General features: G+C 61.5%; 62 protein-coding genes and 1 pseudogene (2 of these 63 cut by a window edge). 35 read left to right on the forward strand and 28 right to left on the reverse strand.

Features of this window, described 5'->3' with window-relative positions; translation table 11 throughout:
- Both AAEZ08_RS09015 and AAEZ08_RS09020 read right to left on the reverse strand, forming a co-directional pair.
- On the reverse strand, positions 1-88 hold the 5' portion of the coding sequence (locus tag AAEZ08_RS09015) for a class I SAM-dependent DNA methyltransferase (protein ID WP_500124215.1). The gene continues 656 nt to the left of window position 1, outside the view; only the first 88 of its 744 coding nucleotides appear in the window; its start codon is at positions 86-88; the stop codon falls past the left edge of the window.
- A gap of 173 nt (positions 89-261) precedes the next feature.
- A complete protein-coding gene (locus AAEZ08_RS09020; protein ID WP_500124123.1) occupies positions 262-906 on the reverse strand; it encodes a TetR/AcrR family transcriptional regulator in 645 nt (214 codons plus the stop codon).
- Positions 907-980: 74 nt separating this feature from the next.
- On the opposite strand from AAEZ08_RS09020, the gene AAEZ08_RS09025 reads away from it, so the two are divergent.
- The 4 genes from AAEZ08_RS09025 to AAEZ08_RS09040 all read left to right on the forward strand — a co-directional run bounded on the left by AAEZ08_RS09025 (position 981) and on the right by AAEZ08_RS09040 (position 3,818).
- Positions 981-2,084, forward strand: a complete 1,104-nt coding sequence (locus AAEZ08_RS09025) for a DUF2855 family protein (protein WP_500124124.1) — start codon at positions 981-983, stop codon at positions 2,082-2,084.
- Between the two features lie 113 nt (positions 2,085-2,197).
- Positions 2,198-2,584, forward strand: coding sequence for an ester cyclase (locus AAEZ08_RS09030; protein ID WP_003281466.1), 387 nt, complete (start codon positions 2,198-2,200; stop codon positions 2,582-2,584).
- A 207-nt stretch (positions 2,585-2,791) separates the two neighbouring features.
- Positions 2,792-3,259 carry an RNA methyltransferase gene (locus AAEZ08_RS09035; protein ID WP_003281467.1) on the forward strand — a complete coding sequence of 156 codons (468 nt, stop codon included), beginning with the start codon at positions 2,792-2,794 and terminating at the stop codon, positions 3,257-3,259.
- Positions 3,260-3,395: 136 nt separating this feature from the next.
- Positions 3,396-3,818 (forward strand): DUF2141 domain-containing protein, encoded by a 423-nt coding sequence (locus tag AAEZ08_RS09040; RefSeq protein ID WP_312723590.1) that lies wholly within the window; start codon positions 3,396-3,398, stop codon positions 3,816-3,818.
- 81 nt (positions 3,819-3,899) lie between these two features.
- Here AAEZ08_RS09040 and AAEZ08_RS09045 read toward each other — a convergent pair whose 3' ends face one another.
- The 4 genes from AAEZ08_RS09045 to AAEZ08_RS09060 all read right to left on the reverse strand — a co-directional run bounded on the left by AAEZ08_RS09045 (position 3,900) and on the right by AAEZ08_RS09060 (position 5,230).
- Positions 3,900-4,148 carry an FmdB family zinc ribbon protein gene (locus AAEZ08_RS09045; protein ID WP_181066708.1) on the reverse strand — a complete coding sequence of 83 codons (249 nt, stop codon included), beginning with the start codon at positions 4,146-4,148 and terminating at the stop codon, positions 3,900-3,902.
- A gap of 140 nt (positions 4,149-4,288) precedes the next feature.
- Positions 4,289-4,417 carry a hypothetical protein gene (locus AAEZ08_RS09050; protein ID WP_023445530.1) on the reverse strand — a complete coding sequence of 43 codons (129 nt, stop codon included), beginning with the start codon at positions 4,415-4,417 and terminating at the stop codon, positions 4,289-4,291.
- A gap of 134 nt (positions 4,418-4,551) precedes the next feature.
- Positions 4,552-4,695: a hypothetical protein gene (locus AAEZ08_RS09055; RefSeq protein WP_014819973.1), complete on the reverse strand. Its 144-nt coding sequence runs from the start codon at positions 4,693-4,695 to the stop codon at positions 4,552-4,554.
- Positions 4,696-4,828: 133 nt separating this feature from the next.
- Positions 4,829-5,230 (reverse strand): MerR family transcriptional regulator, encoded by a 402-nt coding sequence (locus AAEZ08_RS09060; protein WP_003281478.1) that lies wholly within the window; start codon positions 5,228-5,230, stop codon positions 4,829-4,831.
- Positions 5,231-5,292: 62 nt separating this feature from the next.
- Here AAEZ08_RS09060 and AAEZ08_RS09065 point away from each other — a divergent pair, with 62 nt between their 5' ends.
- Positions 5,293-5,940 carry a cation efflux transmembrane domain-containing protein gene (locus AAEZ08_RS09065; RefSeq protein ID WP_003281480.1) on the forward strand — a complete coding sequence of 216 codons (648 nt, stop codon included), beginning with the start codon at positions 5,293-5,295 and terminating at the stop codon, positions 5,938-5,940.
- 8 nt (positions 5,941-5,948) lie between these two features.
- Here the strand turns inward: AAEZ08_RS09065 and AAEZ08_RS09070 are convergent, their stop codons facing one another.
- On the reverse strand, positions 5,949-7,871 hold the full coding sequence (locus AAEZ08_RS09070; protein WP_500124216.1) for a metallophosphoesterase family protein: 1,923 nt from the start codon (positions 7,869-7,871) through the stop codon (positions 5,949-5,951).
- A 119-nt stretch (positions 7,872-7,990) separates the two neighbouring features.
- The gene (locus AAEZ08_RS09075; RefSeq protein ID WP_058065671.1) at positions 7,991-8,827 is read right to left on the reverse strand and encodes a CAP domain-containing protein; all 837 of its coding nucleotides are present in this window, start codon (positions 8,825-8,827) and stop codon (positions 7,991-7,993) included.
- Positions 8,828-8,979: 152 nt separating this feature from the next.
- Here AAEZ08_RS09075 and AAEZ08_RS09080 point away from each other — a divergent pair, with 152 nt between their 5' ends.
- The 3 genes from AAEZ08_RS09080 (at position 8,980) to AAEZ08_RS09090 (ending at position 12,332) form a co-directional block, all read left to right on the forward strand.
- Positions 8,980-9,381, forward strand: a complete 402-nt coding sequence (locus AAEZ08_RS09080; protein WP_500124125.1) for a hypothetical protein — start codon at positions 8,980-8,982, stop codon at positions 9,379-9,381.
- A 200-nt stretch (positions 9,382-9,581) separates the two neighbouring features.
- On the forward strand, positions 9,582-11,582 hold the full coding sequence (locus AAEZ08_RS09085) for a peptidase U32 family protein (RefSeq protein WP_500124126.1): 2,001 nt from the start codon (positions 9,582-9,584) through the stop codon (positions 11,580-11,582).
- Between the two features lie 27 nt (positions 11,583-11,609).
- Entirely contained in the window at positions 11,610-12,332 is a 723-nt protein-coding gene (locus tag AAEZ08_RS09090) for a hypothetical protein (protein ID WP_003281490.1), read from the forward strand.
- A 93-nt stretch (positions 12,333-12,425) separates the two neighbouring features.
- Here the strand turns inward: AAEZ08_RS09090 and AAEZ08_RS09095 are convergent, their stop codons facing one another.
- Positions 12,426-13,616 carry a sugar transporter gene (locus AAEZ08_RS09095; protein WP_500124127.1) on the reverse strand — a complete coding sequence of 397 codons (1,191 nt, stop codon included), beginning with the start codon at positions 13,614-13,616 and terminating at the stop codon, positions 12,426-12,428.
- Between the two features lie 362 nt (positions 13,617-13,978).
- Here AAEZ08_RS09095 and AAEZ08_RS09100 point away from each other — a divergent pair, with 362 nt between their 5' ends.
- Together AAEZ08_RS09100 and AAEZ08_RS09105 are read left to right on the forward strand one after the other, a co-directional pair.
- Positions 13,979-14,842: an SDR family oxidoreductase gene (locus AAEZ08_RS09100; RefSeq protein ID WP_003281493.1), complete on the forward strand. Its 864-nt coding sequence runs from the start codon at positions 13,979-13,981 to the stop codon at positions 14,840-14,842.
- Positions 14,843-15,014: 172 nt separating this feature from the next.
- On the forward strand, positions 15,015-15,611 hold the full coding sequence (locus tag AAEZ08_RS09105) for a hypothetical protein (protein ID WP_500124128.1): 597 nt from the start codon (positions 15,015-15,017) through the stop codon (positions 15,609-15,611).
- On the opposite strand, the gene AAEZ08_RS09110 is transcribed toward AAEZ08_RS09105, so the two are convergent.
- On the reverse strand, positions 15,608-16,357 hold the full coding sequence (locus tag AAEZ08_RS09110; protein ID WP_500124129.1) for a DUF72 domain-containing protein: 750 nt from the start codon (positions 16,355-16,357) through the stop codon (positions 15,608-15,610). The two genes, AAEZ08_RS09105 and AAEZ08_RS09110, sit on opposite strands and share 4 nt — an antisense overlap.
- Before the next feature lie 91 nt (positions 16,358-16,448).
- Here AAEZ08_RS09110 and AAEZ08_RS09115 point away from each other — a divergent pair, with 91 nt between their 5' ends.
- From AAEZ08_RS09115 to AAEZ08_RS09165, 11 genes are all read left to right on the forward strand, one after another.
- On the forward strand, positions 16,449-17,237 hold the full coding sequence (locus AAEZ08_RS09115) for an ion transporter (RefSeq protein WP_500124130.1): 789 nt from the start codon (positions 16,449-16,451) through the stop codon (positions 17,235-17,237).
- A gap of 99 nt (positions 17,238-17,336) precedes the next feature.
- Complete coding sequence (locus AAEZ08_RS09120; protein ID WP_500124131.1) at positions 17,337-19,697, forward strand: helicase-related protein; 2,361 nt, start codon at positions 17,337-17,339, stop codon at positions 19,695-19,697.
- Between the two features lie 75 nt (positions 19,698-19,772).
- The gene (locus AAEZ08_RS09125; protein ID WP_500124132.1) at positions 19,773-20,537 is read left to right on the forward strand and encodes a YoaK family protein; all 765 of its coding nucleotides are present in this window, start codon (positions 19,773-19,775) and stop codon (positions 20,535-20,537) included.
- Positions 20,538-20,770: 233 nt separating this feature from the next.
- Positions 20,771-21,652 (forward strand): MIP/aquaporin family protein, encoded by an 882-nt coding sequence (locus tag AAEZ08_RS09130; RefSeq protein ID WP_003281502.1) that lies wholly within the window; start codon positions 20,771-20,773, stop codon positions 21,650-21,652.
- A gap of 12 nt (positions 21,653-21,664) precedes the next feature.
- The gene (gene glpK / locus AAEZ08_RS09135) at positions 21,665-23,173 is read left to right on the forward strand and encodes a glycerol kinase GlpK (RefSeq protein WP_181066719.1); all 1,509 of its coding nucleotides are present in this window, start codon (positions 21,665-21,667) and stop codon (positions 23,171-23,173) included.
- A 133-nt stretch (positions 23,174-23,306) separates the two neighbouring features.
- Positions 23,307-24,065, forward strand: coding sequence for a DeoR family transcriptional regulator (locus tag AAEZ08_RS09140; RefSeq protein ID WP_058065678.1), 759 nt, complete (start codon positions 23,307-23,309; stop codon positions 24,063-24,065).
- A 355-nt stretch (positions 24,066-24,420) separates the two neighbouring features.
- Complete coding sequence (gene glpD, locus AAEZ08_RS09145) at positions 24,421-25,956, forward strand: glycerol-3-phosphate dehydrogenase (RefSeq protein ID WP_500124133.1); 1,536 nt, start codon at positions 24,421-24,423, stop codon at positions 25,954-25,956.
- Between the two features lie 169 nt (positions 25,957-26,125).
- Positions 26,126-27,286 carry a Na/Pi symporter gene (locus AAEZ08_RS09150; RefSeq protein ID WP_482693503.1) on the forward strand — a complete coding sequence of 387 codons (1,161 nt, stop codon included), beginning with the start codon at positions 26,126-26,128 and terminating at the stop codon, positions 27,284-27,286.
- A gap of 21 nt (positions 27,287-27,307) precedes the next feature.
- Complete coding sequence (locus tag AAEZ08_RS09155; protein WP_102820491.1) at positions 27,308-27,535, forward strand: hypothetical protein; 228 nt, start codon at positions 27,308-27,310, stop codon at positions 27,533-27,535.
- 20 nt (positions 27,536-27,555) lie between these two features.
- Positions 27,556-28,518: a PstS family phosphate ABC transporter substrate-binding protein gene (locus AAEZ08_RS09160; RefSeq protein ID WP_427702337.1), complete on the forward strand. Its 963-nt coding sequence runs from the start codon at positions 27,556-27,558 to the stop codon at positions 28,516-28,518.
- A gap of 279 nt (positions 28,519-28,797) precedes the next feature.
- Positions 28,798-29,127: a peptidylprolyl isomerase gene (locus tag AAEZ08_RS09165; protein ID WP_256054743.1), complete on the forward strand. Its 330-nt coding sequence runs from the start codon at positions 28,798-28,800 to the stop codon at positions 29,125-29,127.
- 101 nt (positions 29,128-29,228) lie between these two features.
- On the opposite strand, the gene AAEZ08_RS09170 is transcribed toward AAEZ08_RS09165, so the two are convergent.
- A complete protein-coding gene (locus AAEZ08_RS09170) occupies positions 29,229-30,122 on the reverse strand; it encodes a methyl-accepting chemotaxis protein (protein WP_500124217.1) in 894 nt (297 codons plus the stop codon).
- Positions 30,099-30,824: pseudogene (locus AAEZ08_RS09175) on the reverse strand (type IV pili methyl-accepting chemotaxis transducer N-terminal domain-containing protein); the annotation flags it as partial. The gene AAEZ08_RS09170 and the pseudogene AAEZ08_RS09175, both read right to left, overlap by 24 nt.
- 294 nt (positions 30,825-31,118) lie before the next feature.
- On the opposite strand from AAEZ08_RS09175, the gene AAEZ08_RS09180 reads away from it, so the two are divergent.
- Both AAEZ08_RS09180 and AAEZ08_RS09185 read left to right on the forward strand, forming a co-directional pair.
- On the forward strand, positions 31,119-31,487 hold the full coding sequence (locus AAEZ08_RS09180; RefSeq protein ID WP_102820490.1) for a SpoIIAA family protein: 369 nt from the start codon (positions 31,119-31,121) through the stop codon (positions 31,485-31,487).
- Between the two features lie 84 nt (positions 31,488-31,571).
- A complete protein-coding gene (locus AAEZ08_RS09185) occupies positions 31,572-32,033 on the forward strand; it encodes a DUF3597 domain-containing protein (RefSeq protein WP_102820489.1) in 462 nt (153 codons plus the stop codon).
- A gap of 41 nt (positions 32,034-32,074) precedes the next feature.
- Here AAEZ08_RS09185 and AAEZ08_RS09190 read toward each other — a convergent pair whose 3' ends face one another.
- From AAEZ08_RS09190 to AAEZ08_RS09200, 3 genes are all read right to left on the reverse strand, one after another.
- Entirely contained in the window at positions 32,075-32,488 is a 414-nt protein-coding gene (locus AAEZ08_RS09190; RefSeq protein ID WP_003282303.1) for an HPF/RaiA family ribosome-associated protein, read from the reverse strand.
- 322 nt (positions 32,489-32,810) lie between these two features.
- Positions 32,811-33,071: a hypothetical protein gene (locus AAEZ08_RS09195; protein WP_003282301.1), complete on the reverse strand. Its 261-nt coding sequence runs from the start codon at positions 33,069-33,071 to the stop codon at positions 32,811-32,813.
- A gap of 183 nt (positions 33,072-33,254) precedes the next feature.
- Positions 33,255-34,073: an inositol monophosphatase family protein gene (locus AAEZ08_RS09200; protein ID WP_500124134.1), complete on the reverse strand. Its 819-nt coding sequence runs from the start codon at positions 34,071-34,073 to the stop codon at positions 33,255-33,257.
- A gap of 242 nt (positions 34,074-34,315) precedes the next feature.
- On the opposite strand from AAEZ08_RS09200, the gene AAEZ08_RS09205 reads away from it, so the two are divergent.
- On the forward strand, positions 34,316-34,711 hold the full coding sequence (locus AAEZ08_RS09205) for a DUF3597 domain-containing protein (RefSeq protein ID WP_058065683.1): 396 nt from the start codon (positions 34,316-34,318) through the stop codon (positions 34,709-34,711).
- A 79-nt stretch (positions 34,712-34,790) separates the two neighbouring features.
- On the opposite strand, the gene AAEZ08_RS09210 is transcribed toward AAEZ08_RS09205, so the two are convergent.
- Positions 34,791-35,030, reverse strand: a complete 240-nt coding sequence (locus AAEZ08_RS09210; RefSeq protein WP_058065684.1) for a DUF2789 domain-containing protein — start codon at positions 35,028-35,030, stop codon at positions 34,791-34,793.
- Between the two features lie 122 nt (positions 35,031-35,152).
- Here AAEZ08_RS09210 and AAEZ08_RS09215 point away from each other — a divergent pair, with 122 nt between their 5' ends.
- Complete coding sequence (locus tag AAEZ08_RS09215) at positions 35,153-36,085, forward strand: 2-hydroxyacid dehydrogenase (protein WP_003282295.1); 933 nt, start codon at positions 35,153-35,155, stop codon at positions 36,083-36,085.
- Between the two features lie 50 nt (positions 36,086-36,135).
- Here AAEZ08_RS09215 and dgt read toward each other — a convergent pair whose 3' ends face one another.
- Positions 36,136-37,632 (reverse strand): dGTPase, encoded by a 1,497-nt coding sequence (gene dgt / locus AAEZ08_RS09220; protein ID WP_482693510.1) that lies wholly within the window; start codon positions 37,630-37,632, stop codon positions 36,136-36,138.
- A gap of 107 nt (positions 37,633-37,739) precedes the next feature.
- On the opposite strand from dgt, the gene AAEZ08_RS09225 reads away from it, so the two are divergent.
- From AAEZ08_RS09225 to AAEZ08_RS09235, 3 genes are all read left to right on the forward strand, one after another.
- Complete coding sequence (locus tag AAEZ08_RS09225; RefSeq protein ID WP_102820486.1) at positions 37,740-37,937, forward strand: hypothetical protein; 198 nt, start codon at positions 37,740-37,742, stop codon at positions 37,935-37,937.
- A complete protein-coding gene (locus tag AAEZ08_RS09230) occupies positions 37,934-38,647 on the forward strand; it encodes an MOSC domain-containing protein (protein ID WP_500124136.1) in 714 nt (237 codons plus the stop codon). The genes AAEZ08_RS09225 and AAEZ08_RS09230 overlap by 4 nt, the downstream gene beginning before the upstream one ends.
- 167 nt (positions 38,648-38,814) lie before the next feature.
- A complete protein-coding gene (locus AAEZ08_RS09235) occupies positions 38,815-38,937 on the forward strand; it encodes a hypothetical protein (RefSeq protein ID WP_003282288.1) in 123 nt (40 codons plus the stop codon).
- A 37-nt stretch (positions 38,938-38,974) separates the two neighbouring features.
- Here AAEZ08_RS09235 and AAEZ08_RS09240 read toward each other — a convergent pair whose 3' ends face one another.
- Positions 38,975-39,859 carry an EamA family transporter gene (locus tag AAEZ08_RS09240; RefSeq protein ID WP_500124137.1) on the reverse strand — a complete coding sequence of 295 codons (885 nt, stop codon included), beginning with the start codon at positions 39,857-39,859 and terminating at the stop codon, positions 38,975-38,977.
- 212 nt (positions 39,860-40,071) lie between these two features.
- Here AAEZ08_RS09240 and AAEZ08_RS09245 point away from each other — a divergent pair, with 212 nt between their 5' ends.
- Positions 40,072-40,770, forward strand: coding sequence for a YebC/PmpR family DNA-binding transcriptional regulator (locus tag AAEZ08_RS09245; RefSeq protein WP_003282284.1), 699 nt, complete (start codon positions 40,072-40,074; stop codon positions 40,768-40,770).
- Between the two features lie 48 nt (positions 40,771-40,818).
- Positions 40,819-41,163: a YajD family HNH nuclease gene (locus tag AAEZ08_RS09250; protein ID WP_003282282.1), complete on the forward strand. Its 345-nt coding sequence runs from the start codon at positions 40,819-40,821 to the stop codon at positions 41,161-41,163.
- Between the two features lie 23 nt (positions 41,164-41,186).
- Here AAEZ08_RS09250 and AAEZ08_RS09255 read toward each other — a convergent pair whose 3' ends face one another.
- Positions 41,187-41,618, reverse strand: coding sequence for a universal stress protein (locus AAEZ08_RS09255; protein WP_003282280.1), 432 nt, complete (start codon positions 41,616-41,618; stop codon positions 41,187-41,189).
- Positions 41,619-41,750: 132 nt separating this feature from the next.
- Here AAEZ08_RS09255 and AAEZ08_RS09260 point away from each other — a divergent pair, with 132 nt between their 5' ends.
- The 3 genes from AAEZ08_RS09260 (at position 41,751) to AAEZ08_RS09270 (ending at position 43,725) form a co-directional block, all read left to right on the forward strand.
- Positions 41,751-42,194 (forward strand): group II truncated hemoglobin, encoded by a 444-nt coding sequence (locus tag AAEZ08_RS09260; protein WP_500124139.1) that lies wholly within the window; start codon positions 41,751-41,753, stop codon positions 42,192-42,194.
- A gap of 184 nt (positions 42,195-42,378) precedes the next feature.
- Positions 42,379-42,927 carry a non-canonical purine NTP pyrophosphatase gene (locus AAEZ08_RS09265; RefSeq protein WP_058065691.1) on the forward strand — a complete coding sequence of 183 codons (549 nt, stop codon included), beginning with the start codon at positions 42,379-42,381 and terminating at the stop codon, positions 42,925-42,927.
- 6 nt (positions 42,928-42,933) lie between these two features.
- Positions 42,934-43,725 (forward strand): SIR2 family protein, encoded by a 792-nt coding sequence (locus AAEZ08_RS09270; protein ID WP_003282276.1) that lies wholly within the window; start codon positions 42,934-42,936, stop codon positions 43,723-43,725.
- A 97-nt stretch (positions 43,726-43,822) separates the two neighbouring features.
- Here AAEZ08_RS09270 and AAEZ08_RS09275 read toward each other — a convergent pair whose 3' ends face one another.
- The gene (locus tag AAEZ08_RS09275; protein ID WP_102820480.1) at positions 43,823-45,748 is read right to left on the reverse strand and encodes a sodium:solute symporter family protein; all 1,926 of its coding nucleotides are present in this window, start codon (positions 45,746-45,748) and stop codon (positions 43,823-43,825) included.
- 154 nt (positions 45,749-45,902) lie between these two features.
- Here AAEZ08_RS09275 and AAEZ08_RS09280 point away from each other — a divergent pair, with 154 nt between their 5' ends.
- Positions 45,903-46,826 carry a GNAT family N-acetyltransferase gene (locus tag AAEZ08_RS09280; RefSeq protein ID WP_427702347.1) on the forward strand — a complete coding sequence of 308 codons (924 nt, stop codon included), beginning with the start codon at positions 45,903-45,905 and terminating at the stop codon, positions 46,824-46,826.
- Here AAEZ08_RS09280 and AAEZ08_RS09285 read toward each other — a convergent pair.
- The 8 genes from AAEZ08_RS09285 to ispF form a co-directional block, all read right to left on the reverse strand.
- Positions 46,769-46,906, reverse strand: a complete 138-nt coding sequence (locus AAEZ08_RS09285) for a hypothetical protein (protein ID WP_180983306.1) — start codon at positions 46,904-46,906, stop codon at positions 46,769-46,771. The genes AAEZ08_RS09280 and AAEZ08_RS09285 overlap by 58 nt on opposite strands.
- A gap of 558 nt (positions 46,907-47,464) precedes the next feature.
- The gene (rpoS, locus tag AAEZ08_RS09290; protein ID WP_058065694.1) at positions 47,465-48,460 is read right to left on the reverse strand and encodes an RNA polymerase sigma factor RpoS; all 996 of its coding nucleotides are present in this window, start codon (positions 48,458-48,460) and stop codon (positions 47,465-47,467) included.
- A gap of 99 nt (positions 48,461-48,559) precedes the next feature.
- Positions 48,560-49,411, reverse strand: coding sequence for a peptidoglycan DD-metalloendopeptidase family protein (locus AAEZ08_RS09295; RefSeq protein ID WP_193790964.1), 852 nt, complete (start codon positions 49,409-49,411; stop codon positions 48,560-48,562).
- Between the two features lie 28 nt (positions 49,412-49,439).
- Entirely contained in the window at positions 49,440-50,375 is a 936-nt protein-coding gene (locus tag AAEZ08_RS09300) for a polyprenyl-phosphate transporter (RefSeq protein WP_058065696.1), read from the reverse strand.
- 19 nt (positions 50,376-50,394) lie between these two features.
- Positions 50,395-51,030, reverse strand: coding sequence for a protein-L-isoaspartate(D-aspartate) O-methyltransferase (locus tag AAEZ08_RS09305; RefSeq protein WP_003285800.1), 636 nt, complete (start codon positions 51,028-51,030; stop codon positions 50,395-50,397).
- A 38-nt stretch (positions 51,031-51,068) separates the two neighbouring features.
- Entirely contained in the window at positions 51,069-51,818 is a 750-nt protein-coding gene (surE, locus tag AAEZ08_RS09310; protein ID WP_003285799.1) for a 5'/3'-nucleotidase SurE, read from the reverse strand.
- Positions 51,818-52,858 (reverse strand): tRNA pseudouridine(13) synthase TruD, encoded by a 1,041-nt coding sequence (truD, locus tag AAEZ08_RS09315; RefSeq protein ID WP_003285798.1) that lies wholly within the window; start codon positions 52,856-52,858, stop codon positions 51,818-51,820. The genes surE and truD overlap by 1 nt, the downstream gene beginning before the upstream one ends.
- Positions 52,855-53,328 carry a 2-C-methyl-D-erythritol 2,4-cyclodiphosphate synthase gene (gene ispF / locus AAEZ08_RS09320; protein ID WP_003285797.1) on the reverse strand — a complete coding sequence of 158 codons (474 nt, stop codon included), beginning with the start codon at positions 53,326-53,328 and terminating at the stop codon, positions 52,855-52,857. The genes truD and ispF overlap by 4 nt, the downstream gene beginning before the upstream one ends.
- A 181-nt stretch (positions 53,329-53,509) precedes the next feature.
- Here ispF and AAEZ08_RS09325 point away from each other — a divergent pair, with 181 nt between their 5' ends.
- Positions 53,510-53,724, forward strand: partial view of an ArsR/SmtB family transcription factor gene (locus tag AAEZ08_RS09325; RefSeq protein WP_003285796.1) — the 5' portion only. Its footprint extends 88 nt past the window's final position; the window shows 215 of its 303 coding nt (coding positions 1-215); it begins with the start codon at positions 53,510-53,512; its stop codon lies beyond the right edge, outside the window.

Genomic DNA, 53,724 nt, shown 5'->3' on the forward strand with positions numbered 1-53,724 from the left:
CGCAATGGCTTTGTGCGCGATAGTCGATGTCGGCGCACATGAGATCGTAGTAACCCGACAAGTCGGTATAGAGAGCATCGCCGGGCATGATGACCTGATGTGTGAGCAGGGGCGCTGGGGGCGCGCATATTATCCCGGCCGCCTGGAAATCGCCCGGCAATTACCGCCGAGCTAGTACAGCCTGCTGCCCTCATCCAGATACTCTGCGACCGTTTGCTCGCCTCTCTTCGGCGAGTCAGCCGAGCGAAACGACAGGCTGCCTCATGATTGATCGCGGTCGGGCTGGGGTGACCCAGCGAGCCTGTCCAGGCAAAGCTGCTCCATGCAGTTGGCCCAATCGATCATGCGATCCGCTTCAAGCTGCACCAGCATCGCGTAGCGGCGGCCGCCCCATACTGAAAGATGCAGCGCTTCCAGGGTTGCTGGCGAGGGACGCACCGGAAGGTCAGTCGCCGCATCGATGACTCGATGCCAGGCGCTCAACAGATCCTCGTAGGCCCGACGCTGATGCTTGGGCTCGGCCACCAGCGTTTCCAGTTCGAGCATGTCCGGATGGAACCAGGGCAGCTGTGGCTCGACTCCGGCAAGGGCGCGTACCAGTCGGCGGATGCGCTCGGGCCAGGCAAGCGCGGTTGGCGCTACCGCTTGCGCGTCAATCGCCTCGAGCAGCTGCTCGACGCAATAGCGCACGTAGCCCGAGTGCAGGGCGTGCTTGTTGGGGAAGTAGTCGTACAGGGTGCCGATGGCCACGCCGGCTTCGAGCGAGACCGCACGGGTCGTCAATCGAGCCCAGCCGTCGCGCTGCCATATCCGAACATAGGTGTCGAAAATCGCCTGAACGGTGGCCTTGGCGCGCTGCTGAGTGGGCCGTTTGAGCGGCTTGGCGCTCGGCAATCGTGTGCTCATGAAATCCGAACCCGGCGGTGAAACGAAAGGGATAGAGTCGAAGGCGTCCATTTTACGAACCCAAGGTGCCATCGATGAGCGTCATCCGCCAGTTGCAGAACAACAAGAAAGACATGCAGCAGACCCGCATTCAGACGCGACCGATGCCGGTGCTGAAAACCGGCGAAGCCCTGCTGCGTATCAGCCGACTGGCACTGACCACGAACAATGTCACCTACGCCGCGTTCGGCGAGACACCTCACCTGCGCTATTGGGACTTCTACCCCACCGGCGATAGCGAGTGGTTCCACATGCCGGCGTGGGGCTTCGCCGAAGTCGTGGAGAGCACTGTCGATGGCCTGACGAAGGGCGAACGCTTCTATGGCTTCTGGCCGATCGCCAGCCATGTCGTGATGCAGCCGGTGCGCGTCTCCGAGCGCGGCTTTTACGACGGCGCCGAACATCGACTCGAACTCACCTCGGCGTACAACCAGTACCAGCGCATCAGCAGCGACGCCGCCTATCGCGCAGAGAGCGAAAACTACCAGATGCTGCTGCGCCCGCTGTTCATCACCTCGTTCATGCTGGCCGATTTCCTCGACGACAACGCCTTCTTCGGCGCGCGACAGATCCTGATGTCGAGCGCCTCGAGCAAGACGGCCTATGGCACGGCATTTTGCCTGCAGGACAACCCGGCGGTGCAGCTGATCGGGCTGACTTCCGCAGGCAATACGGACTTCGTGCAGGGCCTGGGTTGCTACCGCCAGGCGTTGGGCTACGACCAGCTCGCTTCGCTGGACCCGAGCGTGCCCACGCTCTACGTCGACTTCTCCGGCAGCGCCGATCTACGCCGGCAGATCCACAGCCATTTCAAGGATGCGCTGGCGTACGACTGCTTCGCCGGGTCAGCCCAGAACCACGAATACAGAAAGACGGACGCAACGCTGGCCGGTCCGCAGCCACAGCCCTACTTCGCGCCCTATCAGATCAAGAAACGCAACGCCGACTGGGGTCCCGCCGAGGTAACCCGTCGCTTCAACGAGGCGCAGCTCGCCTTTATCGCTCAGGTGAGCGATGCGCAGCAGCCCTGGATGCAAGTGAACGAGCACGCCGGCCTCGAAGCGGCACAGGCGCTGGCCGAATCCTTGATCAAAGGCGACATCAATCCGCTGGCGGGCCACGCCGTGGTGCTCGACTGACCAAGTTTCGGTGCCGGACAGATAGCCACAGCGAGCGCGGCAGGTAGATGCGACTGACGTATATCGAGCCAATCGCTAGCCTGACTATCGGACTTTCTTTGCGGGAAACGATCATGACTGGCGACGAGATCGCTGATTGCTACCGGAGCTACATCGCCTGTTTGAACGGCAGGCGCTGGGCGGAGCTGGAGCGCTTCGTCCATGACGAAGTGCACTACAACGGCCAGTTCGTCGGGCTGGACGGCTATCGCCAGATGCTTGAGCGCGACGTTCGGGCGATCCCCGATCTGCAGTTCAATATCGGGCTGCTCATCGTCGAACCGCCTCATGTGGCGGCCCAGCTGCGTTTCGATTGCACACCCACAGGCGAACTGTTTGGCTTTGCGGTGAATGGCAAGAACGTGGTCTTTACCGAAAACGTGTTCTACGAGTTCGATATGGGAAAGATCAGGAATGTCTGGTCGGTTATCGATAAGGCCGCGATTGGCGATCAACTCTGATCGCGCGATGTCAGCCGCTGGCGGGTCATAAAAACGTTGGTTTGGATTGGCTGCCGCTGCCGCCGTCGCGACGTGCTTCTCGGCGGCAGTTGATCCAACGTGCGAGCAAAGCTCATTCCCTGACGGTGCCACGCGGGCCATCACCCGACCGGACTCTGCCGTATACTCGCGCGTTTCCGCGCGAGTCCCTTCCATGAGCCGCCCCTCGTGAGCAACAAACGCTATGCCTGCATCGGCCTGAGCAACCCGAAATCACCATCCAACGTGGGGGCGATCATGCGTGCCGCAGGCTGCTATGGCGCCGCTTCGGTGTTCTACACCGGCACCCGCTACGACCGAGCCAAGGACTTCGTCACCGACACCAAGAAGGTCCATCAGGACATTCCGCTGATCAACATCGACGACCTGCGCAAGATTCTCCCGCTCGGCTGCGTGCCGGTTGCGGTGGAGCTGGTCGAAGGCGCCCGCTCGCTCCCCGAGTACACGCACCCGGACCGCGCGCTGTACATCTTCGGTGCCGAGGACGGCTCGCTGAGCAAGGAAATCCGCGACTGGTGCGAGGACGTGGTGTACATCCCCACCAACGGCTGCATGAACCTCGCCGCGACGGTGAACGTGGTGCTCTACGACCGCCTAGCCAAGGGCAACAACACCCGCTCAGGGCCGCAGTTCTGATCGAACGATGGATGCGCAACGCGCCACGCGTGGACAACGCTTCGCTTGTTCGCTGAAGATGACAGCGATCGACCCAAGCGTCGCCGGCCACGTTCGAATCCGGCGACTTCCGCATCCTCGACTTCAAGAGCACAGCATGAAAGCACTTCCGATTCTGGGCGTTGCCCTCGCACTCTTGGTCCCCTCGGCCTATGCCGAGGAGCTGCAGGTGACCCTCGACGGCCTGCAACACGACAAGGGCCAGGTGGCCGTGGCGGTATATTCCAGTGCGAAGACCTTCCGCAAGGACGACCAGGCCTTCGCCGCGCAGAAGGCCAAGGCCGAGCAGGGAGCCGTGACACTGGTATTCAAGGACCTGCCGCCCGGACGCTACGCGGTGCTGGCCTACCATGACGAGAACGACAACGGCGAGCTGGACCGCCGTTTCGGCATGATCCCAACGGAAGGCTACGGGCTGTCGAACAATCCCAAGGTGATGGGCCCGCCGTCCTTCGAGGACAGCGCATTCGAGGTGCCCGCCGGCGAACCCACCCGAGTCACGCTGGAGATGCGTTACTAACGAGACAACCCGGGAAACCACGTGGAAAAGGCTTCGCCGTTTTCCACCATACCGACGCCGCATCCATGTCCGCGGCTGAACTCAGCGGCAGTTGCCGGCACAGCCGCCGCGGGCACATGCCGGCGCTTCCGGATTCTTCAATACGCGGCTGTTGACCACCCCGGCAGCCGTCATCATTTTGGTCACCGGCGCGTCGTCCGGAATGTTCGAATCTTCGGCCAGCGCGCCGGCCGCGCGCAGTTCGCCCCAGGTTTTCGGCCGTAGCGCCATGGCATGGCGAACTTCATAAACCTGACCATTGGCTTCGCAGCGGTAGTCGTAGGTTGGCATGGTATTCCTCTCGCGATAATTCGGTGCCGGCAGCCCGTGCTGACAGCCGCGGGCTGTCTGCTGCACACGGCCGCACTCGTAAAGCACTGTGCTTTTCAGCAGCGTCGTGAGCGGCTACGGAAACCGCCGGCACGTACTGGCTATGCCGATTTCATCATCACCAGCGCGAAACCCACCACGATGCCAGCCAGGGCAATCAGCCAGCCGATGCGATGGGCGCGGTTCTTCTGGGCTTGGCGGACGGGGTCTACGGGCTTTTTCTTTCTCACGATTCACCTGGCTCTGGAAAACACGCTGCTGCCGCTTGGCGCTCACGCCTCTCGGCGCAGCGCGCCTTTTTAGGCCGGGCGGGTCGAATTGTCCAGTGGATGAACATTCACGTGAGGTCACGCCTGGCCGGCGTCTAGCCGAGCGGGCTCTGATCGGCTTCCGGTTGGTCGTTCGAATCGGTTCCTGAATCGTTTTCGCCCGAGTCCGGCACATCGCCGTACTCGTCGTAATCCGGCGGGGTCAGGCCATCCTTGAGTGGGTCGTCAGGATCGATCATGGCGGTGGTCCTCTGGTAACAATGGTCTTTGGTGACATTGCCTTGGAACCCGACGGCAGACCGAGCGTTTCGTCAGCCCCGTACATCTCGATGTGCGGTCCGTGCGCACCGCCAATCGCGCAACACAGCAGCGCTAGGATCGATGCGCTCCCGTCAGGGTCTCGATGATGCGGCACTCGCGGACCGATGATTCGCTGCAGCCCGCCAGGCGCTGCAGTTCCGCTTCGAGCCGCTGCAGATCGGCGATGCGCTGGCGCACTTCGATCAGATGCGTCTGCACCAAGCGATCGACATCGGTGCAGGCATGCTCGGGCTGATTCGCCAGCTCGACCAGGGTGCGAATCTCGTCAAGGGTGAAGCCGAGCTCGCGCCCACGCTTGATGAAGCGCAGCTGCTCCGCGTCCCGCTCGCTGAAGGTGCGATAGCCGGATTCGGTGCGCGACGGTGCCGCAAGCAGCCCGATGCGCTCGTAATAGCGGATGGTCTCCACGTTCACTGCCGTGGCCTTGCTGAGTTTTCCGATGGTAAATGGCATCGCTTGACCCTGTAGTGGCTACAGGGTTTAGCGTAGCGCCATCGACAACTGGAGGCGATGCCATGGCGGGAAATTGTTGCAGCGGCGTTTGCACCACCACGGCGGCACGCGGACGCTATCGGCGCATTCTCTGGATTGCGCTACTGATCAATCTGGTGATGTTCGGCGTCGAGATCGGCGCGGGCGTACGTTCCGGATCGGTCTCGCTGCTGGCCGACTCGCTGGATTTTTTCGGCGATGCGGCCAACTACGGCGTCAGCCTGTTCGTGCTGGGCCTCGGGGTGGCGATGCGGGCGCGGGCGTCGTTGGCCAAGGCTCTGACCATGGGTCTGTTCGGTGTATTCATCCTGGTCGTCGCCATCGGCAATTTCATCGATGGCAGCGTGCCGCATGCCTCGACCATGGGCGTCGTCGGCGTGATCGCACTGCTGGCCAACCTTGCTGTGGCGGCCATGCTCTATGCCTACCGCGAAGGCGACAGCAACATGCGCAGCGTGTGGCTATGCAGCCGCAACGATGCGCTGGGCAATCTCGCCGTCATGCTGGCAGCGCTCGGCGTATTCGGCACCGGCGCCGGCTGGCCCGACCTGATCGTGGCGACGATCATGGCGTTGCTCTCGATCAGCGCGGCGGTGCAGATCACCCGCCAAGCCCTGGAAGAGTTGCGATCCGAAAGAATGCTGGTCAGCGATGCGGAGCGACGCGCGTGACCGCAAGGTCACGCGGGAGCAGGCCTCTCGCCACAGGGCCTGGATCGCTCACAGAGAAACGCTACCGGTGCCGTGCCGTCGGCATTCAGCTGGTAGATCTCGCGCGGCCTGCCCTGCTCGTCCAGCACCAGCAGGCCGATGCCCGAGCCGTTCCATAGCCGTTCGCCGGCGTTGCTGCGGTCCGGCACCCGCGGCACGACTTCCAGCCTGCGGCGCTTGGTCAGCCAGTTCAGTGGCGACCAGGGCGCGTAGAGCCAGCGGTTGAGGCGGTCGAACCAGTCCAGCAGGCGCCGCGGGAACTCGTTCTTCACACCGCTGCTGGTGATCTGCCATAGCTGAGGCGCCGTATTGCGACCGCGAATGTGCACTTCGTAGACGAAGGAGTAATGCACGTCGCCGGACAGCACCACGTAGTTTCCCGGCGTTCGCGTGTGGCGGAAGATGTTCATCATCACGCGGGCGGCGCCGCGATGGGCCATCCAGTTCTCCGCATCGACCAGCAACGGCTGACCGGCCCAGCTGAACACGCGCTGCACCGCCTCGATCAGCTTGACGCCGAACATCGGTGCCGGCGAGACGATCAGCACCGACGGCTTGTCGAGGATGTTCTGCTGGAACTCGCTCAGCGCTTCCCAATCCATCAGGCCTGACGGGCGACTGAGGTTGCGCTCGCTGCGCCAGCGCCGGGTGCGCGTGTCGAGCACCACCAGCGGCGGATCGGTGGGCAGCTCGTAGCCCCAACCGTCGAGCCTGAACAGCACATCGATCAGCTGATCCTGCGCCGCGCAATCCAGCCAGCCATCGCTCGCCGTCGCCAGCAGCTCACCGAGCGGCACCAGCAAGTCGGCAAACCGCTTCGGCTCGTTGCCCCAGGCCTGGCATAGCAGGTAGGCGAGCAAAGCGTTGCCGATGATGCGTCGCGACAGCGGATGGCCGTAGGCGGTCTCTTCCCAGCGCGCGGAGAGATTCCAGTCATCGGTGATGTCGTGGTCATCGAAGATCATCAGCGACGGCACATGAGCCAAGGCGCGGGCGACCTTCGGCAACCCATGGATGAAGCCTTGCAGACAGCTTTCTTCGCAGCGATAGCGCTCGGCATGGGCAGGTTCGAGCGCGGGTATTTGCGGAGCAATCAGCGACCAGGGCGTCGGCGACCAGACGAGCAGGTACATCGCCATGACTTCGCCCAGGCTGATCAGATGGTTCTGCCCGTTGGCGGTGGTGAACACCGGCTTTTCCACGCCGCCGAAGAAGCGCTCGCGCAGCGCCTCGTTGGACTTGAACGCAGGCAACAGCTGCTCGCGCCGGTAATAGCTGGCGGGATGGGTCATCAGCTCATCGCTGTCGCTTACCACCGCGCCTTCGAGCTGTTCACCATAGAGCCCCAGCCGGCGCACCAATGCATGGATCGCCACCAGCATCGGCCCCGCGACATCATCGGCATAGACCTGATCGCCCGTCATCAACAGCACGGCCGGGCGCTCGGCCGGCTTGTTCAGCACGTCACCCAGCAGTTCATCGACGCACAGCAGGCCATCTGCCGCGGCGTGGTGCGGCTTGCGGCAGGAACCATGCAGCACACGATCAAGGCGAGACTTGATGACGAAGCTCGGCCGCGTCGCGCCGTCGAAGAGCAGATGCGGCGCCCAGCCGGCGATGCCCTGCTCCACTGCGCCATCGTGGATGCGCAGGTCGTACTCGATCAGGCAATCGGTGGGCAGCGGTGCGTCCGGCACCAGATGAATCAGGTGTACCACCGCGTGTCTGCCGATGGGCAGGCGCTGGCAGCTCAGCTCGCCGAGCGACACGCACTGTTGCAGTCCGACCGCCGGGCTTTCCAGAATCAGCGACAGCTCGAGCGGCCGCGAGCCAACCAGCCAGAGCGTCACAAGGCCAGGTTCGGTACGCCGCAATAGCGGGCCCGCCAGCACGGCGGGCAGTTGCTCAGGGGTAGGGATATCGGTCAAGGGCAACCCTGAAGATGGGAACAGGTTTGTCTGACAGCGCGCTGGCGCGATCGCTCACCAAGCGAGCCAGCCACGCGGGCGAATCAGGGCGCGCCGAACATCGCCGTCCAGTAGATGGCCGCGTCGCTCTGCGGATCGACCGCATAGGCGGCGCCAAGCTCGCTGAACTGAGGGTTCATCAGGTTCGCGCAATGCCCAGGGCTGGCCAGCCAGCCGTCCAGCACCTTGCGCGCGGTCGGCAGTGCCGCAGCGATATTTTCGCCAACCTGCCTGCCGGCGTAACCCGCCAGCTCGGCGCGGTCGCCTGGGGTGCGGCCGTCCTCGCTCAGATGACTGAAGAAGTTGCCATTGGCCATGGCCCGGCTGTGGGCTTCGGCGGTGCTGCCCAGCGTCTCGTTCCAGCTGAGCGGACCGGCTGCGGCGAAGTCCTGCTTACCGCAACGCCGGGCGGAGGCACGGGCGGTGTTGATCTGCTCCAGCAGCTTCTGCCCTTCGGCCTGCCAGTCACCCAGCCGACCATCGAGCAACGGCCGCGCCACCACGACGCGCCAGTCACGGCCGTTGCGACTCACACCGATATCGGCGAACTGCGGATCGAGGATCACCCGGCAGAAGCTTTCGTGCAGCGCCTGCATTGCGGCCTGGGCATCCCGCGGGCCGGAAAGCGTGATCGCCTGCACGGTCACCATCGGATAGCCCGCGCGGGACAGCGCCTGCTGCAGGTCGCCTGCGCCATCGACCGGCAGATTCAGGCGCGAGTCGGCGGTGAGCGGCGGCAGCTCTTCGCTCGCCTTGTCGCCACAGCGCTGCACTTCGCCACGGTAGGCATTGATCGCCTCGACCAGCCGGGCCTCCTCGGCCACAGCGGCGCCAGCAACGCACAAGGTTGCGATCAGCAGGACGGATGACAGAACACGCATGACAGTTCTCCAGCAAAATCCCTGACGGAACGAGGCGCACCGGCGCAGAAGTGAAGCGCCATGGTGCGCGACGCTGCCACGCTTGTCATCTCCGCGCAGGCACAACGCCACTGGCTGTGCGCATTGCGCTGGCTTGGCTATGATCGAAAGCCATGAATAGCCTGCCGCCGCTCCGCCCATCCTGCCCGCCCGGCACCTGCACCTGCCGGCGTGACGAGCTACTGGAAACATCCGGCGGCGACGTACGCATTCTCATGCTGACCCGTCACGAGGAACGCCGCTTGCTCGAACGCCTGGAAAACGTGCAGAGCCTGGACGATCTCGAGCGCGTGCAGCAACGCATGCGCGACCAGCTCGGCATCCGCATGACCGTCGCCCCTGGCCACAACGAAGTGCGCAGCATGCGCGGCATCGCCATCAAGTTCGCCGAACAGCCCGGCCTCTGCCGCAAAACCCGCCCGGCCATCGCCGCTGCCGTGCGCCGCGGGCTGGAGAAACAGCCGGAAATCGCCTGGCGCCTGCTCGATGCGCACGACCTGCTGGGTGGGCTTTGACAGCATCGCCACGCCGCCAGCCTGACTCGATGAACGATCCTTCCCAAGCACCGGTGTAGCAAGGCCTACCAAACGCTCGAGTGACTTGAGTAGCAGCGGGCCGTTTGTCTCCGCACACCGCGGTTGGCCCGGCGGCCAGTCCCAAACCGGCCGCAAGCCATTACAATGCGCGACTTTCGATTCAAGTCCGGTCCGCGCCAATGTCTCTTCCCAAGCACCATCTCGAACTGCTCGCCCCTGCCCGTGACGCCAGCATTGCCCGCGAGGCCATCCTGCATGGCGCCGATGCGGTGTATATCGGCGGCCCGAGCTTCGGTGCGCGGCACAACGCCGAGAACAGCGTGGCGGACATTGCGGAGCTGGTGAAATTCGCCCATCTGTTTCATGCACGGGTGTTCGTCACCATCAACACCATCCTGCATGACGACGAGCTGGAAGCCGCGCGGGCGCTGATCCACCAACTGTACGAGATCGGCGTCGATGCGCTGATCGTGCAGGACATGGGCATCATGGAGCTGGATATTCCGCCCATCGAGATCCACGCCAGCACCCAGACCGACATCCGCACGCTGGAACGGGCCAAGTTCCTCGACAGGGCTGGCTTCTCGCAGCTGGTCCTCGCCCGCGAGCTGAACCTGCAGGAAATCCGCGCGATCTACGACGAAGTGGATTCGACCCTGGAGTTCTTCATCCACGGCGCGCTGTGCGTGGCGTTTTCCGGGCAGTGCAACATCAGCCACGCGCAGACCGGGCGCAGCGCCAACCGTGGCGACTGCTCCCAGGCCTGCCGCCTGCCCTACACGCTGAAGGACGATCAGGGCCGCGTGGTGGCCTTCGAGAAGCATCTGCTGTCGATGAAGGACAACAACCAGAGCGCCAACCTGAGCGCCCTGGTCGACGCCGGCGTGCGTTCGTTCAAGATCGAGGGGCGCTACAAGGATGTGAGCTACGTGAAGAACATCACCGCTTACTACCGCCAGCGCCTCGACGGCATCCTCGACGAACGCCCTGACCTGGCCCGCGCCTCCAGCGGCCGCACCGATCACTTCTTCGTACCGGACCCGGACAAGACCTTCCACCGCGGCAGCACCGACTACTTTGTCACCGACCGCAAGATCGACATCGGCGCCTTCGATTCGCCGACCTTCACCGGGCTCGCCGTGGGCGAAGTGCTCAAGGTCGGCAAGCATGACCTGACCGTGCAGACCCGCGAGCCGCTGTCCAACGGCGACGGCCTCAACGTGTTGATCAAACGCGAGGTGGTGGGTTTCCGCGCCAGCGTGGTCGAGCCGCTGAAGCAGTTCGAGGAAGACGGTCAGTCGCGCTACGAGTACCGCGTCGAACCCAACGAAATGCCCGCCGCCATGCGCCAGGTGCGCCCGAACCATCCGCTCAATCGCAACCTGGACCACAACTGGCAGAACGCGCTGCAGAAGACCTCCGCCGAGCGTCGCATCGGTGTACGTTGGCTGGCAAAATTGCGCGCCGATGAGCTGGAGCTGCACGTCACCAGCGAGGAAGGCGCCTATGCCACGGCCACCCTGCCCGGCCCGTTCGGCGGAGCGAAGCAGCCCGAGCAGGTGCCCGGCCAGATCGCCGACCTGCTGAGCCAGCTCGGCACCACCATCTACCACGCCGAAGAAGTCGAAGTGGATGCACCGCAGGCCTTCTTCATCCCCAACTCGCAACTCAAGGCGCTGCGCCGCGAAGCCATCGAGGCGCTGGGCGAAGCGCGCGAAGCGATCCGTCCGCGCGGCGGCCGCAAGCCAGTCAGCGTGCCGCCGCCGGTCTACCCGGAGTCGCACCTGTCGTTTCTCTACAACGTCTACAACGAGAAGGCGCGCGCCTTCTATCACCGCTATGGCGTGCAGCTAATCGACGCGGCCTACGAGGCCCATGAGGAAACCGGCGAAGTGCCGGTGATGATCACCAAGCACTGCCTGCGCTTCTCCTTCAACCTCTGCCCGAAGCAGGCCAAGGGCGTCACCGGCGTGCGCACCAAGGTCGCGCCAATGCAGCTGGTACACGGCGACGAGGTGCTAACCCTGACCTTCGACTGCAAGCCTTGCGAGATGCACGTGGTAGGCAAGATGAAGGGCCACATCCTCGACCTGCCGCTGCCGGGCAGTGCCAGCAACGTGGTCGGGCACATCACGCCGGATGATCTAATGAAGACCATCCGCAACAAGCCGCACGCCTGACGTCCATACATCCGGGGAGGCGCTGCCGTGACTGTACTTGCGACATGGGCTGAGATTCGCTCGCTCTACCGACAATGCCAACCCGGCGTGTTCAAGGCGAGCTTCACGCATGGCGGACTGCGCATGGTCTGGCCTTCCTGGGCGCTGACGATCGCTGTCGGCATATTGCTGGTTGGGACCTGGCTCAATAGCCAGTCACCGTTACAGGGGTTGGCTGCCATGGCCGGCGCACTGCTTGCGCTGTTTGGCATGCTGCTGGCCCGGGAGCGCTATTGCGCGTGGCACTACCGCGATATCTATGCCCGTGAAACGCTGAATCGCTACGGTTTTCTACGCCGCGAAGAACTACTGCGCTACGCACTGTTCCGAAATGCCCTTGTAGAGCGCGGGTTCAACGCAGCGGACATTCAGGAGTTGGCGCGCGTCGCCGAGATCGCTGGCCCTCCACCTCAGGAACGCTGGGTCTCCCAGAATCTCGTCATCGTCATGCTGGTTTCGGCGATCGTCAGCCTGTCGACGGACGTCATCAAGCTGACCGATACCTGGATCGCCGGAAAAGGCATCGTATTCGTGCTGGCGTTAGCCACGGTCACATATGTGGTTCTAGCCCTGCTGGATGGCATCCGCAGCAACCAGCATCGTGACCGGGTAATCGGCCGCTGCCTGGAGCGCGCGGCGTTGGATATCGCGCGTACTCAGGCGGCGCACAGAGCGCCCCTGGCATCTTTCGAAAACGCTACTACGCAATGAATAGCCGCAGATTTCCAGGCTGCCATGCCAGAGAAACCTGCTGACGCAACCGCCATGGCTATGCCCGGCAGCGCACCATCATAGCGGCTGAAACTACACCGCTGTGCTGCTGGCCGTTCGGGCGAATCGGTAGGTGGCGACGCCACACAGCAACAGGCCGGCGACCGCGAGCAAGCCGGCGGCCACGCCGATCTCACGCAGCCCCAGATGGCTGACAACGAGGCTGCCGAGCAAGGCGCCGCCGCCGATTCCGACGTTGTAGATGCCGGAGAACATGGCCATGGCGACGTCGGTCGCATCCGAGGCCAGGCTCAGCACCTTCGATTGCACGGCCAGGCCGAAGCACATCCCCGCGATCCCCCAGATCACCACCACCGCACCTAGCAGCGAACTGTCACGCGAGGCTGGCAGCAACAGCAGCAAGCAGCTCGCCATGACCGAGATCGCCGCAATCAGAAAGCCCCGTGGATAGCGCGCGCTGTATCGGCTGAACAGCAGCGAGCCGAGCAGACCGGCACCGCCGAAGAGCAACAGCAGGACGGTGGTCATGTCGCCGCTCAGGTGCGCGACGGTTTGCGCAAAGGGCTCGATGTAGGTGTAGGCGGTGAACTGCGCGGTGATGACCAACGCGGTCAGCGCATAGGCAGTCAACAGCGCAGGGCGCTTGAACAGCACCGGCAGGCTGCGTAACGAACCGGAATTCTGGCTCGGCAGCGATGGCAGCGTCCGCGCCAGGACGACCAGCACCAGCGCGGCAATCACGCCGATGGCCAGGAAGGTGGTGCGCCAGTCCAGCGCCGCGCCCACCACGCGCCCCAGCGGGATGCCCAGCACCATCGCCAGCGCACTGCCGGTCGCCAGCAGGCCCAGGGCTTGCGCCTGCTTGCCTGCGGGCGCCACACGTACTGCCAGCGATGCGGTAATCGACCAGAACACTGCGTGTGCCAGGGCGATGCCGATCCGACTGAGCATTAGCATGCCGTAGCTAGACGCCACGCTCGAAACCAGATGGCTGCCGATGAACACCACGAAGACCAGGATCAGCAGCGTGCGCCGCTCGAAATTGCGCGTCAGCAGCATCATCGGCAGCGACATCAGCGCAACCACCCAGGCGTAGATGGTCAGCATCAGCCCGACCTGGGATGGCGGCATGTCGAACGAACGGCCGATGTCGCTAAGCAGCGCCACTGGGACGAACTCGGTGGTGTTGAAGATGAAGGCGGCCAGCGCCAGTGCGATCACGCTGAGCCAGCTCCCGGCTGGGGAGCTTTGCGATTCGTTCATGGAGAAGTGGGTCTGGTAGCGATTCACTCGACACACAGCGCGACGAATGAGGGTGTAAGGGCGACGGTTTCTGCACGAATGCCATGACGCACGCGGCCCGCTGGCGAGAAGCGAGCAGGATGGCAGCGGGAGCGGATGGCGGTGAGGAGCAGGACAGTCGAAGCGGCGCGGATTCTACGCCCGCCCTCCGCTGATGTCAGGTCGCAAACGTGCGTCACGACGAGCGGCGGCCACGGTATCGCTGCTGCCGGTGGTTGATCACAGCGCTCTGCCGCTGCCTGACTTCCGTTCGGCATCCCGGCGAAACTTTCCAGGCGAGCGCCAGCCGTACCTACAGAACCCATTTCAGGTCTGGAGTACGTATGGCTTACCCGAAAATTCCCGCTCAGCAGCAGGACCGCCTGCCCGGTCGCGAAACCGAAATGCACCCGCAGGCCGAGTTCATCCGCGACAGCTACAAGGGCAGTGGCAAGCTGGCCGGCAAGGTCGCGCTGATCAGCGGCGGCGACAGTGGCATCGGTCGCGCGGCAGCGGTGCACTTCGCCCGTGAAGGCGCGGACGTCGCGATCATGTATCTCGACGAACACGAGGACGCCGAAAACGCCCGGCGCATGGTGGAAGCCGAAGGCCAGCGCTGCCTGTTGATCGCAGGCGATATCCGCGACAGCCGCCACTGCAACGATGCCGTCGAACAAACTGTGAAGGCCTTCGGCGGGCTGGACGTGCTGGTCAACAATGCCGGCCGCCAGGAGGTGCAGACCCGCCTCGAGGACATCACCGACGAGCAGTGGGAAAAGACCTTCGCCACCAACATCCACGGCTACTTCTATCTCACCCGTGCCGCCCTGCCCCATCTGCAGGCCGGCGCCTCGATCATCAACACCACCTCGATCAACTCCTTTATCGGTCACCCGCTGCTGGTGGACTACACCTCGACCAAGGGCGCCATCGATGGCTTTACCCGAGCGTTGTCACAGCAGCTGATCGAGCGCGAAATCCGCGTCAACCAGATCGCGCCAGGCCCGATCTGGACGCCGCTGCAGCCGCCGTCGCTCGGCAAGCACGACCCGCAGATGCTCGAAGACTTCGGCAGTCAGATGCCCATGGGCCGCTGCGGCCAGCCTTCCGAACTAGGTCCGGCTTATGTCTACCTGGCCTGCGAGGACTCGTCCTATGTCAGTGGGCAGACCATTCATATCAATGGCGGCAAGGTGGTGAACGGCTAGCCGGCGGCGGGAAGCCGCACCAGCGGGTGCGGCCCCAGGCGAAGCATCGGGTAATGAGTCCGCACGGAACCATCGTGCGGGTTGCCGCGCCCAACGATCAGTACCCATGCGTTGACCGCTACCGGTCCAGACGCCCGCCACCGCAGCCTCGCTGCATATGAAAGGTGAAGTCATGACCCAGATTCTTATTGCCGCTTTCGATCGCTATGTCGAAGCAGAAAAAGTGAAAGCCGAACTCGTGAGCGAGGGGGTGTCCAGCGACGACATCCAGATATCGGCATCCTTCAACAGCGACACCGTCGACAGCAGCCGCGTGGAAATGGTCGGCGAAGAGCCGGGTGAAGACGCAACGGTGGCCGACAAGATCGGCAGTTTCTTTCACAAGGTTTTTGGCGACGGGTCTAGCCAGCATGCCGGTCGTTATCCCGAAGCCGCCCGCCGCGGATCGACCATCGTCACCGTAACACTGGAAGACGACAGCCGGGTTTCCGCAGTCGAGCGTGTCATGGAGCGCAACGGCGCCATCGATATCGACGAGCGCAGCGCCAAGTGGGGAGACGACGATGCCACCCCGGTCACCGCCAGCACCGAGACGCTGACCACCGGCTACCCGGATGCCACCTCGATCAGCGTCGATGAGCGCGAACTGGACGGCAGCTCAACACCGGATCGCGGTGCCGATTCCGGCTCGATTCCAGGCCGCGCGGAAAACGAAAAGGCTGCCCGGCGCGACAACACCGCGGGTCGCGTACGCATCATCCCGCGCTAGGGCAACCAGGCGGTTTCGTCTGCCAGCAGCGCCTGCAGTGCCAGCGCATTGCTCACCGCAGCGCCGCTGGCAGTATTGTCGAAGATGCACCAGCATGGCACGCCGGACCGAGCAGAAGTCCGCAACTCACCTGTCAGGCGCGTCAGCCAATCGGCCGAGTACGCCGAATGGTAGATGCGTGGCGAGCCGTGCAACCGGTAGTAACGCATGCCCGACCAGCCGCCCGGCTTGTCTCCACCCGCAATCGGCGAAGGGTCAGCTGCCACCCGTGCGATACGCCAGCGCTCGAGCAGCTCATCAGAACCCAGCCAGCTGGCATGCCGCGGTTCCAGTACCAGCGCGCCGTTGTAGCGTGCGCGCATGGCGGTGAAGAAGTCCTCCGCCACCGACGGATCGAAGGCCAGCGATGGCGGCAATTGCAGCAACAGGCAACCGAGCTTTTCAGCCAGCCCGGCAGCTTCACCGAGAAAGCGCTCGAGCGCTTCGTCACACTCGCGCAAGCGCAGCTCATGGCTGATCTGTTTGGGCATCTTTACGCAGAAGCGGAAGCCGTCCGGCACGCTCTCCGCCCATTTGCGATAGATTGCCGGGCGATGCGGTCGGTAGAACGAGCTGTTGATTTCCACCGCCGGAAACCGGCCACCGTAACGTTGCAGGTGACTGCCTTCACTCGGAAACTCCGGCCAAATGGCCCGCGGCAGACTCCACCCTGCACAACCCAGGCGAATCCTCTCGCTAGACTTCATCGGCTTCCCCTTTTTCTCCGCCTGCCACGCGGCCTGGCCATGTGCTTTAAACTTGCGCGCTGCTCGCCCCCTCAGTACGCACGGTTCATCCATGAAGCAACGCCCTGTCACACCCTTTCAGATACTCATCCTGGTGCTGTCCGTCTATGTGATCGGCGCGCTGGTGGCCGATCTGGTGTTCGATCTGCCCGACGACATATCAACCCTGCTTGGGTATCTGGACAACATCGTTTGCTTCTTTTTCTTCATCGATTTCTGGATGCGCCTGCAAAAGGCTGAGAACAAACTGCGATTCATGCGCTGGGGCTGGATCGATCTACTGGCCAGCGTGCCGGCAGGTGGACTGCAGGCGGCCAAGCTGTTCCGTGCCTTTCAGATTCTGCGAGTGCTGCGGGCGATCAAGTCGCTGCGGCTGATCTGGCGCATTCTGTTCCGCAACCGCGCCGAGGGCATCGTTGCCTCCGCCGCCACGGCGACCATGCTACTGGTGGCGTTCGGCGCGCTGACCATGCTGCTGGTCGAAGCGCCGAACCCTGATAGTTCAATAAACACGCCGGAAGAGGCGCTGTGGTGGGCATTTGTCACCGTGACCACAGTCGGCTACGGCGACTTCTATCCGGTCACCACCCAAGGCCGTATCGTTGCGATCCTGCTGATGGTTTCAGGTGTCGGGCTGTTCGGCAGTTTCGCGGCCTATATCGGTTCGCTGTTCGTCGCCGACCGCAACGAAGAGGACAACCGTGAACAGCTGGCCGACCGCGAAACGCTACAGCGTCTGCTGGTACAGGTGGAGATGCTGACCGAGGAGGTGCGCAGCATGAAGCTGCAGCTGGAGCAAAATCACCAGGGCGATGGAGATGCGGTGAAGCGAGGGAGTTGAGGTGCATGTTCTGGTTGTCGGGCATGGACATGCACCGTCGAGCAAAAAAAGCGCATCGTGAATCTTAGATAAGAAGACTGATCAGCAAAGGTGTCGATCATGGCTAAGGCCGGGGGCAAGCAGTTCAAATCCATCAGGCTCGAACGCCTGGCGCGCTTCATCGACTGGGCTACGGCGCGATATCCGGATTTCATCCCGAAAAAGCATCACCAGGAAAAGTGGTTCACCCCGTACATCGGCTACCCCATCGCGGGGCTGGGGCGTGCGGCTAAGGCATTCTGGCTGGGGCTGCACGAGCACGCGGTGGACGAACTGCTGGCCGAACCTACCGCGGACGGGCTGCTCGATCGGGTCGTTGGTCGTGACCTCGGCGAGATTAACTGCCAGGTAGACGTATTCGGCAGTGAGAAGACCTTCAACCTGGGCTCGCCGGTTCATCTATTAGAGCCGGACTGGGCGATGCGGCTGGACGATAGCCTGCGGCGCGACGATTTCGCAGGCAACCTGCAACGAGCGGTGCAGATCTATGTGCGGGGGCGCTTGCAGGTACTTGAGCGTTCCTTCGCCGAGATGGACGAAGACGACCGGCAGCGTTGCCTGGCGCGCGTCCGCCCGGAGCTGTCGCGACTCGATGAGTTCCTGCCACATGCCGTCGCCACGCTCAACGAGATCCGCCACGAACTTCGCTACGTGGTGCCCTTGCAGCACGGCAACCTGACGCTCGAATTGCAGCGACGCATCCCGGCCGGCCAGGATCATCTGCTCAGCGTGGCGGAAGTCGAGGCGTGGAAACGCCGGGATCACGAGGAGCTGCAAACCACCTTCGAGCGCATGCTCGAGCTCGCCGGCGATTTCGACCTGCAGCTGCTCGGGCACAAGCGCATTACCGAGCTCATGGCGCTGGAGCCCGGGCGCATGCGCAAAGCAATCCGTGCAGCCTGTCGCGAGCACGAGGAGAAAATGGCGTTTGCCGTGCTGCTGGAAAACAACCCGCGCTTCGTCCACTACCACAAGCTCTACCCCGCCCGCCGGCTGACCCGACGCTGGACCGCCCTGCTCGGCCCGACCAACAGCGGCAAGACGCACCGCTCCATCGAGGCGATGGCGGCGGCCGAGCATGGCATCTACTTGTCACCGCTGCGCCTGATGGCACTGGAAAACCAAGAACGCATCGAATCGATGGGCGTGCCCTGCTCACTGGTCACCGGCGAGGAAGAAATCATCCGCGAAGGCGCCACGCACTTCTGCTGTACCGTGGAGGAGTTCGCCCGCTTCCGCCATCTGCACTGGGATGTGGTGGTGGTCGATGAAGTACAGATGGTGGCTGACCCGCAACGCGGCTGGGCCTGGGTCGATGCACTGGTCAGCGCACATACGCCGCAACTGATGATGACCGGCCCCGCCCTGATTCAACCCTCCTTGCGCACGCTCTGCGAACTCTGCGAGGACAAGCTGGTGGTGCAGCGCACCAAGCGCCTGTCCCCGGTTGAGGTCGCCCGCCACGCCACGACGCTGCAGCGCCTGGAACCCGGCTCGCTGCTGGTGGCGTTCAGCCGCAAGCTGGTGCTGGAACTCAAGGGCATGCTCGAAAGCGCTGGCAAGAGCGTCTCGGTGGTCTACGGCGCACTGTCGCCGGAGGTGCGCCGCGAGCAGGCGCGGCGTTTCCGCGAAGGCGAGGCGGACATCATGGTCGCCACCGACGCAGTCGGCATGGGCCTCAACCTGCCGGCGCACACGCTGTGCTTCTACACCGACGAGAAGTTCGACGGTATCCAGAACCGCCAGCTCAAGGTGCAGGAGGTCAAGCAGATCGGTGGGCGCGCAGGGCGTTTCGGCCACCACGACAGCGGCGAAATCACCGCGTTCGATCCGCAGACGCTCAAGTCCATCCGTCGCCTGTTCAACAGCCCGGATGCGCCGGTGGACCTCAGCCAGTTCCAGGTGCGCCCATCCATTGATCACCTGGCCGCCATCTCCGAGCTGATGGGCGAGCCGAGCCTGCTGCGCGCCTGGCTGACCTTCAACCGCAATATCAATTACGGCGAGGCCTTCATTTCGGTGCTGCCGGACGAACTGGCCGAATGGATCGAGCTGATCGACGACCCGAAAATTCCACTCTGGCTGCGCTGGACGTTCGCCTGCACGCCGATCCGCGGCAGCTTCGATAGTCCGGCCAGTCAGCATGCCCAGCGCTGGATCAAACGAGTCGCCGAAGGCCACGCCATTCCGATGCCCAAGCTGCTGCTCGGCAGCGACCTGGCCAGCCTGGAAAGCACCCTGCATGTGGTGGAAACCTACCTGCATCTGGCCCGCAGCCTCCCCGAGCATTTTCCCGAGCACGACGACGGTGAAGACGCGCGCAAGCTGCTCAACGACGCCATCACCCGTGAACTGTCACGCCAGCGCAAACCGCGGGCTGCACGACGCGGCGGCGGCCGCAAGGCCGGGCGACGACGTTGAGAATATCCACCAATCGCAATCCAGCCAGGCCGGCCGCTCTATAATCGCCGCTTTGCTGCCGAGCGCGAGCCTGCCATGCCGATCAAGTACGCCCGTCGTCTGACCGATCGCCGACGGTCCGCCCATAGCAATCGTCAGCTCGGCCTGTGCCTCGCGTTTGTCGCGGGTGCCGCCAATGCCGGCGGGTTCATCGCCGTCCAGCAGTACACCTCGCACATGACCGGCATCGTTTCGGCAATGGCCGACAACCTGGCCCTCGGTGCCACCGACCTGGCGCTGGCAGGCTTCGGTGCATTGCTCTCGTTCGTTCTTGGCGCAATGTGCTCGACGCTGATGATCAATTTCTCGCGGCGTCGCCGCCTGCATAGCCAGTACGCGTTACCGCTGGCGCTGGAAGCCGGACTGTTGCTGCTATTCGGTATCCTCGGCGCACGGCTGATGACGATTCCGGGTTTCTTCGTGCCGCTGACCGTGGTCCTGCTGTGCTTCATCATGGGCCTGCAGAACGCGATCATCACCAAACTCTCCAATGCCGAAGTGCGCACCACCCATATCACCGGCATGGTGACCGACATCGGCATCGAGCTGGGCAGGCTGATCTACTTCAACCGCAATCGTCATGACGACATGCCACCGGTTCGGGCCAACCGACAGCGCCTGCGTATCAACCTGCTGATGGTGATGAGCTTCTTCGTCGGCGGATTGGGCGGCGCAGCCGGCTTCAAGCATTTCGGCTTCATCGCCACGGTCCCGCTGGCCGCCTTGCTGCTGGCACTGGCTCTGGTGCCGATGGCTGACGATCTGCTGCTCGGCTGGCGCCTCTGGCGGCGTCGGCGCTAAGACACCGACGGTTTCCGACGCCCTCCCGGTTGGCAAGGCTTCATCGGTCACGGCGAAGACTCGCGACCGTGGCGACAGCAAGCACCATCGTTTGTTCCCGCAGCGCGCCCATAAAATGTTCGAATTTTTACTTTGACAGCTGCATTCTTTGCCTCTAAGTTTTCGTTTCCGAACAATTCCGAACGACCGCAGTGCTCGGAATAAAACAAAAACAAACGAACGAGGCTCCGCGCATGAGTACGCCCATCGTCCCGACGCTCAAGGGACAATGCATCGCCGAATTTCTCGGCACTGCCCTTCTCATCTTTTTCGGTACCGGCTGCGTCGCAGCGCTCAAGCTCGGCGGCGCCGATCTGGGGCTGTGGGAAATCAGCATCATCTGGGGCATCGGTGTTTCGATGGCGGTGTATCTTGCCGCCGGCGTTTCCGGTGCTCACCTGAACCCCGCCGTTACCATCGCGCTGTGGCTGTTCGGCACCTTCGAACGGCACCGCGTCCCGGCTTACATCCTGGCGCAGGTGGCCGGCGCCTTCTGTTCCGCTGCGTTGGTCTACGGGCTGTACAGCAGCCTGTTCTTCGATTTCGAACAGGCCCAGCAGATGGTCCGCGGCAGCGTCGAGAGTCTTGAGCTCGCTTCTATCTTCTCCACCTACCCGCACGCCTCGTTGTCATTCGGCCAGGCGTTTCTCGTGGAAGTAGTGATCACCGCCATTCTGCTGGCGATGATCATGGCCATCACAGACGACGGCAACGGCTTGCCAAGCGGCCCGCTGGCCCCCCTACTGATAGGCCTGCTGATCGCCGTCATCGGTGGCGCGATGGGCCCGCTGACTGGCTTCGCGATGAATCCTGCGCGGGATTTCGGGCCCAAGTTGATGACTTTCTTCGCAGGCTGGGGCGACGTCGCCTTCACTGGTGGGAAAGACATTCCGTATTTCCTGGTTCCGATTTTTGCCCCTATTCTCGGCGCCTGCCTGGGTGCCGCGGGTTACAAGGCGCTGATCTGCAGGCATCTGCCAGGCGTTGGCTCGGCCGCCTGTGATGTACCGATACCCAAGGAAAAGGCCCCTGCCGAAATGGGCTCCGCACAGCCCGATGTCAGCAAAGTTCGCTAAGGAAACGTCGCCATGAGTAATCAGAACAAGCAATTCATCGTCGCCCTCGACCAGGGCACCACCAGCTCCCGCGCCATCGTGCTGGACCGCAACGCCAACGTGGTGACCATCGCCCAACGCGAGTTCGCGCAGATCTATCCGCAGCCGAGCTGGGTCGAACACGACCCGATGGAAATCTGGGCGACCCAGAGCGGCGTATTCGTTGAAGCCCTGGCCCAGGCCGGCATCACCAACGAGCAGGTGGCGGCGATTGGCATCACCAACCAGCGCGAGACTGCCATCGTCTGGGACAAGATCACCGGCCGACCGATCTACAACGCCATCGTCTGGCAGAGTCGTCAGAGCACGCCGATCTGCGATCAGCTCAAGCGCGACGGTATGAACGATCACATCCGCAAGACTACCGGCCTGGTGATCGACCCCTACTTCTCCGGCACCAAGATCAAATGGATTCTCGACCATGTGGAAGGCAGCCGCGAACGTGCCCGGCGTGGAGAACTGTTGTTCGGCACCGTCGACTGCTGGCTGATCTGGAAGATGACCCAGGGCAAGGCCCACGTCACCGACTACACCAACGCCTCGCGCACCATGCTGTTCGACATTCACAAGCTGGATTGGGACCCGGTAATGCTCGAGGCGCTGGACATCCCGCGCGAGATGCTGCCAGAAGTGCGCTCGTCCTCGGAAGTTTATGGTCACGCCTACCTTGGTTCGGGCCAGAGCACCGGCATTCCAATCGCCGGTATCGCCGGGGATCAGCAGGCCGCCCTGTTCGGCCAGATGTGCGTAGAGCCAGGCCAAGCCAAGAACACGTACGGTACCGGCTGTTTCCTGCTGATGAACACCGGCACCAAGGCGGTGCAATCCGAACATGGGCTGCTGACGACAATCGCCTGCGGACCGCGCGGAGAAGTGAACTACGCACTGGAAGGCGCCATCTTCAATGGTGGCTCCACCGTGCAGTGGCTGCGTGATGAACTGAAGGTGCTCAACGAGTCGCTGGATTCGGAATACTTCGCCACCAAGGTGCCGAACAGCAACGGCATCTACCTGGTGCCAGCCTTCACCGGTCTAGGCGCGCCCTACTGGGACCCGCGTGCCCGTGGCGCACTGTTTGGCCTGACCCGCGGGGTCAAGGTCGATCACCTGATCCGAGCAGCATTGGAATCCATCGCCTACCAGACCCGCGACGTGCTAGATGCCATGCAGCAGGACGCGGGCGAGCGCTTGCGCGCCCTGCGCGTGGACGGCGGCGCGGTAGCCAACAACTTCCTCATGCAATTCCAGGCCGATATGCTCGGTACTCAGGTTGAACGGCCGCAGATGAAGGAAACCACCGCGCTGGGCGCCGCCTACCTGGCAGGTCTGGCGACCGGTTTCTGGAGCGATCTCGACGAGTTGCGCAGCAAGAGCAGCATCGAGCGAGTATTCGAACCGGCGTGCGGAAGCGAACAGCGCGAAGCGCTCTATCGCGGGTGGCAGAAGGCGGTCGACCGCACGCGCAACTGGGCCGAGGACTGATCGAACGCTGTCCGCGCCCGCATCTCCGATCGTTCGGAAGCGGGCGCGGCATGCGCGAATTCGAACAGGCGGCGCTTTAATCGAACGCCAGACTACGGCATGCTTCCCGCACAACAGCGAATAAGGAAGCCTCATGAGCCTGGCGCCCCGACAGCAGAACATTCTGGAACTCGTGCGCGAGCGCGGCTACGTGAGCATCGATGAGCTGGCGCGGCACTTCGCTGTCACGCCGCAAACCATCCGCCGCGACATCAATCAGCTTGGCGATGCCGGCCTACTGCGGCGCTACCACGGCGGCGCCGCTTACGACTCCAGCGTGCAGAACACTGCCTATAGCCAGCGCGCTCACCAGATGCGTGACGAGAAGCTGCGTATAGCAGCGGCCATGGCCGCACGGATTCCTGACCAGGCTTCGCTGTTCATCAACATCGGCACCACCACCGAGGCCATTGCTCAGGCCCTGCTCAATCATCGCGACCTGAAGATAATCACCAACGATCTTCACGTGGCGAGCATTCTCAGCACCAAGGAAGACTTCGACGTGTTGATCGCCGGCGGCAACGTGCGCAGCGATGGCGGCGTGGTGGGCCAGGCGACGGCGGATTTCATCAGCCAGTTCAAGGTCGACTTTGCGCTGATCGGCATCAGCGGCATCGACGAAGACGGCACCCTGCTCGACTTCGACTACCAGGAAGTTCGTGTCTCCCAGGCAATCATCCACAACGCGCGCAAGGTTTTCCTGGCCGCGGATTCCAGCAAGTTTGGCCGCAGCGCCATGACACGCCTGGGTTCACTGGAGCAGATCGACTGCCTGTTCACTGACTCGGCGCCGTCGGAACTCTTCACCGAGCTGCTCGCCCGCCACAAGGTGCAACTGGAAATCGCCGAGTAACCTGGCAGCGCGTTAGTCGCGGACAAGTCCGCTCCCACACGAGATTGTGCCGAACCTGCAGAAGCGTTCGGGGAGCGTCGAGTCTTGAGCGCAAATAAACCCCAGTCAACGCTTCTGTATTTTTCGTGACGAAAGCCGCTCGTAACGAATTCGGGTGCTTCCGGGCAGACGAAACCTGGCCGCTCGGCGCTATGAAACCGGCATTGCAGCCCGAGCAGCGACAACCAATCAGAAGCACTCAAAGTTCGAATATTTTCTTTTTTAACTAATTTCGAACATTTAAGCTTTCGCATGGATTCTTTTACGAATAGCATGTTCAAAACCGAACATACCCTTCGTTTCAGAGGAGAAGCCCGTGCCACATTCCGCCCAGCCCGTCTCCGAGCTCTATGACGTCGCCGTAATTGGCGGCGGTATCAATGGTGTCGGTATCGCTGCCGATGCAGCTGGCCGCGGGCTGTCGGTGTTCCTGTGCGAACGCGATGATCTGGCCAGCCATACGTCATCGGCGAGCAGCAAGCTCATCCACGGTGGTCTGCGCTACCTGGAGCACTACGAATTCCGCCTGGTCCGCGAAGCGCTGGCCGAGCGTGAAGTGCTGCTGGCCAAGGCGCCGCATATCGTCAAGCCAATGCGCTTTGTCCTACCCCACCGCCCGCACCTGCGACCGGCATGGATGATCCGCGCAGGTCTTTTCCTTTACGACAACCTGGGAATGCGCAAGAAGCTGCCAGCTTCGCGGGGATTGCGGTTTGGCAAAGAAAGCCCGCTCAAGCCCGCCATTACTCGCGGTTTCGAATACTCGGATTGTTGGGTAGACGATGCCCGGCTGGTTGTGCTCAACGCCATGGCGGCTCGCGAGAAAGGCGCGCATATCCATACCCGCACGCAATGCCTGAGCGCCAAACGCGCTGGCGGCATCTGGCATGTCGAGCTGCAGCGTGATGACGGCAGTCGGTTCTCGCTACGTGCCAAGGCGCTGGTCAACGCAGCAGGGCCCTGGGTAGCGCAGTTCATCGGTGAGAACCTGCAGCAGCGTTCGCCGTACGGCATTCGCCTGATTCAGGGCAGCCACATCATCGTGCCCAGACTGTACGAGGGCGAGCAGGCCTACATCATGCAGAACGAGGATCGGCGTATCGTCTTCGCCATCCCCTACCTGGACCGCTACACCATGATCGGCACCACTGACCGCGAATACCGCGGCGACCCAGCCAAGGTGAGCATCAGCGAAGAAGAGATCGCCTACGTGCTGGGGGTGGCCAACACCCACTTCCGCAAGCAGCTCAATCCCAGGGACATCGTGCATACCTTCGCCGGCGTCAGACCGCTGTGCGACGACGAGTCGGACAACCCGTCGGCTGTCACCCGGGACTACACGCTATCGCTGGCGGCGGAAGAGAAACAAGCGCCGCTGCTCTCTGTCTTCGGCGGCAAACTGACCACCTACCGCAAGCTCGCCGAGTCGGCTATGGCCCAGCTAAAGCCATTCTTCCCCGACATGGGGCAGAGCTGGACGGCACATGCGGCGCTGCCTGGCGGTGAGGGGATGAGCACGGCCGATGCGCTCACCGAAGAACTGGTGGCCAAGATTCAAGGCCTGGAGGTGCAGCTGGCCAAGCGTTGGGCGACCCTCTACGGCAATCGTGTATGGCGCATGCTGGGCGACGCACGCTCGCTAGACGCACTTGGCGAAGACCTTGGCCAACAGCTCTATGCACGGGAGGTGGAGTACCTGCGTAGCGAAGAGTGGGCAACGCAAGCGGATGACATCCTCTGGCGTCGCACCAAGCTCGGACTGGCATTCAGCGAGCCGGAAATCGCACACCTGCAACGCTACCTGAAAGAGCGGCCGTTGGCCGAACCCGCACGCAGCAGCGACGCAGCCTAAGCGTAGTTCCAAGAGCCCGTCATCGGCGGGCTTTCGTTTGCCCATTCGCCTGCGCTTCAGGCCCAAAATAAACTCCGGCGCCGTTCGTCCGTGGATGCCGCTGCGGTCATCAAGTATTCACACCCAAGGCTCACCGTCGGGCGACTGACATGCTCACGGGAGTTGCCTGATGACGACGAATACCGGTGCCCTCGCCGATCAACCCACAGCCGCTACACGGCAATGGCTGTCCTGGCTGCTGGTCATCACGCTGATCTATCTGCTGCTGGCGGCAGTGGGCGCAATTGGCGATGGGTTCAAGGCAGCCACTGGTGAGAATGCGAAAGAACTATTCGCGTTCGCCACTAACCCCTTCGTCGGCCTGATGATCGGCCTTGCGGCCACCGCGCTGATCCAGAGTTCCAGTACCGTAACCTCGATCATTGTCGGAATGGTGGCCGGCGGGCTGCCAATCCCCATCGCGATTCCGCTGATCATGGGTGCCAATATCGGCACCTCATTGACCAGCACCATCGTCAGCCTGGGCCACATCCGAAGTGGCGTCGAGTTTCATCGAGCCTTCGCGGCAGCAACCGTGCACGATGCCTTCAACATCACCGCGGTGACTATCCTGCTGCCGCTGGAGCTGCTATTCCATCCACTGCAGCGCATGTCCGAGGCCCTAGCCGGGCTGCTGGTAAGCGACAGCACCAGCGTCGACATGAAGAGCGTGAACTTCATGAAGACCCTTCTCACTCCGGCCAGCGAGCTGCTTGAGGCCAGCGTCGCCTGGCTGCCGAGCAAAGTCTGGGCAGGCGTCGCACTGATCATTATCGGGATCGGCCTGATTCTCTTCGTGGTACAGGCCATCGGCAAGGTGCTACGCAGGGTCATGGTCGGCCGCGCCAAGAACATCATGCACGCCAGCGTTGGTCGTGGCCCGGTTTCCGGCATCGCCTCGGGAGCCATCATCACCGTACTGGTTCAGTCTTCTTCAACCACCACCGCCTTGATCGTGCCGCTCGCAGGCACCGGGGTCTTTACCCTCAAACAGGTGTACCCCTTCACGCTGGGCACCAATATCGGTACCTGCGTCACTGCACTGCTGGCTGCTACGGCGATCTCAGGCCCCACCGCAGAACTGGCCATGCAGATCGCGCTGGTGCATTTGCTGTTCAACCTGTTCGGCATCCTCATCATCTATGTAGTGCCCTTCCTGCGCGGTATTCCGCCGGCCATCGCGACGCATCTCGCTAACCTGGCGCAGCGCAGCAAGCTGTATGTCGGCGCGTACATTGGCGGCGTGTTCTTCGGCCTGCCGTTGCTGATGATCGGCGGTAGCCAACTCTGACCCAGGCTGGAGGGCCATCCCATGCATAGAGAACGTCGTGTCCAGACCGAAAACCGCATCCGCGAACTGCGCGAATCGCTCAATGAGCTCGAAGCCCAGCTCAAGCAAATAGATGCTCAGGAGCAGAAAGCGCAGCACCGGGAAATCGATCGACTGGATGACTACATCGATGCCGTCGACACCCGATTCAACAGCCTGCAGGTATTCTGGAACTCGCTGAAACACGAATGGTTGAAATCGAAACCCTGAGCCAGGCAGAGGAACGCAGCATGCACGTCAAACCCCACCCTCATTTGCTGCTTTTTCTCACTCTCGGCCTGCACCTGGCGCTCACCCCGGCCGCGCGCGCGGATGAGCCCGCGAACACTGGCTTGCTTATAGACGGCTCAAGCACTGTCTACCCGCTGACGCAGGAAGCGGTGCGCCGGTTTCTGCGTGCCCGCCAAGGCCACCCGATTGACGTCGCCTTTTCGGGCACTTCTGCGGGGTTCCGCCGCTTCTGTGCTGGCGAGACAGACATCAACGACGCCTCCCGCGAGATCAATGCCGAGGAACGGGCGCGGTGCGAAGAGAACGGCGTGCGCTACCGGCAAGTACCGCTGGCGATGGACGCCATTGCTCTGGTTGTGCATCCCGGCAACCGCTGGGCAACGGACATCACTGTCGAGGAGCTGAAAAAGCTCTGGGAACCGGCAGCGGAAGGCAAGATCGTGCGATGGAACCAGATCCGTCCGGAGTGGCCGGATCGTCCGGTGAAACTGTTCGGCCGCGGCCAGGACTCAGGCACCTACGACATCTTCACCGAGGAGATCGTCGGCACCAGCCACAGCAGCCGCCAGGACTACACTGCCAGCGAGAATGAGGAGGAACTGGCCGCTGGGATTGCCGCTGAGCCCGACGCACTTGGATTCTTCGGCATCGGCGCCTACCACCGGCACTGGGACGAACTAAAATTGCTCGCCGTGGATAACGGCAAAGGCCCGGTTTATCCCACCCTTTCGACCGTCAGCCTAGGGCAGTACCAGCCCCTGACGCGCCCCCTGTTTCTCTATCTGAGCGAGCAGAGTTTGCGGCGAAAACCCGTGACCCAGGCATTCGTCGAGCACTATCTGGACGGTTTGCCCGGCTGGATCCACTTCACCGGTTTCATGCCGCTCAACAGTGAGCGCTACCGCGAAAGTCTGGCGGCTTTGAAGCAAGCAGCACCCGCGAATTCACCCGCCCCCAATTAATGTTAGCGGCGCGGCCAGCCGCTTAGCAGATCGCCCGCGCGATCATGGGGCCCGGCAGGTGATCGGCGTTATAACCATGTTGCAGGCAAGCTCAGGCAGCTTCACCGGGACGCTCCACGTCGCCGTAGAGAGGTCAGCAACCGCTAGTCGCTGCAATTGAGGCGCACACGTTTGCTGCCATCCGCCTGAACGCCCCGCTCGGAACCACAGGCTGGCCGTAACAAACCTGAATGGCAGGGCTACCGGCGCGGGAAAGTGGAGTCAGCGGCGCTTGAATCGCTGAGCAATTCCGGTAGGCTCGCAGCTTTCCCAGAGGAGTACACCCCCATGGCTCGAGCAACTGCCCGCCACATCCTGGTTCCCACCGAAGAAAAGTGCAACGAACTCAAAGCAGCCATCGAAGGCGGCGCTGACTTCGCTCAGGTCGCCAAAGACAACTCCACCTGCCCGTCCAGCCGTCAGGGCGGTGACCTGGGTTCATTCGGCCCCGGCCAGATGGTCAAGGAGTTCGACACCGTAGTGTTCAGCGCCCCGCTCAACGAAGTGCAGGGCCCGGTGAAGACGCAGTTCGGTTATCACCTGCTGGAAGTGACCAGCCGCCAGGACTGATCCTTTTTGTCCCCGCACCCTATGTGCGGGGACACGCAGCCCCTACCACGCCGAGCAGGCGCCCCACACCGGCAGCACCTCCCGATTCATCTCCATCCTGATCACGCTTCGAGACGAAAACGCCCTGTCAGCGACTTGAGGCCTTTCATGCTCTGCATGATGGTGTTACCCGACTCTGCGGTGTCATGGGTGACGCCGGCGGCCTGATCGGCCACCTGGGCGATACGCGTCAGCGACTGATTCATGTCCTCGGCCACCTGCGACTGCTCCTCGGCAGCGGTGGCAATCTGATTGGTCATGCCGCGAATGGTCTGTACCGCCCCCACGATCTGACCTAGCGCATGCTGTGCCGCTTCGATCTGGGTTAGCGTGACTGTGCTGCTCTGGCGCGACGCATCCATGGCTTCACCCGCGCGGGTGGCCTGGCTCTGCAGCCGTTCGACCAACACGCTGACCTCCTTGGCCGAGCTCTGAGTGCGGCTTGCCAGGCTACGTACCTCGTCGGCCACCACTGCGAAGCCGCGCCCTTGCTCACCAGCTCGCGCCGCCTCGATTGCCGCATTGAGTGCCAGCAGGTTGGTCTGCTCGGCAATACCGCTGATCACGTTGAGTACCTTGCCGATTTCATGGCTGTCCTGCACCAACTGCTGCATGACATCGGACAGGCCATCCACATGACCGCTGAGGGTGCGGATGGCCCCAACCGACGCGTTCATCACGGCGCTGCCGGAGTTGGTTTCCTGCTCGGCGACATCCGCCGCATTGGCGGCTTCGACGGTGCTGCGCGCAACTTCCTGAGAGGTGGCGAGCATTTCATTCATGGCGGTCGCGACCTGATCGATTTCGGCCTGCTGCCCTTCCACGTTACGCGCACTGTCACCAGCCAGACTTGCCATGCGAACGCACTGGACATCGGCTTCGTCAGCGGCCAGGCGCACGCCCTTGATCATCTCACCGACCTGTCCCAGCAAGCGGTTGTAGGCCAGCGTGATCATGCCCATTTCGTCGTCGGCATGACGCACCTGCAGCGGTGACGAAAAGTCGCCCTGGCTGACTTTTTCCAGCCGCCCCCGCAGTTCGTCGATCTGCAGCATCAACCAGTTCATGCCGGCTATTCGGCCGAGAATCACCAGCAGCAGGATGCACAGGGTCGAACCCAGGGCTACCCAGAGTTGCTGGGAAGCGCTGCGGTTAGTCTCGGCGGAGATCAGCGACACCACTTCGTTGGCGGCCGCAAGAATGTCGTTGGAGTCGGTGGCAACTGCCTTCAGGTCAGCACTCTGACCTGCCGCCAACGCCTGCACGGCTGGACGGTATCGCTGCCAGATCTGATCGACGCGCTGCAGATGCGGCTGTGCGCTTGCCAGCTCCACCGGGGCAATACCCTGTGCGCGATCACCAACCATCAGCAAGCGATGCGACTGCTCAAAACGCTGGATAGTCTTGTCCACTTCCGCCGGGCTTCCAATGCCTTGGGCCGCTAAAAGCGCTTCCTTCATCATTTTCTGACTGAGCATGCGCTGTGCGCCGGCCATGTCGATCTGGCTGGCGTCCTTGGCGGACATGAACAGCACGCCGGCAGTCAGAGCGGCACAGAGAAAGATCAGGCTGTAGGAAAAGAAGAACTGGAGGTTGATGGTACGCAGACCAAGTCCGCGCAATATGGACTGTATGACGTTTGCCAAGGTGCTGGTCATTGGGGATGTCCCACTGCAGAAAAAGAAAGCGACGCCACCGCAGGATGGCGTCGCACTTGCTCTGTTCTCGGCGGCGGCCAGTGCAACTTGATACCGCTGATCACCTATGGCGAAACTCAGCAACGACGAGGCTCCGAGCGGTTTCTTTCGCTCACGGACATTCAAGGCACATGCTGACACAGATCAAAAAAAGTCGAGGATGCGTGCATTTTTTGGCCAGAGTTGGACGCAACGGCTATGGTCAGGGGGACGCGAGGACTACTCGCAGAACACTGATCGAACGAGGGTCTGATCATGTTTCAGGTATCGCGCAGAGGCGAAAACCGTATCGATATCGACTTCTCCGGCAAGCTCGACAGCCAGGCCATGCGCGCGGCGCTGGATGACTTGCTATTCAAGTCAGAAGGCATCAGCCATGGCCGAATGCTCTACCGCATCGGCGACTTCGACCTGCCTACGCTTGGCGCCGTCGGGGTTGAGCTGTCCCGACTACCACAACTTTTCCGTTTCATTCACCGCTTCGACCGCTGCGCGGTGGTCGCCGGCAGGGAATGGCTGCGCAAAGCAAGTGAAGTCGAAGGCGCGCTAATTCCCGGATTGACCATCAAAGCCTTCGACCTGCATCAGGAAGCCGAGGCCAGCGCCTGGCTGGAACACGGCTGACACCCCGAATACCCGACCCGCGGAAGCGAATGGCGCGCTCTGCTGTGCTGTCGAATGCGTACATCCACAGCACGGAGAACGGACATGGGACTTTTCGATTCGATCAAGGCAAAGCTCGGCCTGGGCGATGTTTCCAACGAAGCACAACGCAAAGCCGATGTACCTGCGGCCGACGCCACGCACTCGAGTGCCGAAGGCATCACGCTGAGCAACACACCTACAACCACCGACAACGCAACCATCGCGCCGCACATGGACCTGAATCAGTCTGCAACCACTGCAAGCGGCGTAGACGTCGTGGCACAACTGGAAGCCAAGGCGGCGCAGCACCTCGAAGCGCTCAACTGGCGCTCATCTATCGTCGATTTGCTGAAATTGCTTGGACTGGACAGCAGTATGGAGGCGCGCCGAGAGCTTGCTACGGAGCTTGGCTGCCCACCGGCAGAGATGGCGGACTCGGCGCAGATGAACATGTGGCTGCACCGGGCGGTAATGAAGAAATTAGCTGAGAACGGCGGCAGCATCCCGCCAGAACTGCTGCACTGATGTGAGAAGGGCCTTCCTCTCGGAAGGCCCTTACCTAGAGCTTATGAGTTACGGACCTGCTCGTCTGCGAGGAAATCTTCCTCGAGCAGCGCATCGCGACCGGCAACGGCGCCATCGATCATCTGCGGCTGAGCGCCGGGACGCTTACTACGCAACTTGCCGAACTGGTGAGCGAGTGCGTTATTGAGTTTGTCTACCGCACCATCGACGGCCAACTCCAGCGATTCGGCCTTGTGGGTGACTGAGATCGGCTGCAGGCCCTTAGGGCGCGCTTCGATCTGGCAGCGCTTGTCTTGGGCACCGGCCTTGTCACCATTTTCGTCGTTGAGGTGTACGACTACACGAGTCAACTCGTCGTCGTACCGGTCCAGCTTGCTGGCGACACTGGCACTGACCCAATCAGCCAGACGGGCACTGCCTTCGATGTGGTTATCGCTGTGAACCTGGATTTGCATAAGTCGTCCTTACTTCCGCTTATGAGCACCGCCCTTTCGGGTGGCTTGCTGATAGCTATGCCACCGTTTTGCTTATTAAGCAACGGGCAAGATGTCGCCGAAGTTGTCTTTGCAACGAGCAGTTTTCGCTTTGCTATCCGAAACTTAGCCGGATCGCTGCCGTTATCGACGTAAAGCGCTAGATTCACGCACGGCCGTCAGCAGAGAATTTTTCCTACACAAGTGCGCTTCGCCAGATGGTCACGCTCGGCGCGCACCCTGCGCAATGAAAGCGCGCCGGGTGGAAAGCACCCGACGCGTCGAGGAAGGACATCCGGTATCGCTACGCCGCCTGCTGAAACAGCTGTCGCCCGTGATCAAGGTGCTGGTCCACCAGCCATTTGCCGTGGGCGATGGACACACGCTGAGCCTTTTCCAGTTCAGCCATGAACGCGTGCTCGAGCGGGAGAGGCAGGCGACGAGTCGTGTGCCCGGCGCTATCGGTGATCCGACAACCACCCGCCCAGGGTGTCGGGGTGCCGGGATATTCCATAACTTCGGCGGTGATGAGGTGGTCGCGGTAGGTGCATTGCATCATGCTCATGATCGTTTACCTCGCTCTGTGCGGGCAGCCATCAGATCACGCAGTTCACTCTGGTCCGATGGACAGCCGATTGGTCCCCCTGTGATGAACGGACCGTTTCGCCGGCCCAGCGCGTCAGATCGGTATAGCACAGGCTGCGCATCCCGTAGCGCCCAGCCCACGCTGTGCGACGAACGAGAGTGCTCAAGCGTCCAGCGAAGGACCGATCAGCTCGGCCAGCTGCCGGTACACACCGGGCGCTGCGACCAGATACGGGTTGCCCTTGAGTAGCCCGTCGTTGCGGAAGAAGTCGTTGCGCAGCCCACCCGCCTCGGCCACCAGCACCAGCCCGGCAAGGCAATCCCAACTCTTGAGTTCAGTTTCGTAATAGCCGATCAATCGACCTGCAGCGACATAGGCAGTCATCAACGCGCCGGAGCCATTGCGGATGAACATCCCACCTTCGGCCAGCAGTTTTTCCAGGAACGGGATGAAGTGTTCCTTGCCCCGCGGGTGGAACGTGCCCGCCCCCGTCAGCCCCTCGCGGACATGCAGCGCAGCGCTGGCCTTGAGTGGCGTTTCGTTGACGTAAGCGCCTCGCCCCTGGCAGCCGTGGAACAGCTCGTCATGGTTTGGGTCGGCGATCGCGCCGATATGCGGCTCGCCGTCAATCAGCAAGCCAATGGAAACGCACCAGTTGTGCAGGCCATTAACAAAGCAGGCCGTGCCGTCGATAGGATCGATCACCCAGACGCAACGGGCCTTGAGATCAGCCGAACCACTCTCCTCGCCGAGAAAACCGTCCTGCGGAAACTGTTCGGCAAGGCGTCCACGAATGAAATCCTCGATGCTCTTGTCGGCGATGCTGACCACATCCTGACGGTCGTTGCCCTTGTGCTCCACATCCAGCGTCTCGCGCTGCCGGTAGAAATCCATGCCCAACTGGGCAGCTTCCAGGGCGAGGCTTTTGGCACAGGCGTAGCGGGCGTCGAGATCGAGGTCGTGGGGGGTCGGCTCGCTCATGGTGGCTCCTGAGGCAAAACGGCATTCTAGCCGTGCCACAGTTACAGCACGAGCGACGCCAGGCAAGAACGGCCCACGTGCCTGCATAGGGGTTTCAACTCGATTGCCCGGCGCTGCCGACGCAGTCCCCCCGGCAGGATCAATCCAGTGCGCCACAGGCCACTGGATACGCGACGAATCAGGACGCCAGCGGTCCTAATCTGCGAGCCACGGCTCATCACTCACGATAACAGGAGGCTCCCATGGGCTTTTTCAACTCCATTCTCGAAAAGATCGGCCTAGGCAGCGCGCACGCTGCGCCCGATTCCACCGCGCCCACCACGCCGCCGGAGGCCTCAACAGGCGGTGCAGGCGCACCAGCGTCTCCAGCGGTCGATCAGGTTGACGTAGCAGCCAAGCTCGACGGCATGGCGGGCAACCACCCGGAAAAGCTTAACTGGCGTACGTCGATCGTCGATCTTCTGAAGTTACTCGGTCTGGACAGCAGCCTGACGGCGCGCAAGGAACTGGCCACCGAGCTTGGCTGCCCGGCCGACAAAATGAGCGACTCCGCTCAAATGAATATGTGGCTGCACAAAGCGGTATTGAAAAAGCTTGCCGAGAATGGCGGTAACGTACCGGCCGAGCTGCTCGACTGAGCTCGCCAGCATTATTGGCTTTCAACTGACGAAAGCCGACGGGACAGCGGGCTGCGACAACCGCCGCAGCCCGCGCAGATCATCCGCTTTCGTGCATGCGCACATTCAGCTCATCGACAATCGGCGCCCACTCCGCGTCCTCTGCCCATTCGTCGCGCAGCAGCGCACGCTGTGAATCGTTCCAAAACGGCGCGTCCGCCAAGCGAACATCCTCTGGCAATGGGCCGTGCTTGCCGATGAAGGCGTCAATACTGGCCGGATCGGAATCCAGACCAAGCTGCTCGAACAGAGTGCCGAGGTCTTTATTGGGCAATTCCATGAATTTCTCCTTAGGCTCGTGAACAGGCCGGAATCACGCCTGTGCGCGTTCCGCTACTTGCATATTCAGAGGCTGCGCGACTGGGTACAGTTCCACGCAGGGTGAAACGAGGAAACTAGCGCATGGATATATTGCTCAGTGGCAGCTTCGATGATGGAGAGCGCGAGGCCTGGCTCACGGAATTAAAAGATGCCTTGCCCGACACCCGATGGCATTTGTCGCACACGGCGCGAACCGCTCAACTGATAGACGCAGCTGTGGTCGCCAATCCGCCTCATGGCTCGCTACAGAACCTGCCCAATCTGCGCCTGATTCAATCGCTATGGGCTGGCGTGGATCGGCTACTGCTCGATCCCAGCCTGCCGGATGTGCCCGTCGCCCGCATGGTAGACCCGGCCATGAGCGCGGCCATGGCGGAAACTGCGCTTTGGGCAACGTTGTCGCTGCACCGCCGGTTCTACGACTATGCTCGGCAGCAATTGAACTGCAGCTGGCACCCGCTGCCGCAGCGACGCGCCGACGAAATACAGGTGACCCTGCTGGGTATGGGCCAAATGGGCCGAGCCTGCGCCAGCCGATTGCTCGCCATGGGATACCGGGTGACGGGTTGGAATCTGCATGGCGGCACCGTTGAAGGCGTTGCTCTGGAGCACGGCATGGACACGCTGTGGCCGCTGCTGGCACGCAGCGATATCGTGATCAACCTGCTGCCATTGACCGCGCAAACCGCTGACCTGCTCGACTTACGTTTCTTCGATGCTTTCAAGGCCGGTGCTGGGCTGGTTAACCTCGCGCGCGGCGGACATGTCGTGGAGACGGATCTATTGCAAGCACTAGCCAGCGGCAAGGTCGGCCACGCCGTTCTCGATGTGTTTCGTAGCGAACCGCTAGCGGCGGACCATCCATTCTGGCGCCACGACCGGGTGACGGTATTGCCACACGTAGCGGCAGCGACGGATATGCGCAGCGCGGCGCGGATCGTCGCGCGAAACCTGCAGGCGCTGCGCGAGGGACAGCCGCTCAGCGATCTGGTGAAACGCAGCCGCGGTTACTGAGATCCAGCAGGCCTCGATGACTTAACTGCGCGCAACGAAAACGCCCCTAGTCACAAAGCCGAAAGCGCGCGGTACTCATCCTGAGCCAGTTGGTCGGTCATGCCGCTGATGTAATCCTGCAGCATCCGGTTGCGGTAGTAAAACTCCCACAACGGCCGGTCGGTCGACTCTTGCTCGTGCTCCTTGAGCGCCTCGTGATATGCCTTGACGAGTTGATTGGGCAACCGCCGGGCAAGCATCTGTAGATGTGGCTCGCTGCGGCAGGTCCCGAGGGTGAGTGCATCGAAGACCGGCGTCGGCACGCGCAACAGCGGTGCGTAGAACTCCAGCAAGCCCTGAAGAATTCGATAGCCCTGCAGTTGCAAGGTCTCCACCTCACGGTGGCAAAACACGTGATCCATCGCGACATCCTTGAAGGTCTGCACGATGGCGTTGGGCAGGCTGTCATCCTCCAGCAGCGCCCGATCAAGCGTGCCGTGGTAGACCGCCTCGATGTTGTCGATGAATTGCCGCGCGGCATGCTGCACCAGCGGATGGATCATGTTCACCCGCAGCCATATGAAGAATTCGCCGGCCTTGTTGATCGGTTCCTTATGCGCCCGTTCGAGCGCGTAATTGACCATGCTGCGAAAACTGCGCTCTGGCCCGGGCACCGGCGCATCGACCGATCCGTGCAGGGCGAACTTGGCGAGCAGCAGCTGCGCCAGCTGTTCAATGCTGAATATGCCCTTTTCCACCGAATCCTCGATGTCCGCCAGGCAATAGGCGATGTCATCGGCGGCTTCCATCACGTAGGCCAACGGATGACGCGTGCACGGCTGCAGATCGAGCGCCGCCTGCAGCGCGCGCACGAAGGGCTCCTCGGACAGATAGAAGCCGGGCTTTTTCAGCAGGTAAGCGCCTGGCGTGCCTTTCGCGGGCTTGGCCTGATAGGCCGGACGAACGTACTTGAGTAGCCCTGCGGTCTGCGTATAGGTCAGGTTCAGGCGCTGCAGCGAGACCACCAGGCGAACCGCCTGAGCGTTACCTTCGAACTGCTTCAGATCGACCAGCATTCGTTTGCGCAACTCGACATCGCCCTGCCCCGGCGTCACGGCGGCTGTAAACAGCATATCCAGATTGCGCTCGAACCACTCGCCAATGGCGTACTCGCCGAAATGACCGAACGGCGGGTTGCCGATATCGTGCATCAGGCAAGTCATCTCGACCAGGCTTTCCAGCGCATGCTCGAGCCCGTCCAGGCCGAATTGCGCAGCCCTGTTGCCAAGCTGTTTGTACAGCGTACGAACGATGAAACGACCGGTCTGCTGCACTTCCAGCGAATGAGTGAGACGGCTGCGCACTGCTGCATTGCGCTCCAGCGGAAAAACCTGGGTCTTCTGCTGCAGGCGGCGCACGGCCGCGGAATTGATGATCCGCCCGCGATCGCTTTCCAGCTGGTCGACTACCGCCTCCAGGTTGCCATCACTGGCCCGCAGACCCGCCTCCACCTTGCCATAGGGCCGCTGACGGGAGATCTTGTGCTTGAAGTTCACGGACACCGGCATGCATCGTTCTCGTGGCGCGAAAAGAGCCATCGAGCCTAACGCGAGCGCCCAGGGTTTACCATCGCCCCGCTTTTTACTGCCCTGTTCCACCGTAATGGAGAAGATTCGTGAGTCGTGCAGATTTCCATCAACACAATGCTGAGCGCGCCAATGCCGAGGCCCGGCGGCTGCTGGATCAGCAAGCGGCACTCGGCCCCCGATGGCTGGCATGGGTCGCCACTGAGTTGTATCGACTCGGCCCACCCGAGTACACCGCGATGGTTCGGCGCGAGCTGGAGCGACTCCACCAGGCGCAGCAACCTTGAGTGACAGCCTCGCATCCACGTCGCAAAACAGCTGGGCCGTCAACGGACCGCTGGTGTGTCGCAACCTCTCCCCCCTGCCTGGCAGCACCAAGGCCACAGCAATTGGCAAGCAGCTGAGCGATGTTCCGCTATGGCTCGGCATGGACGGTTTGCAAGGTGATCAGATCGCTGATCGACGCTTTCATGGTGGCCCGGATCGCGCCCTGTGCCATTACCCGACGCAGCATTACGCTTATTGGGCGCAGCGCTTCCCGCAGTTGCGCACACAGCTCGGCCTAGGTGCCTTCGGTGAAAACCTTGGCAGCGAAGCAATGGACGAAGAGCACGTGTGCATCGGTGACCGACTGCGCTGGGGCGGAGCGGTAATCGAAGTGAGTCAGCCACGCTCACCCTGCGTAAGGCTGGACAGTCGACACGGACTACGCGGCCTGGCCCGCGACTTGTCATCGAGTGGTCGTACCGGCTGGCTCTATCGAACCATCGAGGAAGGCATGGTGCACCCCGGCGACGGTGTGCAGCTGCTTGAGCGAACACACCCCGACATCAGCGTTGCCTACCTCTGGCGCTGCTTCCTAAACCCGTCGCTTGATGAGGAAGCGCTGCTGAGCTTGGCCGAACTGCCACGCCTTGCCCTTCACTTCCAGGCTATCTTCCGCCAGCGTTATGACGCCTGCCGCCGCCAGCGCGATCAGCACAGCCTGTTCCACTGATTCACCATCAAAGCATTGCGTGCAAAGTACCGCAGCAATGCCATACTGCAGCGGTCACGGAAGACGCCAGGCCGGAAACAGTCTTCGCTCCAGCAGCGACAGTCAGGCCTTTGCACATCAGGACATGTCCAGCCACGCAATCAGAGGTGAACACCATGAGCAAGGGAATGGACGCGAAGAAGGACGGCAAGAAAAAGCCGTTGAAAACCGCACAAGAGAAACGCATGGCCAAGCGCGACAAAAAAGGCGGCTCCACTCCGCTGCTCGGCGCCCACGCCGCGACTCATTGATGCAATCGCTGCTACGCCCGGTCCAATGCCGGGCGTTTCAGACTCTGACCAGACGCAGGCGGGCGACGAGCCAGCCGCCGCAGACGTTTACCCCCAGCCCGATCATCACCAGCAATGCACCGCCCAGTTGCAGCGAACCTAGTCGCTCGCCCAGCAGCACGCTTGCCGATGTCAGCCCCACTACCGGTACCAGCAACGAAAACGGCGCCACCTGGCTGGCCGGATAGCGCGAGAGCAATCGACTCCAAAGGCCATAGCCGAGAATCGTTGCGCCGAACGCCAGATAGACGAGTACCAGAATCGTCTGCCAACCGATGCCCCGAAACGCCGCCTCGATCACCACAGGCCCTTCGAGCCATAGCGACAGTGCCAGAAATGGCAACGGCGGCACCAAACTGCCCCATACCACCAACCCGACCAGATTCACCTTGCCAACTTTGCGTGTGACGATATTGCCCAGCGCCCACATTGACGCCGCACAGATTGTCAGTACGAACCCGCTCAGGGTCATACCCAGCCCGCTTTGCGCACCGATCAGCGCCAAGCCGCAGGCCGCAATGACCAAGCCGAGCAGATTAGCTGAGCGTATCCGCTCACCGAGAAACAGCGCCGCGAAGAACAGCGTGAAAAACGCCTGCGACTGCAGCACCAGCGAGGCCAGGCCCGCCGGCATGCCGTGTTTCATGGCGGTAAATAGGAAGGCGAACTGCCCGAGGGAGATGGTCAGCCCATAGGCCAGCATCCAGCGCAACGGCACCTGAGGACGCCTGATGAAGAACACCGCTGGCACCGCCGCCAGCATGAAACGCAGTGCACCCAACAACATCGGCGGAACATCATGCAGACCGACCATGATCACCACGAAGTTCATGCCCCAGACGACAATGACTACAAGCGCGAGCAGCAAATCCCGAGGCGACATGGTGACGCACCTTGTTACCAAAAAAACTATTAGAGCCGGGGCTCCTGGCGGCCGATCCATACAGTGGCAACAAAATTGAGCGGCACAGTCGCAGCATCCCGTTGATCGGGCTGTAGCAGAGCTCATCATCGCCATTACCACCACCGGCGACGCAAACCCGGAATAGGCTATAGAATTCGCCCCTGGCTTCATCACATCAGACGGGGACGAGCATGGGCGCACAGTGGAAAGCGAAGCATAAGGAAGCGGCGGCGAACGCCAAGGGCAGGATCTTCGGCAAACTGTCGAAGGAAATCATGATTGCAGCTCGCAGTGGTGCCGACCCCGATATGAATCCGCGCTTGCGCCTGGTTGTGGAACAGGCCAAGAAGGCCTCGATGCCCAAGGACACTCTGGAGCGCGCCATCAAGAAAGGCGCTGGCCTTAGCGGCGAGGTGGTTCATTACGAACGCACTCTTTACGAAGGCTTTGCCCCGCATCAGGTTCCGCTCATCGTCGAGTGCCTGACCGACAACGTGAATCGCACTGTTGCCGAAATCCGCGTGCTGTTCCGTAAGGGGCAGTTGGGCTCGTCTGGTTCGGTGAGCTGGGATTTCGATCATGTCGGCATGATCGAAGCTGCGCCTGAAGGCGATGCCGATGCCGAAATGGCCGCGATCGAAGCCGGCGCTCAGGATTTCGAAGCGGCAGATGAAGGTGCTGCGCTTTTCATCACCGAACCGACCGATCTCGACGCCGTTTGTAAGGCACTACCGGAATTCGGCTTTACCGTGCAATCCGCGCAACTGGGCTACCGCCCCAAGAACCCGGTCAGCCTATCGGGTGCTGAACTGGAAGAAGTCGAAGCCTTTCTTGAAGCCATCGATGCCCACGATGATGTGCAGAACGTCTATGTCGGCTTGGCTGGCTGATCACCATCGGCTTAACTAACCAGCACTGTAATCCGGCGAGCATTCAAGATGAGCACCAACAAGCCCTCCACGCCCTATAGCCAACGCGAACAAGGCTACCGGGAAAAGGCGTTGAAGATGTACCCCTGGGTCTGCGGACGTTGCGCGCGAGAGTTTTCCGGCAAGCGTCTGAGTGAACTGACAGTCCACCACAAGGACCACAATCACGACAACAACCCCGAGGACGGCTCCAACTGGGAGCTGCTCTGCCTCTACTGCCACGACAACGAGCACTCCCGCTATACAGACAACCAGTACCATGCCGAAGCCCGGCCCGGCAGCGATCTGGGCCCGAAGGAAACCTTCAAAGCCTTCGCCAACCTGGCCGACCTGCTCAAGGGCAAACAGGACTGATGGCCAGGGCTGGCAGTTTCAGCTCATTTGACCAGCAGAACCGGGACTGATACTTCGTGGATCACCCGGTTCGCCACCGAGCCCAGCAGCAGTCCGGTGAAGCTACCGAGGCCTCGGGTGCCCATCACCACGGTGTCGCACCCCAGGCGCTTGACCGCTTCACTGACCTGCTCGGCCACATTACCCAGCAGCGCGTGGGTCTCGCAGCTCAGTCCCCCGCCCTGCAACACGGCCGCCGCCTCGTCTAGAACGGCACGTGCCTTACCCATCAGCCCGTTGTTGAGCTCGTCAATCATGGCCGAGGTTACGTACTCGCCATAAATGATCGGCTCGTGCTGGACATTGACCACATGGACCTGCAGCGTGAGGCCGGTATCGCGCGCCAGATCGACGACATACTGCAGGGCGCGCTTGGAGTTGTCCGAACCGTCGTATGCAACCAGAAGCTTGCGCATTTGTTATCTCCGCTCTTGTATGGGCCTTCAGCTTAGACCAGCAACCTGCAAGCTGTCGGCGCTGGTTGCACTTGTTTTGATCTGGCACAAGCGCGCATCATTCCGCGCCTTTTCCAGAGTCAGGGCAAGCCGATGAACCTCGATCAACGTCCTGCTTTCGGCGTCGGCGATGCTTCGTTCCAGGCCGCTGGCGGCGAGATTGGGCTGCACCAGCTGGTCGCGGATTTCTACAAGGTCATGGAAGAAGCGCCGCAGGCCGCGGTTGTTCGCGCCATGTATCCGCCGGACGTGAACGAAGCGCAAGATCGCCTCGCAAGTTTCCTCAGTGGCTGGCTGGGTGGTCCGAAGCGATATGCAGAGAAGTATGGCGGCATCAGCATTCCGCAGTTCCATACCCGCTGGCAGGTCGGCGAAGCCGAACGCGACGCCTGGCTGTTCTGCATGGAGCAGGCCATCGCCCGGCAACCATACACGCCGGAATTCGCCGAGTACCTGCTGCGGCAGCTGCGCGTACCGGCCGAGCGCATCCGTCAGGTGCAGGCAGCCTGCCCGGTACGTCGTCCAGGCCAGAGCTGAAGCGCCCTCCCCGCCAGAGGCTGCAAACCATTCTTTTCAGACGTGGCGCTGCCACGTCCATAGGCGCGCCTGATCGATTAATCCGCTGGGTAGGAGAACCGAGCCGTTCACCTTGCGTCATACAGACAAGAGCAGCCGTCGTGACGGCAGCATCCATCCGTCGAAACCGGAGCTGGCTCGGTCCATGAAAATCCGCTTCGCGTCCATCAACCCGCAGAAGATCCTCGAGGTTCGCGAGATCCTCCAGCCCAGCGGAATCGAGGTGAAGCCTTTTCCTATCCGTATCGAGGAGCTGCGTACCGAGGACCTGTACCAGCTGGTCAGCGACAAGCTGCTGGTCGCCTTCAAGATGATCGGCAAACCGGTCTTTGTCGAACACACCGGGCTCTTCATCAACAGCCTCAACGGCTTTCCCGGCGGGCTGACGCAGATATTCTGGGACCGGCTGCAGGCCGAGCGATTCTCGGAGCTGATCGGGCGGCTGGACGATCCTGCCGCCGAAGCGCGGACCCTGATCGGCTATTGTGACGGTCGCAAACGGCATTTCTTCGAAGGCGTGGTTGCCGGGCGCATCGCACCGTCACCAGCCGGACATGGCGGCTTCGAATGGGATGACGTGTTCATTCCGGAAGGCCAGACCCAGACATTCGCGCAGCTGGGCACGCAAAAGAACGGCCTGTCCATGCGCCGACGTGCGCTCGACGCCTTCGTCACCTATCTGCGGGAATCCTGAACACCCATGGACCAACTCCGCGAAGCGTACCGGACCAATCGTCTGATCCTTTTCGTCGGTTCCGGCGTATCCGCCAACATTGGATTGCCGCCGTGGAAGGAGCTGATCGACGAGATCGCCGTGCAGCTCGACTACGACCCGGAGGTGTTCAACACCTACGGCAACTTCCTTGCGCTGGCCGAGTACTACCGAATCAAGAAAGGCAGCATCGGACCGCTGCGTAGCTGGATGGACCGCGAGTGGCACCGCAATATCGAAATACGCGATTCGGAGATTCACCGACTTATCGTGCGCGGCCGTTTTCCGGCGATCTATACCACCAACTATGACCGCTGGTTGGAGTACGCCCATGACGCCCATGCGGTGGACTACATCAAGATCGCCAATGCCAGTGACCTGACCAAGGCGCGTGATGGCGTCAGGCAGATCGTCAAATTTCACGGCGACTTCGATGATGACGCCTCGATCGTGCTCGACGAAACCAGCTACTACCAACGCCTGCAGTTCGAAACGCCGCTGGACATCAAGCTACGCGCCGACACGCTCAGCAAGGCCGTACTTTTCATCGGCTATAGCCTTTCCGATACCAATATCCGACTGCTGTTTCACAAGCTTTCGAAGATCTGGAATGAACACGAAACCCTGGGTGTTCGGCCTATTTCTTATGTGTTCTCGCACAAACCCAATCCGGTTCAGGAGGAAGTGCTGCGGCAGTGGGGAATCCGCATGATCGCCTCCGAGGACGACGAACCCGGCTTGGCGCTGAAGAACTTTCTGCAGCAGCTAGTCGAGGCCTGATTAAACGCCCAGTCAAACGCGGGTTTAAAGCACAGGCGCATGCCATCGGCTGCGCCCGCCTGTGTCTAACCCATATAGTTTGCGCGCAGTGCAGCCACTATCTTTCCGGCTCAACCTGTAAGCCCGAATCTTCCTCACGCTCATCGTCGAAGTAACGGCTGAACGCCAGATACATCCACACTGGCGTCAGCGCAATCCCAACAGCGACGCACAACCAGGCGAGCGTAGAGCTGCCACCGGGTTGGGGGAACAGCAGACGCCCAACCCCTACGAGCAGGGTGTAAACCGACACCGCGGTCACCGCAACGGCGAACAACCGTGCCCCCAATGCTTTGAGCGATTCGCGGCGTGTCACGCCACAGCGCATAGCGGTTTGCCCCCAGAAACCGAACGGCCGCACCCGACGGTAGAAACGATCCAGCGTCTCCTTGTCGGTTGGCGGCGTGATGTAACTGACGAGAATCGCGGCGCTGCACGTCACCAGCGACATGATGCCCAGACGTATCCACTCCCGCTCCGGATCGGTGCCAAGGTAATAGAGCAGTAAAGGGGCGGTGATCAGCGATGCGATCATTGCCGTCAGCTCGGAGTAGAGATTGATCCGCTCCCAGAGCCAGCGCAGTACCAGTACCGAACCCATACCGGCACCGAACAGCAAGGAGATGAACCAGGCCGTCTGAATCGAGCCGAGGTTGGCCATGATGACCATCGCGATCAGCAGTATGAGCACGTTGGAAAGACGCGCGACGAGGACCAGCTCTTTGTCCCTGGGCTTGCGCTTGAGCAGCTTCGGTGCGACTACCCCACCGTAGACATCATTGCTCCAGTACGAAGCGCCCCAATTGAGGTGAGTATCCACGGTCGACGCCAGAGCCGCGAGCAGCCCGACCAACATCAGTCCGCGGAAGCCCGGCGGCAGCAGTTCATCGATACCGGTGACGAACAATGCCTCACGCGCGGCGGTGAACCCTTCGCCGCTCATCTCCTCCGGACTGAACGGATACAGCACCAGCAGGCCAATGGCGATCGCCAGCCAGAACAGGCTGCGCAGAAAGATCTGCAGCCAGGTAAATACCAAACCGGCAATACGCGCCTCACGGTCTGTCGGGCAAGCCATGCTGCGTTGCGCCAAGTAGCCAGTGCCGTCGGAGTTCATCTGAAACAACCACTGCAAACCGACGATTACCAGGAACGGCGTCAGCGCCTCGCCGGCGTTGCTCGGCGGTGAAAACGACAGCATCTTGGCCGCCTGCTCACTGCCATATAGCTCGACGATCCTATCTGTCAGTCCGCCCAGCCCACCCGCTGCATCCACAACGAACCAGGCGTACACCAGCGTGCCCAGCATCGCCACGCTGAACTGCATGACATCGGTCTGCACCACCGCCCGTAGGCCGCCGGTGATCGAGTACATCGCCGTGAAAGTCAGGATCAACAGGATCGAAATGAGGTTGTTGGTGCTGGTCGTCAGTTGATCGAGCCCGCTGATGCTCTCGCCTAGCCGTATGCCGCTGGCTTCCACTGCCCCCATGATCACCTCGTAGACGCCGCCTGGCAGCCATTCATGCCATGGCAGGAAGACCTCGGCAATACGGATGGCCGCGACCAGTACCATTGCGAGCACCACACAGTTGATTACGGTGCCGTAGTAGATCGCCTTGAACAGCCGCAACGGCACTACGGCCGGCCCGCTGTATCGCACGCGCGTCAGCTCCGCATCGGTCAGCACGCCGGCACGGCGCCAACCCGAGGCGAATATCCATGCCAGCAGCAGAAACGCCAGCCCGTAAATCCACAGTCGCCAGAGCGCAAAGACACCGGCTGTAGCAACTAGGCCGCTGACCAATAGCGGCGTATCAGCGGCAAACTGCGTGGCAGACATGGAAACCCCGGCGCGCCACCCTTTGATGGTTCGTCCGGCCAGGAAATACTCGTCGAGGCTCTGTGAGGCTTTGTTGCGAGCACGCATCCCCGCTGAGAGGCCGTAGAGGACGAATGCAAGGACGATCAGTAGATCCAACATGTTGTTATTCCTGTCGTTGGAAACGCTAAGGGTGAGAGCGCCCAGACGGCAGAAAAGATGCAGCGAACGGATGAACGGCATGGTTTGAGCGGCGGTGTTTTTGCGATGACATCCCAGGCGCTAGACTGTCACTCTCCAAATCGCCTCAGATCCCATGCCCTCGCCCGAATACTCACAGCTTCCCGCAGCCTTACAACCTTTACTGGTCAGGTTCTATAGAACCCATAACAGCCGTAACCGTGTACGCCACGAGGCGATGTGCTGGGTTGCCCGGCGCGGCGATATCGTCGCAGGGCTATGTCTGACTCCCATTGCACAGGGGCATTTCCTCACCGGTTTGCTGGTAGCCCCAGCCGAACGGAACCAAGGTATCGGCGCACAACTGGTCCGAGAGGCGCTGGCATCTACCCAAGGCACTGTCTGGCTGTTCTGCAAACCGGAACTGCTGGACTTCTATGGACGGCTGGGGTTTTCGACAACAGATAACCTGCCAGAGATGCTGAGGGACCGCCTCATGCGCTACCGCAGGAACAAGACACTGATTGCACTGTTCAACGATCGAGGGATGCAAATGCAAGGCCCCACACTGACGATCTCTATCGCCTGTCTGTTCGATGAAAGCGGACGCATGCTGATCGTGCGCAAGCGCGGTACGCGCTTTTTCATGCTTCCTGGTGGCAAAGCGGAAGTTGGCGAGACAGCCCTAGAGACGCTCATCCGCGAACTTCATGAAGAGCTAGGCCTGACCATGGGCGACCGCGATTTTAAAGCGCTGGGGCACTTTCAGGCCCCCGCTGCAAACGAGCCGGGCCATCATGTAAAAGCCGATGTGTTCATGGCGCGCCTTCCTCATACCGTCAGCGTGCAGGCTGAGCTGGAGGAGCTGGGCTGGCTAGAGTTGGCACCTTGCACACGAGAGGACGTCGCGCCGCTGCTGCGTGGGCAGGTAATACCCGCACTGTTGGCAAGCGCCGCAGCCGGAGGAGATCCTGGCTGCGACTTTGCTTCGCTGGTTGGGGATCAGGGCGAAATGGGATCGCTGGCCGGGAAGGTTTCTTCGATCGCCTCATCGAGCTGATCTTCATCAGCTTCGTCGGGACGCCGGGCGACGTCGTCGCGCTCGTCGGCTGGCTGATCGTTGTGCAGGTCGCCATTCATGATCTATCTCCACTGGTGGGCTGTTTACCTTAGGCCCTGCGCCGACCACTCGGTTCAGCGGAGTTTTTCGCGGGCAAAAAAAAGGGGCGGGTTTGACCCCGCCCGCCTCCTTCCTTGCTCCCTATATCCCTTCTCATCCTCCTGATGTCATCGCGTCCTGCGATGGTCCCTGACCTTCATCCTGAAGGCCGTGCTAATCCCTAAGCACGGGTGCGATATTAATGATGGCAGTCTGCGCCGCAAGCCGTGTTTCCTTGAGGAACACCCGCCAAATATTTGGCAAAAACATGGATATTTTTTAAAGATCAATAAGTTAAAAATCGACTGAAAGCAGAATCGCTATTTAGCACGGATTCCGCACAAGCTTTACTTACAGCATCTGTAAGTAAATGCTTACAAGGGGATGGGGAAAATCGAAGATCCAATCAATGGGCATTAATTCGATGAGCTGATCGAGCGTGAAGGGCAGCGTAAGAAATCCCTGCTACTGGAGAGACTGGCAGGCACTGGTGGACATTGACCGGACCTGGAAGAAATCAGGTCCGGCCTCAGCCTGCGTTATTGAAACAGCGCGTCGCTCGATAGACCGTTACGCTCCAGGATCTCGCGCAGACGCCGCAGCGCTTCCACCTGGATCTGCCGAACACGCTCGCGCGTCAGACCGATCTCCTGGCCAACCTCTTCCAGTGTCGAGGCTTCATGGCTGCGTAAACCAAAACGCCGGATGACGACCTCACGCTGCTTTTCGGAGAGATCCGACAGCCACTGATCAATGCTGGCAGACAGATCGTCATCGAGGAGCAACTCGCACGGGTCGTTTTGGCGGTCGTCGGTAAGCGTATCGAGTAGCGTCTTGTCCGTATCCGGTCCGAGCGATACATCGACAGACGTAACACGCTCGTTCAGACCGAGCATGCGCTTGACCTCGCCAACCGGCTTCTCGAGCAGATTTGCTATTTCTTCCGGACTTGGCTCGTGATCGAGCTTCTGGGTGAGTTCACGTGCGGCCCGAAGGTAGACATTCAGTTCCTTGACCACGTGGATGGGCAATCGAATCGTGCGGGTCTGATTCATGATCGCCCGCTCAATGGTCTGCCGAATCCACCATGTGGCATAGGTGGAGAAACGGAAGCCACGCTCGGGATCGAATTTTTCGACTGCGCGAATCAAGCCGAGATTGCCTTCCTCGACGAGATCTAGCAACGACAGGCCGCGATTGACGTATCGCCGTGCGATCTTGACCACCAATCGGAGGTTGCTTTCGATCATGCGCTTGCGCCCCGCCGGATCGCCTTTCTGCGCAAGGCGCGCAAAATGCACTTCTTCTTCGGGGGTCAGAAGGGGAGAGAAACCGATTTCATTGAGATACAACTGGGTTGCATCTAGTGCTCGGTTGTAATCGATGAACTTGTGCTGTTTGCTGGATGCGGCCTTGGGTCTGCCTACAGTAGCAGCCTTGGTCACTTTGTCTTTCTGGTCGAAGTGGATGGGCGTTTCCATGAGCAGAACCGCATCGTCGACGTCAAACTCCAGCGCTTGGTCTTTAAGTGCCATTTTATTCTTGTCCTGTTCCGAGTTCGACACAGGCCCAAGCGACGCGGGTCCCTTGCTACGCTCAAGCCAAACCTAGTGCTGGAACAGGCAGGCGACAGGTCAACGTCTTGGCAGATATTGCAGCGGGTCTACGGGTTTACCCTGGCGACGAATTTCGAAATGCAGCTTCACCCGGTCGGTTCCCGTCGATCCCATCTCGGCAATACTTTGCCCAGCCTTGACTTGTTGGCCCTCCCGCACCAGCAGCCGACGGTTATGTCCGTAGGCGCTTACATAGGTATCGCTGTGCTTGATGATCACAAGTTCGCCGTAACCCCGTAATCCACTACCGGCGTACACAACAGTCCCATCAGAAGCAGCCAGGACAGGCTGTCCTAATTCCCCAGCGATATCAATTCCTTTATTCAAACTACCGTTTGAGGAGAATCGACCGATGATCGTACCGTTCGCAGGCCACGCCCAGCCGCTTGCAGAGCGCGTTACGGGCGTAACCGGAGTGCGCGCTGGCTGACTGACCGGCGGCGCCGGCTGCGTGGTAATTGCGGGCTGACGAGGCACCGGATTGGTAACGACCCCGGATGTCGACGGCGCAGGAGCCGGTGCAGGCTGTGGAGCGGGTCTTGGTGCCGCGGAAGCAACGCGTGAAGCACCACCATCGAAGCGGATCTTCTGCCCTGGGTAGATCACATGGGGAGGCTGAATGCCATTTACCCGCGCCAGCTCGCGCCAATCCCAACCAAAGCGGAATGCGATGGACCAGAGCGTGTCACCCCGGCGCACGAGGTACTGTCCGCTCGTGACACGGTCACGCTGATTACGGTCAACGACCTGCACGCCTCCACCATGAGGCGAAGAGGCGCAACCGACCAGCGTCCCAGCAATCACCAGAATGCCGAGCACCGAACGGACCACGGGGCCGCGAATCCACCGCCGTACTGCTGTGAGCCTCAATGCCCGCTCCCTTTCATAGACAAATGCGTCAAACGCCGTCCGTGATTGGCTGGCGTCGACCGGCAAACCACTCGAGCCCCAGCACCAGAACGATACCGCCAACCGCCAAGAGGACTGCCAGCAGCAGTTGAGGATCCTGTCCGGTCAAATCGCCGTAGGCGCCAGGCAACAAATTTTGCTGTAGCACCGGAACATTTTCGCCACTGGAGTTGGTGCGCCAGGTCAGGGTTTCCTTCCAGGGCCAGACCTTGTTCAGCGAGCCAAGCATCAAGCCGGTGAGAAAAGCCAGGGTCAGATCGCGCCAACGCTTGAGCAACCAGCTCAGCAACCGCGCGAAGCTGAGCAGCCCCACCAGACAACCAGCCGCGAACGTCATCATCACGCCCACATCCAGGCTTTTCACTGCGCCCAGGACCACCTGGTATAACCCCAGCAGTACAAGGATGAAGCTGCCGGAAATGCCCGGCAGAATCATCGCGCAAATGGCGATGGCACCCGCGAAGAACAGGCTCACACTGCCACTGCCCCACTGCATCGGAGCCGCTACGGTGATCCAGTAGGCGAAACCTATACCCAGGCAGAAGCTCACCAGCCGCGACAGGTTGCGACGCTGGATCTCCTTACCCACCAGGTGCACCGACACCAGGATAAGGCCGAAGAAAAAAGACCAGACGGGAATCGGATGCTCTTCCAGCAGATAGGTGATCAACCGGGCCAGGCTCAGGATGCTGGTAAGCACGCCAGCAAAGAGAACCAGCAGAAAGCTCGCGTTGGCGGTCTTCCACGCCTCGCCGATGCGCCCTCGTAGAAGCGGTCGGGCGGCGTATGGCACCGCACTGATGGAACGCAGAAGCTCGTCGTAGATACCAGTGATGAAAGCCACAGTACCGCCCGAGACACCGGGCACCACATCCGCCGCGCCCATGGCCATGCCTTTGGCGTACAACAATAAAGCGTTTTTCATGCTTCCTTCCGCTGAATGATCAAATCACGGGGCCATTTAGCAGCGGCACGAAACGTACGGTATCCAGAAGATGGCGCGAAAAGCCGTTCTCCTCTCGAATGATCAGCATGAGTTGCTGGACCTCGCCGACACCCACCGGAATCACCAGACGCCCACCGGGCGCCAGCTGATCGAGCAAGGCCTGCGGCACATCGGCTGCCGCCGCGGTGACGATGATGCCGTTGTAAGGCGCCAATGCAGGCCAGCCCTCCCAACCATCGCCCCAGCGAAAGACCACATTGCGCAGCTTGAGTTCGGCCAGACGCTCTTTGGCACGGTCTTGCAGAGCTTGAATGCGCTCGACCGAGAACACTCGCTCTACCAGCTGTGCCAGCACGGCAGTCTGATAACCAGAACCGGTTCCGATCTCCAGAACCTTGTCCAGCGGACCGTCGGCCAGCAACAGCTCGCTCATGCGCGCGACCATGAATGGCTGGGAAATGGTCTGGTTGTGTCCGATGGGCAGGGCCGTGTCTTCGTAGGCGCGGTGCGCCAGCGCCTCGTCGACGAACAGATGACGCGGAGTGCGACGAATGACTTCGAGCACCTGGGCGCTCGACAGCCCTTCCTCGTAGAGGCGCTGGATCAGGCGGTCACGGGTGCGCTGCGAGGTCATTCCAGAGCCATGCAGCAGGTTGTCTTGTCCGCGATGTCTCACAGCACGTTCTCCACCCAGCTTTCGAGACCACTGAAGGCCTCACGGAAGGTTCTATCAAGCTGCAGCGGGGTGATCGAGACATAGCCCTGCATCACGGCATGGAAGTCAGTGCCCGGCCCACCGTCCTCGACGTCGCCGGCTACCGATATCCAGTAGCCCTCCTTGCCTCGCGGGTTGGCCTGCTTGACCGGCGGTTTGGCGCGGCTGCGGTGGCCCAGGCGAGTAAGACGGATCCCACGAATATGGTCCAGCGGCAGGTTGGGCACGTTGACGCTGAGCACGGTCCGCGGCGGGACTTCGAGCCTGTCGTGCTGCTCCACCAGCAGACGCGCGATATGCGCGGCAGTCGGCAGGTTCTCCGTCGAACGCGAGACCAGCGAAAAGGCGAAAGCCGGGCGGCCGGTGAAGCGCCCTTCGATGGCCGCGGCGACCGTGCCGGAATAGAGCACGTCGTCCCCAAGATTGGCGCCGAGATTGATGCCCGAAACCACCATGTCCGGCGCATCCTCGAGCAGGCCATTTAGGCCCAGGTGCACGCAATCGGTGGGCGAACCGTTCAGCCCTATGAAGCCGTTCGGCATGCTTACCGGGTGAAGCGGGCGGTCCAGGGTAAGCGCGCTACTGGCGCCGCTCATGTCCTGAATCGGGGCTATCACCTTGCATTCGGCATAGTCGGCCAGCGCGTCATAAAGCGCGGCGAGCCCGGGTGCATACACCCCGTCGTCGTTGGCGATCAGAATACGCATCAGATGTCCGTCTGCCCTGCCAGGCTGACCAGCTCACGCACCATGGCGGTGGCGAAGCATCCGGTCGGCAGGACGAATTCCAGTTGCAGAATGTCAGGCTCGGGATAATGCCACGACAAACCGCCGATGGGGAGGCGAAGAATGCGCCGTTCGTGCTTCATTCCAGCTTGTGCCAACCAATTGACGATCGCAGGTTCGGTTTCGGCGACAGCATTCTCTAGTGCCTGAATTTCGTCGCCTGCTGGTGAGCGATCAATACCCCACAATGGGCCAGTGGGATGCAGATCGAGAATGGCCAGGCGCGGATCACTGCAATCGGCTTGCTCTGCTGGGAAAAAACTGCGGCTATCGGTGAATGCCAGCAGATCCCCCACGCGCGCCTGATTCCAGCTGCCATCGGCGACCCGTTCGGCAAGTACACGATTGAACAGATAGCTACGGCCAGCAGAAAGCAGGCGCGAACGCATGTTGCGCTGCTCCGGAAGCTCTCCTTTCGCCGCGAAGTGCCGTGCCCCGTGCAGGTTGCCGCCCTCATAGCCGAAACGCTGCAGACCGAAGTAATTCGGCACGCCGAAGGCCTTGATTCGCTCCAGCCGCTCATCCAGAGCGCCATGCGCACCGCTTAGCTCTGTCAAGCGCAGGCAGAAGCCATTGGCCGAGTGTGCACCACGCTGCAGCTTGCGCTGATGCCGGGTGCGCTTGAGGATCGTCAGGCTTTCGTTCTCGGCGGCGGCAAGATCCGGGTCGGTCTTGCCCGGCAGATGCAGGCTGAACCACTGGCGAGTCAATGCCTGGCGGTCCTTCAGTCCCGCGTAGCTGATCATCTTCAGCGGCACGCCAGCGGCGCGGGCGATGCGTTTGGCAGCTTCCTCGGTGTTCAGGTTGCGCTTTTCCACCCACAACCAGAGGTGCTCGCCCTCGCCGGACAGCGGAATGTCGAGCACCTCATCGACCTGAAAATCCTCCGCGACCGCCTTCAGCACCGCGCTGCCGCAAGGCTCGCCATGCGCCAGGGGACCGAGCAGCTGGTCTTCGGTCATGCGCGGACCAGCAAGGCGATGGCATGCACGGCGATCCCTTCCTCACGCCCGGTGAATCCGAGCTTTTCGGTAGTGGTGGCCTTTACATTGACCTGATCCAGTTCGACTTGTAGATCCGCAGCGATCAGCGCGCGCATGTCATCGATATGCGGTGCCATCTTGGGCGCCTGGGCAATGATCGTGGCGTCGACATTGCCGACCACGTAGCCCTTGGCCTGCACCTGCTTCAACACATGGCGCAGCAGCACGCGGCTGTCGGCACCCTTGAACTGCGGGTCGGTGTCCGGAAAGTGCTTGCCGATATCGCCCAGCGCAGCGGCACCGAGCAGCGCATCGCTCAAGGCATGCAGCAGCACGTCCCCGTCAGAATGAGCCAACAGCCCAAATCTGTGTGGAATTCGAACGCCGCCAAGCGTGATGTGATCGCCCTCGCCGAAGCGGTGCACGTCGTAACCGTGGCCGATACGCATATATGCAAAACCCTGAAAATCTCGAGGCGGCGATTCTACAGGAGCCGAGTGCTGCATGAGTGTCCGCGGCACCTCCCGATCATCGACACGGCCAATAACCACCATCAGTCGAATCGATCTCATATCGGAAAAAAGCGATATATAGTTCGCCTCATTCCGATATACAGCCCAGAGCCATCCCATGCCGGACGACTTCGACGACATCATCAAGGCCCTCGCCCACCCGCTGCGTCGCGACATCCTGCGCTGGCTGAAGGAGCCGCAGCGGTATTTCTCCGAGCAGCACCATTCGCTGGAAAACGGCGTCTGTGCCGGGCAGATCGACCAGCGTGCCGGCCTGTCGCAGTCAACCGTATCGGCCCATCTGGCGACCCTGCAGAAAGCCGGGCTGATCAC

Origin of the sequence: Pseudomonas sp. E45-MNA-CIBAN-0222 (genome assembly GCF_040310405.1) — a bacterium.
GTDB classification, from domain to species: domain Bacteria; phylum Pseudomonadota; class Gammaproteobacteria; order Pseudomonadales; family Pseudomonadaceae; genus Stutzerimonas; species Stutzerimonas stutzeri_AC.

Bases quoted from the DNA above. Each gene is read 5' to 3' on its own strand.
- AAEZ08_RS09125 (WP_500124132.1), top strand. From the start codon at position 19,773: ATGCCGATCAAGTACGCCCGTCGTCTGACCGATCGCCGACGGTCCGCC.
- AAEZ08_RS09265 (WP_058065691.1), top strand. From the start codon at position 42,379: ATGAAAATCCGCTTCGCGTCCATCAACCCGCAGAAGATCCTCGAGGTT.
- ispF (WP_003285797.1), bottom strand. From the start codon at position 53,328: ATGCGTATCGGCCACGGTTACGACGTGCACCGCTTCGGCGAGGGCGAT.
- AAEZ08_RS09100 (WP_003281493.1), top strand. From the start codon at position 13,979: ATGGCTTACCCGAAAATTCCCGCTCAGCAGCAGGACCGCCTGCCCGGT.
- AAEZ08_RS09275 (WP_102820480.1), bottom strand. From the start codon at position 45,748: ATGTTGGATCTACTGATCGTCCTTGCATTCGTCCTCTACGGCCTCTCA.
- AAEZ08_RS09300 (WP_058065696.1), bottom strand. From the start codon at position 50,375: ATGAAAAACGCTTTATTGTTGTACGCCAAAGGCATGGCCATGGGCGCG.
- AAEZ08_RS09155 (WP_102820491.1), top strand. From the start codon at position 27,308: ATGCATAGAGAACGTCGTGTCCAGACCGAAAACCGCATCCGCGAACTG.
- dgt (WP_482693510.1), bottom strand. From the start codon at position 37,632: ATGCCGGTGTCCGTGAACTTCAAGCACAAGATCTCCCGTCAGCGGCCC.
- AAEZ08_RS09205 (WP_058065683.1), top strand. From the start codon at position 34,316: ATGGGCTTTTTCAACTCCATTCTCGAAAAGATCGGCCTAGGCAGCGCG.
- AAEZ08_RS09170 (WP_500124217.1), bottom strand. From the start codon at position 30,122: ATGATCACGCTGGCCTACAACCGCTTGCTGGGACAGGTCGGTGAGATG.
- AAEZ08_RS09235 (WP_003282288.1), top strand. From the start codon at position 38,815: ATGGACGCGAAGAAGGACGGCAAGAAAAAGCCGTTGAAAACCGCACAA.
- AAEZ08_RS09025 (WP_500124124.1), top strand. From the start codon at position 981: ATGAGCGTCATCCGCCAGTTGCAGAACAACAAGAAAGACATGCAGCAG.
- AAEZ08_RS09305 (WP_003285800.1), bottom strand. From the start codon at position 51,030: ATGACCTCGCAGCGCACCCGTGACCGCCTGATCCAGCGCCTCTACGAG.
- AAEZ08_RS09140 (WP_058065678.1), top strand. From the start codon at position 23,307: ATGAGCCTGGCGCCCCGACAGCAGAACATTCTGGAACTCGTGCGCGAG.
- rpoS (WP_058065694.1), bottom strand. From the start codon at position 48,460: ATGGCACTTAAAGACCAAGCGCTGGAGTTTGACGTCGACGATGCGGTT.
- AAEZ08_RS09250 (WP_003282282.1), top strand. From the start codon at position 40,819: ATGAGCACCAACAAGCCCTCCACGCCCTATAGCCAACGCGAACAAGGC.
- AAEZ08_RS09030 (WP_003281466.1), top strand. From the start codon at position 2,198: ATGACTGGCGACGAGATCGCTGATTGCTACCGGAGCTACATCGCCTGT.
- glpK (WP_181066719.1), top strand. From the start codon at position 21,665: ATGAGTAATCAGAACAAGCAATTCATCGTCGCCCTCGACCAGGGCACC.
- AAEZ08_RS09190 (WP_003282303.1), bottom strand. From the start codon at position 32,488: ATGCAAATCCAGGTTCACAGCGATAACCACATCGAAGGCAGTGCCCGT.
- AAEZ08_RS09045 (WP_181066708.1), bottom strand. From the start codon at position 4,148: ATGCCAACCTACGACTACCGCTGCGAAGCCAATGGTCAGGTTTATGAA.
- AAEZ08_RS09280 (WP_427702347.1), top strand. From the start codon at position 45,903: ATGCCCTCGCCCGAATACTCACAGCTTCCCGCAGCCTTACAACCTTTA.
- AAEZ08_RS09180 (WP_102820490.1), top strand. From the start codon at position 31,119: ATGTTTCAGGTATCGCGCAGAGGCGAAAACCGTATCGATATCGACTTC.
- AAEZ08_RS09215 (WP_003282295.1), top strand. From the start codon at position 35,153: ATGGATATATTGCTCAGTGGCAGCTTCGATGATGGAGAGCGCGAGGCC.
- AAEZ08_RS09105 (WP_500124128.1), top strand. From the start codon at position 15,015: ATGACCCAGATTCTTATTGCCGCTTTCGATCGCTATGTCGAAGCAGAA.
- AAEZ08_RS09200 (WP_500124134.1), bottom strand. From the start codon at position 34,073: ATGAGCGAGCCGACCCCCCACGACCTCGATCTCGACGCCCGCTACGCC.
- AAEZ08_RS09110 (WP_500124129.1), bottom strand. From the start codon at position 16,357: ATGAAGTCTAGCGAGAGGATTCGCCTGGGTTGTGCAGGGTGGAGTCTG.
- AAEZ08_RS09020 (WP_500124123.1), bottom strand. From the start codon at position 906: ATGAGCACACGATTGCCGAGCGCCAAGCCGCTCAAACGGCCCACTCAG.
- AAEZ08_RS09195 (WP_003282301.1), bottom strand. From the start codon at position 33,071: ATGAGCATGATGCAATGCACCTACCGCGACCACCTCATCACCGCCGAA.
- AAEZ08_RS09210 (WP_058065684.1), bottom strand. From the start codon at position 35,030: ATGGAATTGCCCAATAAAGACCTCGGCACTCTGTTCGAGCAGCTTGGT.
- AAEZ08_RS09185 (WP_102820489.1), top strand. From the start codon at position 31,572: ATGGGACTTTTCGATTCGATCAAGGCAAAGCTCGGCCTGGGCGATGTT.
- AAEZ08_RS09255 (WP_003282280.1), bottom strand. From the start codon at position 41,618: ATGCGCAAGCTTCTGGTTGCATACGACGGTTCGGACAACTCCAAGCGC.
- AAEZ08_RS09160 (WP_427702337.1), top strand. From the start codon at position 27,556: ATGCACGTCAAACCCCACCCTCATTTGCTGCTTTTTCTCACTCTCGGC.
- AAEZ08_RS09120 (WP_500124131.1), top strand. From the start codon at position 17,337: ATGGCTAAGGCCGGGGGCAAGCAGTTCAAATCCATCAGGCTCGAACGC.
- AAEZ08_RS09245 (WP_003282284.1), top strand. From the start codon at position 40,072: ATGGGCGCACAGTGGAAAGCGAAGCATAAGGAAGCGGCGGCGAACGCC.
- AAEZ08_RS09240 (WP_500124137.1), bottom strand. From the start codon at position 39,859: ATGTCGCCTCGGGATTTGCTGCTCGCGCTTGTAGTCATTGTCGTCTGG.
- AAEZ08_RS09055 (WP_014819973.1), bottom strand. From the start codon at position 4,695: ATGATCGATCCTGACGACCCACTCAAGGATGGCCTGACCCCGCCGGAT.
- AAEZ08_RS09080 (WP_500124125.1), top strand. From the start codon at position 8,980: ATGAATAGCCTGCCGCCGCTCCGCCCATCCTGCCCGCCCGGCACCTGC.
- AAEZ08_RS09115 (WP_500124130.1), top strand. From the start codon at position 16,449: ATGAAGCAACGCCCTGTCACACCCTTTCAGATACTCATCCTGGTGCTG.
- AAEZ08_RS09060 (WP_003281478.1), bottom strand. From the start codon at position 5,230: ATGCCATTTACCATCGGAAAACTCAGCAAGGCCACGGCAGTGAACGTG.
- AAEZ08_RS09150 (WP_482693503.1), top strand. From the start codon at position 26,126: ATGACGACGAATACCGGTGCCCTCGCCGATCAACCCACAGCCGCTACA.
- truD (WP_003285798.1), bottom strand. From the start codon at position 52,858: ATGACCGAAGACCAGCTGCTCGGTCCCCTGGCGCATGGCGAGCCTTGC.
- AAEZ08_RS09260 (WP_500124139.1), top strand. From the start codon at position 41,751: ATGAACCTCGATCAACGTCCTGCTTTCGGCGTCGGCGATGCTTCGTTC.
- surE (WP_003285799.1), bottom strand. From the start codon at position 51,818: ATGCGTATTCTGATCGCCAACGACGACGGGGTGTATGCACCCGGGCTC.
- AAEZ08_RS09130 (WP_003281502.1), top strand. From the start codon at position 20,771: ATGAGTACGCCCATCGTCCCGACGCTCAAGGGACAATGCATCGCCGAA.
- AAEZ08_RS09040 (WP_312723590.1), top strand. From the start codon at position 3,396: ATGAAAGCACTTCCGATTCTGGGCGTTGCCCTCGCACTCTTGGTCCCC.
- AAEZ08_RS09095 (WP_500124127.1), bottom strand. From the start codon at position 13,616: ATGAACGAATCGCAAAGCTCCCCAGCCGGGAGCTGGCTCAGCGTGATC.
- AAEZ08_RS09285 (WP_180983306.1), bottom strand. From the start codon at position 46,906: ATGAATGGCGACCTGCACAACGATCAGCCAGCCGACGAGCGCGACGAC.
- AAEZ08_RS09065 (WP_003281480.1), top strand. From the start codon at position 5,293: ATGGCGGGAAATTGTTGCAGCGGCGTTTGCACCACCACGGCGGCACGC.
- AAEZ08_RS09075 (WP_058065671.1), bottom strand. From the start codon at position 8,827: ATGCGTGTTCTGTCATCCGTCCTGCTGATCGCAACCTTGTGCGTTGCT.
- AAEZ08_RS09270 (WP_003282276.1), top strand. From the start codon at position 42,934: ATGGACCAACTCCGCGAAGCGTACCGGACCAATCGTCTGATCCTTTTC.
- AAEZ08_RS09085 (WP_500124126.1), top strand. From the start codon at position 9,582: ATGTCTCTTCCCAAGCACCATCTCGAACTGCTCGCCCCTGCCCGTGAC.